Source organism: Kluyvera sp. 1366 (genome assembly GCF_054823405.1).
Genome location: NZ_JBTRDW010000013.1, coordinates 1 through 55669 on the forward strand (window position 1 = coordinate 1; position 55669 = coordinate 55669).

Genomic DNA, 55669 nt, shown 5'->3' on the forward strand with positions numbered 1-55669 from the left:
CGGTAGTTGGTTGGCGTCAGCCAGGCCACGGTCCAGTTCTTAATGCCCGGCACGGTACACGTCTCCGCGGCGGCCTGGCTGTAAAGCCAGTCCTTCACGGTGCTGCCCGTCTCAATGCGCCAGTGACGAACCTGAACCACTGGCGGCGGTATCACCGGCAGAACGGGCGCGCGGGTTGTTGCCGGTGAAACCGGCACGCTTGCCGCCCCGGCAGCTTTTGATGTGGCATCGCCGTGGAACGGGTTACGTCCGGTGGTCGGCAGCGGTACAGCTTTCACCGCTCCGGCCGGAGCCGGTCTGACGGGCACGGCGGCAGGAACCGGGGGTGATATTGGTTTGTCTGCGCTGCGTGCCGTCTGCGCGCGCTGCGCGGGCTCTACGGTGACGGTGCCGGTTTTCGCATTAACGGTCGCCTTCATCCCGCGCCCGGCCAGCAGCTTGTCCACGACGAACGGCCAGCGATCGTTGCCCGTCCACTGCCACAGCTCGGGCGCGTCGGCGGAAACGGCTTTGTCGAACACCACCGTGTGTCCGGGCGGGATAATTTTGCGCAGGGCTGCACGAAGCGTTGGCGCCGCGCCCCCCTGACGCACGAAGCCGTCGGAAGGCCCGGCGCCCGCCGTGGACGATGGCGCTGCGGTGGCTCTGAAGACAGGGGCCCCGCCCGCCGCGACAGCAGGTTTCGACAGCAGCGGCGCGGGAGCTTTCGTGCCTGACGGTGAAGCCGGGCGCTGCGCGGAAGGCGTGCTCTGGTGAAGCCGGTACTGCATGGCGCTGATGTCGGCCGCGCTGCGCGAGAGGATGCCGTCCACCACGCTGCCCGAGGGCGGCCCGGTGATGACCGCCTGCTGCGCGCAGCCAGTGAGAAACAGGACCGGTATCAGCCCTGCCCGTTCGGTAAATGACATAAAGAGAACTCCGGATAACTCAGGGCTGCACCGTCTCTGCGGCGGCCGGAGCCGGGCCGGCAAAAACCGTGCGGGAAGGCAGGCGAAACCTGCCGGTCAGAAGGAGTGTTGGGGCGCCGGGTGCCTCCCGGTGCTCTGGCCAGACTGACAGACGCCAGAGCGGCATGACTTAGACTTGTAGCATCGCATTAATGAGTAATAAGACGATGTCAGTCTGACCGCGTGCGCTGGCCGCAGGTCCGCCACAACGAAAAGCACACTGACCGGTCAGGGTGAGTGCGCTTTTCGTTGCAGGGAAAGAAATGGCCCGGACACGCCGGGCAGACGTCAGGCGGAGAACGTTGCGCCAATAAGCCACACAAGCCAGCCGTCACGTACGGCGTGCACCGACACAACGGTATCGCCGTCTCTGAGCAGAACCCGCCCGTTAACCTGCGATTTGTCCCCGGGAGTGCGACTGCCGGGAGAGGACGCGCTGTCTGACAGGCTGAAGTTCACCACGCGTGACGGGAGTTTTCGTGTCTGAGGACCCGCCGTCAGCACGGCTGAGTAAGCACCTGAGGCGTTGTCAACGCTCAATGGCAGGCTGTCTCCGGACGCAGTAACTCCCCTGAGATTCGCGACAAAGACGGCAAGCTTGTCATGCTCCAGACGCTGCCGGATGGCATCTGCTGCTGGAGAGGTGATGACTTCAGTGTTATCAGAACTCAGCGACTCGGGTGTACTGTAGCGGACAGGCTGCAGAATGTCCTTTAGCCCGCGATCACCCGCGCTGACGTGCCAGACGCTGACGCTGAATGCACTGCAGTTCTGACATTCGCCAGCGGGATAAGCCTGCGGCGCCACGTTTTTTTCGTGGGGAAGGCAGGATGTCATGACAAGCGGAGAAACGAGCGCCAGCGCCAGACCGGCGCAACGGAGAAGTGTCTTATTCATGATTTTATTCCTTCAGAGGCCGCCCTTTTGTGAGAAGGGCCCGGCTGCGGGACGGGAGGTCCTGACCGGCTGGGACGAAGCGCACGCCGGAGGGATGCACGCAGGAACACAGAGCGTTTCATAAATTATTTCCGGCGCCTTCATTTAGCTTCAGACGCCGGTCTCTCAGAGAGCTACTACCTTCATCCTGAGCTTTATCAGACTTCTGGGGGCGAATGCCGTCACAGCGCTGATACCAGAATTCAACCCGTTCAGCCCGCGGGCTCACCAGGCCGAAGCGCATCGCCGTACGGAAATTCACGCTGTGGCGCAGCGCTCTGTCGACCTGCTCTGCGAGCAGCGCCCTGAACTCGTCAGGAGTGCAATTTCCTTTGATCGTCCGACAGGTGGTGCAGACGGGAACAATTCCCCCCTCAACGAACTCTTTACTGATAGCTTCTGCGTGCCAGCCCTGTGCGGGCAACATCTCACCACAGTAAGCGCAGCAGCCGTTAAACTGCCGCCGTAGTGCTTCGCGTTTTGATTTTGAAAGATGCATGATTTCACCCCATGAAATGCGCCCGCGTCCCCGGGCATCCGTTTAAATGAAACGATTAAAAGACTATCCGGGCAGACCCACTCGCAAGAGTGGGCCGGCACAGAATGCTCTGTGTCACTGTGCGTTTTGCGAATTGAAACCGTCAGGGATGCCCGTTCACGACCGCACGAAAGTGCAGGGCTAATCTTCTCCAGATACAGGTTGTGTCCGGCGGATCGCGCCGGGGCCTGATGCAGTAAATGCACCGATCGAACTGGATACATCGAATTTGTACGTAGGGGTATAACGGTTACGCTCCACAATTCCGACTTTGCGCGGTGCCCGTCAGCGAAATAAGCGACCTGAAATGCATGCCTCAGTCTCTTATTACCTGCCCCGTATTTCTGCGGGTTCCCCTGATGTGATTCTGGCCATGACATAGCCTCCGGACGTCTTCCGCGCATCGTTAAAGCTTGCCGGCAAGAGAGGACCTTGAGATCAGGGTTTCGGGCACGTTGTTAAAGAGCTGAGGCCGTTTTTGGGCAAAAAGAAGCCCTGCGCGAATGCGCATAATTCATCAGAAATGAGTGCCAGCAATTAATGAGCCGGCTCAGATAATCTATTAGTCTTTACTGCCGGTTCCGGCAGGAAAACGTTGCCCTGGTGTGGCAATCGATTCGAATAATTCAAGATGGTCTTCTAAGCGAAACAGCGCTTCTGTGACTTTCGCACGGCCGGATTTCTTGGCTGACGCAGAAAGTTTTTCGTTCAACTCCGTAGACATGTACAGCATGATTGCGATGCCTTTGTGGTTTTTGGGGGCTGCCATGTCAACTCCGTGTATGCGTTGTGTAAGCATTAAGTAAGTGGTCGCCATTAAATAGGATTGGTCCTAATTTTTAAAGGGGCCTCAAATCCACTGTATAAAAAACCAGTGGACTGAGAGCCATGAAAATTGTTTTTTTACCTTTAAAATCAGAATCTTATTCCAGAGAAAAATTTAATTTTTTTTGGAAAAAATTGTATTTTCTCAATCCATTACTTCAGTGAAAAATTAACTCAAATCTATTAGTAAGTAACTAGTAACAAGAACCTTTAATAAAAACTCATTACCTGCTTCAAGCCTGACGATGGCATTAGTAATTAAATTGTCAATCGAGTCGATGGGCCTTTTCAGGATATTCATTAAATGTCCCCGTGAATATCCTCCTGACATCAGAACACAGCACAGGATCTCGTCGTTTGATAATTTAGGAAATAGGTGTGAAAGACACAAAAACGCAGATGGTTCATCGACATCGTCTAAATGATATTTGAGCATAATTTGACGCAAAATGAATTGAGACCAAAAAACGTTCTTTATGAGAGGCAAAGTCGGTGTTTTAAGGTTTTTTTGGGTAAGTTCCAATGACCTCCTGACAGCTGTGGGACTCAGCTCTTGCAGGAATGCAGTCTCTGAATAATTAGCCCCCTAGTGAGTAAAGGCAGGAATTTGTAACTTGCTTAGCGGTTAATGCGGGAAAAAGCTTGCGTACAGGATTAAATACAATAGGATCCACGGCAGCCATGGCAGCCTCCAAGTCAGGTTGTTATGGTTAGCTGGTTGTACAGGGGTCCAGCCTGTGCAATCAGCGTCTTAGAACTTCAGTTTGGCTTATGTCTTTCTTTTTAAACTCCTCATGGTCGTGGTAAATCTTTGTTAACAGGACGCAAATATTGCTCGTCCCTGTTTTGAGGCTCTGCCTGCTTCACTTCTGACTGTACATTCTGGCCCCGCAAGCTTTCTTCAGTAGCGCGTACGTTGGCCATCAGTTTCGGATCGCTGACTTTAAACTCGTGCCCGTCACGCTTAATAATGTTCCGGACTACGCCAGAATACAGCACGCGGTTCACTGCTTTATCCTCTCCTGTCAGCGTCGTATTATCACCGCTGTGCCACGCAGTAATATCTGCAGCAAGGTCATTGTTAAAACGGTCAGACTTGGTGTCAGCCGCAGCGTAAACCTCAACCCTGTCACCAAAATCGGTAACTGCTGGCTTACCGTCGCGCAGGTAGCTGACCGTTCCGTCACGCAGCAGACGCGTTTCGTGCTCGCTTGATTTAAATGCTGGAACGTTGTCACCCGGGCCATAATGAATGACGGCGTTAGGTTCAGGCCACCCACTGTTCTGCATACGGGCGGCGCGCTTCTCACGATAAGCCCAGCCACGCATCTGGCTGAGTGCTGCAGCATCCCCTTTCACCGCTTCTCGCTCAACCCATGACTTCCAGCTCAGTGGACGGCCTTCTCCGGTTTCTTTGAGAGTCTGACGCTCCTCACGCAGTTGCAGACGCAGTTCGGCCATCGCCTTCATCTTTTCGAATTCGGCAACGCGGTACATAAGCTTGCGCATCAGTGGATCTCTGACAGTATCGCGGACGTGTGCTTTAGCAACCACGCAGTGTGACGCAATCTGGCGGAAGCGCTCACCCGCACGCAGATCAGGTTTCTCCCAGCCGGTACGATATGCATCATAGCGGGCACGCAGAATATCGCGTGCAACGGCGCGAGCTTCACGACGTTCTCGGCGTGCTTCCTGATCGCGCACGTGTAGCTGCGGCATGTAACAGGTTTGCATATGAAGCATACCGTCTTCAGGCCTTTCAGGATTATAAACGGGAGGTGCTGGCTGATACTTCCCGTGCTGACTGACCATAGAGATCAAGCTGATATCCGGATGTACGTCTGAGGCTTTCACACTGACGCCTTCCGGATTCATCAAATCGTAAACGGCAAGTCCGCCGTTCTGCTCACGGACTCCCAGCCCGCGGGTATAGAGAACATTATGGAGGCGATCCCAGCTGAGTTTATCCTGCGCAATCACGTCAGATAACACCTGCCGCGTTTCGCGTACTGCATAGCCGTGAAGACTTTCTTTATCGGAAAAGATTTCGCGCTTAGCAGCACCGCGAGGGGCAGAAGGCATGTCGCGGCGGGTACGATGGAGATCACCATACTGATCCATGTGCCAGCTGCCGTTATCCACGTTAAAACCAAACTCACGCTCCAGCACGCGGCAGCACTTCTGCAGCGTGTCCGCATCGTTCCACATGTTTTGTGCAGCATAGGTCTGCGGATGAACGCGGTTAGCCGATACGTGGCAGTGTACGTTGTCAGTGTCGCGGTGAATGGCGGCCACGTACTGATGCTCTTCCATTCCGAGCTGTTTAAGGCTGTAGCGAACGGAGCGGAAAATCGCGTCCGGTGACGGGTCTTCTTCGCCCTGCCAGGAAAGAATAAAGTGATACACCGCATCCTTACAGTGGCGGTTTTGTGAAGCGATCAGGTTCATTTCTGACGCAGCGGTATCGAGTGAGAAACAGTTGGTCTCACACGGCACTTCACCCGAGAGCACGCGCTGAATGCCCTCGGGTGAAATGCTGATGATTTCGCTTGCGGGTGCTGCACGTTTACGTCCGACGTAGTCAACCAGCTGACCAAATCCGGGCGTAGAAATGTACTCTGCACCCGGAGCCTGCTCTGCTGCATCAGGGGATACAACCTCAGCGCTTTTCTTTTCCTCGCGCGTGCTCACGTAGTTAACCAGCTTCTTAAAGCTGGTCTTCTTATCGCGGCGCTTTGGCGGGATGATCACGTTCATCAGTCTTTCATATCCTCAACCGGTACCGGCGTCATGTCCAGTGCGTTAATGGCGTGCTTGATGCTCGTCAGAACTTCGGAGAACTGGTGGCTCAGCTCGGTTGTCATGTTCGTCTGCATCTGGGTATACAGGTGTTTCTGCAGACCACCCAGACGCAGCAGCTCGTTCATCATGCGAATGTCGGTGCGCACGGTAATGCGTCGGTTGAGTGCCGTACGGCGAAGGTACTCAGATGTTGTGAGTCCGGCTGCAATCGCCTTCTTTTTGATGGCGTCAGCCTCAGCTTCCGTACAGCGCAGCTGGATTAGTGTGTTCTTCTGACGCTTTTCACTTTTCGACATAACTCAACCTTTTCACATTACCCGGGTGTCGGGGCGGAGCCCTGACCAGGTCGTTTTGTCATTATCGTCTGCGTGCAGGCGGTAATGACAAAACATTTCCTGTCCCGTCTTTTAATCAACTGTTCGTATTTTGCCACTTAGCTGGTCAGAAGTAAACCGGCGTCATGTGGGGTGAGGTACTGGAAATTCCCACGAATCCGGGGCAGAATCACGGTTTTCAAATGATTTCTATTGGAGTGGTTATGGCTACGCAGCAATTTTTCACACAACAGCAGATTGAAGAGGCAAAAACCAGGCTGGAAAACCTTCCGGATTTGTCGCCAACACGAATTACCAGAAATGATGCGCTGGAAAATCTCCGCTCCACCATTCTCATGCTGGCAAAAGAAAAGGGTTACACCGTAAAAGATATTAAGTCGGCACTGGATTCAATGAAGTTTGTTTTCAGTGAGCGGTCAATTTCTGAAATTCTCAAAGAAGATGAGAGCGGTAAAAAGCGTCAGGGCGGAAAGCTTCGAAGGAAAAGTGATTCAGTAAAAAATGCAGCTGAGTCCATTCAGCAGCAAAACTAATAACCACAAAAAGGGAGCCATTTTGGCTCCCTTATCGTTTGTCAGGACTTTAGTTCTTTCATTTTTTCAGCAAGTGACCAGAGAAAACGATTGGTTTTAATATCACCATCAATGCCGTTAATAGGGCGGGTTTTTGTTAGTCCACCTTTGGCCGTTCTCCCGCGCAAACCACCACGGATAACGTTCTCCTGTGTACGCTGATAAACAGTCCACAGGTCATCCGCGTTGTCTTCACGACGGCGTACCTGTAACAGCGAATCGGCACTGATTGGAACGTGCTTCCCGTCATAACGAAACTCCAGCGCCGTTTCTGCAAAAGCAGCCTGCTCGGCGCGATCGAGATGGATGCGCTTCATCTCTTCGCGTGAATGTTCGATATCCCCGAACCGGTCCAGAATTTCATAGGCACCCTCAATCACCTTACCAACAATGTCGCCCTTGTGCGGGACTCGGATTTGACCGAACACCTCGCCGCAAACCATACCGTTCGCACAGATGTGACGGAACTGGCCGGGGATCATCTGATAGCTGCTGCTGCCATCGTGGCTGTTAAGAAGCAGAATCTCTGAAACTTCTGAACCTTTAATCTGGTCGTGACGACGAAGGCGCAGAAGGTGCTTTGCGTGGTCGATGCGGTCAGCATCGCGCACACGCTGCTGGCAGGCGTAAAACGGTTCGAAACCTTCCTGACGCAGACGGGTAAGCAGAGCGATTGTTGGAATATAGGTGTATCGTTCGCTGCGTGATCCGTGCTTGTCTTCAGAAAAGACGCTCGGCACAACCTGCTTCAGTTCATCGTCTGTCAGCGGACGATCACGACGAATAGCACCCGCATTGCGAAAACCGGCAAACATACGTCCCATCATAATTAAATCCTCACATCAAAATTTTCAGAAGCCGCCCCGTGAAGGGCGGCGGGTTGTTGGTCAGGCTACGGCGCGGCGTATTTCAAGAGAGCGAAGAAATTCGCCCCACTCGCTGCTGCGCATGGCAGGTACGCGAACGCTTTTACGCTTGCGCACGCAGTGCAACACGTGGCGGCTGCGCGCACGGATTTCCGGCGAAATCGCCTTCGTTTCCGGATCGCTGTGGCGATGACGCACATGCACCTTCTTAACGCCGGGCTTTACATAACCTGCAACCGATGTGATGATGCTGAGGTCGGCAGTTTTCATGATTAACTCCATTTTTTCTGTTGACGATCCGGACGGTCATTTGATCGTGTCGTCCGGGGTGAAGGGGCGGAATTTCCGCCCTTTTTCTTTGCCGCCTGTCAGGACTCGCGGCGGATAACCGTATAACCAATATCGAATTCGTAAACGGCAACCGGCCATCGGTTGCGCAGGTAAAGCTTCAGGGCTTCAGGCTCTTCAGTTGGCTCATCGATCACGTCCAGCCCTTCAAACGCATCACCGGTCAGACCCGACGGCCCCAGAAATTCACCGCATGACCAGACGTATTTGCAGACGTCAAGAAACTGATTTGCTGTCAGCTCCGGGCCTGTAACTTCAGTACCTTCCAAAACGTTTTTCATCAGTCAGCCCTCATGCTGTGTGATTCTGTTCTGCAGCGCGTCGCGTTATCGCAGGACGGCGGCTGAAGCCAGAAAAGACCTCCTCTGACGCGGATTTTTCTTTTCCGGGCTTGCCTTTCGCGGCGAGGGCCGAGTAGCAACGACGAAGAGAGGGCATAAAGGGGCGGAGGCAAAAAAGTTTTTGTGGCCCTTTTGCAAAAAGTTTTTGACGGAGTGCATTTCACCCCTTTTTGAACGAACCGGCGGTGCTACGAAATGCCCTCCGCGTAAGGCACGACCGGAAAAGCGGGAAAGACGTCAGAAGGGGGAATTGCAGCCCGCAACGCGGGATGACAACAAAGTTCCGGCGGCTTTATGCCGGAACGGTGAAAGCAGACGGCGCAGCCGTCAGCGGCCGTTGACCCTGGACATCAGCCCGAAACCGCTTGCGGCCGAAACCCGAAGGGGTTCGGTGGCGCTTAGCGGCTTGCCGCTTAGCGACGTAGGGCTCGACGACCCGGCTTGCCGGGAAGCCGAAGGGGGCCCATGCTGTTGCTGTTGCTGTTGCTGTTGCTGTTGAATTGAATTTAACGGTGATCGGCGGGCAGAACGGATGAACAGAAAAGGTAAACGCACAGCATCATCACACCACAACGCAAAGGCGTGTTCAGCAGTACGGGGATGGCCGGTGCGTCAGCACCGGCTTTTCCCTGTCCCCTGGTTCGGGGTAAATGCTCAGGCGCCAGGCCCCGACTCTTTAAGCTGCCTGACAGCATCGGCAACGGCGTTTTCAATAATGCTGCTGAGCCTCAGGATCTCATCGTCCTTCAGGCTACGGTTGATACTGAATTCAACAGAATCTGTAACCAGCAGCGCATAGCCTTCCTGCGAACTTAGCATCGCGTCGGTAATGTCGGTCAGGGTCATCTGTTTACTCTCCCAAGGATTCAGAACTGAAATGCATCCGGGCCGTTTCCAGCAGCGATTCAAACGAGGTGGCGCAGCCGTCCGGATAGCAGTGCGCGCACAGATGCATCAGGTTTGCCAGCAGGTCAGTGATGGCTGTTTCTGCCGGTTCGCCATCGCCGTCAATACCGGTCGCGGCAGCAAAAAAGAGCAGCGTGGACGCTGCAACGCCGGTGCGGCTGGTGTTATCCGCTTCATACGGCAGCACATCGGTGTCAGCCGCTAAAATGCGCAAATCATCGAGATCAGTTTCAGCGTCATAAGATGCGGCAGCTGTTAATGAATGGTTCATAGAGGTTTCCTGGTCAGGCAGTCAGCTCTGCGGAGTCATCCGGAGCGGGTAACGAAAAGGGGCGGGGGCAACCCCCTGCCCCTTTTCGCATCAGGCGCAGATTTTGCGGTTATAGATGACTTTAAAATCGCTGCATTCAGCGCAGTCGCGCAGCGGCACCAGGCGCACCACGTTTTGCGCCACGCCGTTTATGGTCAGCACGCGCTCGATACCCGCGTGCCAGTCCTCTGCCGGATTCAGCGGGAACCAGAGATTGCTGTTGATGCCGCTCAGCAGCGGATCGCTGCAGACGTGTACCCCGCGACCGTAGCCCGTGTTTTCGCTACATGTCACGGTGAGCTCTCCGCGCACGTCCCGGGTGACCGCGCTGCGAGCCAGCTGCGTGACGATATCGTCCCAGCTCCAGTCACTGTCATCGGGCACCGGCAGATCAAAACAGCGCAGCGACTTACTACCCGCGCGCGCCATACGCTGGGCCAGCCCCATAATCGAGGCCTCGTGGCTCGCGGCGTCCGCGCCGGTTATCCAGTGGCCATTATGAAAAAACGCCTCATCGCCGTTATCCAGGCGGATAAAGCAGTATTCGCCCAGCACGCGTGTGATGTCAGCCTGGGTGACTGTCGGCAGTAAAACCGGGACGCTGAGGGTAATTTCGCTGCTCATGCTTTGTTCCCCGCCAGATTATTAATGGTGGCCACGAACTGGCGCAGACGTGAAACCGGCCAGGCGATTACGTGCGCCAGCTGGCTATAGCGCAGTGCGTTTACAAAAGTCAGCACCTGTGCGACGATTTGAGGGTCAAAAATCATAAAACTCTCCTGAGGGTTTGGTTTTGATAAGGCAGCCAGGTGGGACTGGCCGCCGTGGAAAAAACAGGGGAAACCCTGCTTTTTTTACGCCTGTACGTTGCTGCCCTGCTCCAGCTCAGCGGTCAGCCACTGGCTGGCAGCGAAAAACGCTTTTTCACCCTGAAGCCCGAAATGCGCCAGCGCGATGCGCCCTGCTTCACCCCAGACTTCCGAAACATCTGCCGGAAGCACAACCGAATCCGCTGGCACGCGCTGCACCACGGCACTGGCCAGATTTTCCAGAATGTGAGCCATAGAGCTCCGGCGCTGCCCCAGCGTCATCGCGACATCATTCAGATCGGTCAGTGCAGTCAGTTGCTCATTCAGGGACTGAGGCACGCCGCGGCTGTTGATGTACTTGCGCAGCCAGTAGCCCGCATCATGTTCAAAGCTGAAAGCCCTCCAGATAAGAGCGCCCAACGGCTCACGCACGACCAGACGGAAATGACTGCCCTGATCGTCTTCAATGAAAACGTTGCTGAAGGCGGCAGCGACATTTGCAGCCTGTTCGCGCGTAAATGCGCCGTCACCCAGCGCCGCTACGCAGCGCATTTCAGTGGTGGTGCTGTTCTGGGTTGAAGTCATGATGTGCTCCTGTCTGAAATTAATGATCCGGCTGACCGCCGCGCGGTGCCCGAAAAGCCCTTCTCTGACGCGGGTTTCTTCTTTCCGGTCTGGCCTTTCGCGGCAAAGGGCAAAGGAGCAACGACGAAGAGAAGGCATAAAGGGGCGACGACAAAAAGTTTTTGCGGCCCCTGGCGAAAAGTTTTTGGCGGCGTGCATTTCACCCCTTTCTGCCTGAACCGGCGGTGCTACGACCAGCCCTCCGCGCAAGGGCTGGCCGGAAAGCAGAGGAGCGTCAGAAGGGACGTTTCAGACCGCCCTGCGGGCTGGCCTTAAAGGCCCGGCGGGGGTTCGCCGGGACGGTGAAAGCGACGGCGAAGCCGGCAGCGGCTGTTGACCTTTGCCATCAGACCCTAGCCGTCAGGCCCGGAACGCGGTCCTTTGCGGTCCGGCGGAGCTTGCCGGCTTTGCCGGTTAGCGAAGTGGGGCTCGACGACCCGGCTTGCCGGGGAGCCGAAGGGGGCCATGGCCAGTGACGTGCGGGTGTGTATTATTTCAGGAAGGAAATGGCTGAAGCACAACAGCAGGAGCAAAGAGAGCAGGACAGAGCGACGTCTTTCTCCTATGAGTAAGCGCACGCGACGGAAGAAAGCCGGTGCGTCAGCACAGGTTTTTTACCGGCATAGCCGCGAATTTTATCTCTGCGCGCGCGATCTTATGCGGTACAGCGAAACCGCCACAATGGCCGCACCCATTATCATGGACAAAAGCGACAATAGCTGCCCATGGGATGAAGAGTACAGCATGATGTCAGCGCCTTCCGGTTCGCCCGCCGCCGGGTCAGCCAGCAGGTTCATACCGCCCCAGGCGCACAGAAATACGCCCCCTGCAGGAACGGTCATCGCAAGAAGTTTCATCACTAACCAGTCACCCGCTGGCTGCGGGTGCTTTGAGGCCAGCAGGCGCGCCAGCACGAAGCACATCGCGTAGCCGCACCAGTATGTCAGGCTGCCTGTCTCGCCCGGCGCCAGGAACTGAAAAGCCAGCGCATAACCCAGGCTTAGCAGGGAACCCAGCATTAAAAAACTCATCATCGTCTCCTCTCGCGCCGCGCGGTCAGGCAGCGCCGATATCGTCTTATGCAGATGCCGGGAATATCGTATGGATCCGCGTTACAGCTGCGCGAGCGTCCGCAGCGTGTCCGGGTTCTGCTGAACCATGCGGATCAGCAGGACGGCCTGAGCGTTAGGCTTAGCTCTGCCCTGCTCCCAGTTCTGATAGGTGGTCTCGCCCGTATGCAGATAGTGTGCGAAAACCGCCTGTGACAGGTTAAGTTTTTCGCGCACGTCGCGCAGCTCCTGCGGCTCGATAGTGACGGGTGCGCGCTTGCTGACCTTGTAAGTCTTGAGCGTGATTTTCCCGTCCTGGTGATCTTTCAGCTCCTCCATGCCCGTCATCAGCTCACTGAAAATGTCACGTTCAGTCATGTCTCAGCCCCTTTTTAATCACGTTAAGCGCCTCCGCCAGGGCGTCGCGCTGCTGTTTGGTCAGATCGTCGCGTTGATCCTTATCGTAGATGGTAAACAGGATGAACTGGCCTTTTTCGTTCGTCCAGTAATAGATAACCCTGATCCCGCCTCGTGTGCCTTTGTTCCGGCGCTCGTCCCTGAACCGGACTTTACGCAGGCCACCCGTATCCGGGATCACGTCGCCCTTTTCGGGGTCAGCCAGCAACATGTTCTGAAACAGCCTGAACTGATCGTCGTTCAGGTAGTCAGCCCGGTATTTCTGAAAGCTGGAAAGCTCAATAAATGTCGCGTGCATGGTTTTTCCCTGTCCCCAACTAAGGGATATTATATCCCTTAGTTGGGGACGATTCAACGATTATCCCTGATGAAACCCGGTTCAGATATTGCCGCCAGCTTGTTAGGAATGAGCCAGCGGTTCATGTCTTTCTGCGCCCTGTCCATGTGCAGGGACCGCAGGTGAATTTCGCCCGCCACCTCACAGGCAACGTCTCCGGCGTACGGCTGCAGGGTTTCCAGCCCGTTCAGTGACGGAAAGCGCCTCGCCCACGCGGCGATCATGTTCTTCAGGTCGTTTTCCGGGACGTCGTCACACCAGGCGGAAAACCAGCCGCGCAGCGTTTCCGGCGTACGGAAGGCGAGCTCTGTTTCAGCCTGCCTGATACGGTTCTCCAGCTGGCGCTCCCGGTAGTCCTCTGCCTGCCTCTCGCGCCGCCCGGCATGTCCTGCGGTCTTCATAGCGGCGTGTTTTGCGCGCTCCGCGCGGCGAAAAGCGGCCTCCGGAAACAGGACCGCTGCCAGCTCGCCCGGCAGCGGCAGCGGGCAAACCTCGCCCGCCGTACTGAGGAAGATATCCAGCGCACCTTCCCACTCGGGCAGCGGCGCGCGTTTTTCGCGCGGACGGAGGTAAATGCCCCGTATGCGGTTCAGCGTCTGGACGCTGACGCGGCTCCTGCCGCTCAGTTGCTTCATAAAAGCGGCGGCCCAGGGATGGCGGGCCAGCCGCGTCCCCCGCTGCTGTGCGTGCTCAACCGCCGCGATTGCCTGCAGCGCGGCCTGACGTTCCGGCAACAGGGTGACCAGTGAGTGTGATTTCGGGATCATGCGGCGTGCCCTCCCATCCGCAGCGCGGCGATCAGCTCACCGGCGCCGGTGAAGCCTGCCCGCGTGTACTCTGCGATTTTTTCAAGCTTTACGCACAGCGCCGCAGGGTCAAAGCGATAGCTGACGCTGAGAGGAACACGCGACCGGGTGCGGACATCTGTCAGCACTGCGCACCACAGCGGCGAATCTTCCGACGGGCTGACCAGCTCAACGGCAAGCCCGGACAGATCGGCACGGGTCAGCCGCAGGTGAACCGGGTGTGCCCCGCCCCACTCGCCGCGCATTTCGCAGTCAGTCTGCCAGCTTTCGGGCACCTGCAGCGCGTTCATCACGGCACCGCTCATGCGCTGGCGAAACGCCTCGCCCCGGTGGCGGTAGGCTTCAAAATCGCAGCCGGTAAACTCTGCAGGGTGTTAAGCGTAAATTTTTCTTCTCGGGTCATGATGTTGTGCTCTGCTCGATGTGCTGTTGTCCGGCCCTCTTTGCGGGCCGGTGCGGTATCCGGCAGGGGCGCCCCTGCCAGCCGGGCCGGTTTTATTCCGGCTTGTACGCCATGAGGCGCACCACACGAACCCCGGTTCCCGCAAACATGCCCTCCATCGGCGCGGACCAGCTGCAGTCCCAGCCCGGCAGCAGGTCTTTGCGGTCGCTGCCTGCGGGCATAATGGCCGCGAGGCGTCCGCCGTTCTTCACCAGTGCCGCCGCCGCGCTGAGGTGCGCCACGGCGCGCCCTTCGCTGTACGGCGGATTCATCACCACCACGTCAAACCGCTGATCGGTCACATTTGCCCAATCCAGAAAATCGGCTTCGATCACCTGGTGGCCTTTGGCCTCCAGCACGCGGCAGTGCAGCGGCGAAATCTCCACGCAGGTTGTTTGTGCCTGCGGCATCAGGTCAGCAAGGCCGCCCATGCCTGCGCTCGGCTCCAGGCAGGTTTCACCCTCGCGGATGTCCGCTTCGTCCAGCAGCTGCGCGGCAAGTTCGCCCGGTGTCGGGTAAAACTGGTGTGTTTTCTTTTCCGGCAGCGCGCCGGAAAGCTGAATATCTTCAAGCGCCGTGGTCGGGTCGTAATCGAATTCAAACCAGGTTAAGGCGTTGAGGTTCTTTTTTACGCCGCCCAGGCTCAGCAGCACTTTTTCAGCTTCCGCACGCGCGGCCTTATCCTCGTCCGAATAGCCTTTAATGCGGCGGTTAAAAGGATTTGTCGTCACGGGCGGGAGCGGGTCTTCCCGGCGGTTGCGCTGCTGTGGCTCGGTGCGCTCTGTCTGCAGGTCGCTGAGCACGGCCAGCACGGAAAACGGCAGCAGATTTGTGTGTAGATCATAGGTTTTCGGCTTCGTGCGCGGCTTCTGGCGGTGCTCCGCCGGGATGGCCGCCGGATGCAGATAGGCCAGAATATCATTCAGGCGCCAGGCCATGTCCGGATGAATTTCAAGATGAATGGTGCCTTTCAGAAAGGCTTTCACGCGCAGCGCGCCGCCGTCGATCGCTACCCACTCCCCCGAGCGGTCGCGCGCGATTTTCAGAATTTTATTGGTCGTGTTAAGGCCGGTCGCATCACGCCCCATAAACTTCGCGATCACTTTGCGCAGGTCGTCCACGTAGCCTGTGCGCTCGTAGTTGCACATGCCCCACTGATCGAACATGCATTCGATAATCATGCGCTTGCTGAAGCCTTCCGGGCGGTTGGTCACGTGGCTGCGTGACAGGCTGCGGAAAATACCGTCAACGCGCTCGGAGAAAAATTTCTGACGTGAGAAAAGCAGTTCGGAGAGCGTCGCGCGCACCGCGTTTTCCTCAAAGTCCGGCGCTTTCTTTGCGCGGATCTGGTCGTTCCAATCGTTGCGGCGGTCGTTAGGCATGTACTCGTAAACGTCCGTCAGGTTCAGCGCTTTCTGCCAGAAATCGGCATTCAGGGCCGCTACCGCGCCGGGCAGGTCGAATACCACGCGAACCGGCGGCATATTCAGACGTGAATCGCGCACGTTACCGCACAGAAAATACTCCACCGCCTCGCCGTTACCGCCTTCACGAATTGTGGCCGAAATATTCTTTAATTTTGCGTACATGTGTTCATAGCGGCCCAGCAGCCCGTCAATGACGTCAGTTTCAACGGGCGCAAAAAAGGTATCTGAAATCACTTCACCGGCGGCGGCGATCGGTGCGCGTTCTGTGGTCGCATCAGAGGTGACGTTCACGAGGATGTTTTGCATGGCATGGCTCCTTAAATCCGGCTGAGTAGGTGCAGCTCGCGCTGCGGACCCGAAAAAGACCTTCTCTGACGCGGGTTTTATCTTTCCGGTCTGGCCTTTCGCGGCGAGGGCCGAGTAGCAACGACGAAGAGAGGGCATAAAGGGGCGGAGGCAAAAAGTTTTTGTGGCCCTTCCGCAAAAAGTTTTTGACGGAGTGCATTTCACCCCTTTTTGAACGAACCGGCGGTGCTACGAAAAGCCCTCTGCGAAAGACCAGGACGGAATGCCGTAAAAGCCGTCAGGGACCGCCCCGGCGGTCTGCCCTGAAGCCCCGGAGGCCTTTTCCGGGGCGGTTAACGCACCGGCGCAAGCCGGTTGCAGCCGTTGACCTTCGCCATCAGACCGAAACCGCCTGCGGCCGAAACCCGCAGGGGTTCGGTGGCGCTTAGCGGCTTGCCGCTTAGCGACGTAGGGCTTGACGACCCGGCTTGCCGGGGAGCCGAAGGTGGAGCCATGCCCTTTAAGTGGATTTTTAATTTTTATAGCTGCCCGCAATCGCTCTCCGGCTCCGGCTGAAGGCATGCGTTTCTATGCAGTTTCTGAGACTGACGGCGGTAAAAAACGGCAGCTCAGGGTAATAAATATCGCTATCCTTCACACTGTAAAAACGAAAGTTAAAACCATTGAATTCAATAACTTTCTGTATAGTCCTGTCAGATTTCTGCTGGCTTCTATATCTCTGTGTCCACGCCTTATTTCTGTTTTCAGCAGCACGGGAAGCGGCGCCGAAGGCGCCGCATAGCGGCCGCCGCCCTCAGGCGGCTGGGGTTTTCACGCGCCCGGATGTGGCACAGGGCTTCCCTGCCCTGCCCCGCGCTACCCGCGCATGGCATCCTGTGCCTGATGGATAGCCTCCGCAGTGTCCATACCCTCGCCCGTTTCGCCAGCCTTTCCGGCCAGCTCCAGCAGTACCTTCAGGCTCGCGGCCGGCAGGGTGACGTGCCGCGCTGACTGCCTGTCGCGGCGAACCTGACACGCCAGCTCACGCACGGTATCCCGGCCTATCCCGTAGCGCCGGTGATCATCAAGCTCGCCGATCTCATCCAGCACCGCGTGCGCCTCCTCCTCCGTCAGTGCCATTGAATCCGCAGAATCCTGAACGTCCTCCTCCGTCCATACCAGGATGGTGAACGGAGTGCCCGGCTGAAAGGTCTCCAGCAGCCAGGCGCAGATTTCATTTACGTTACCGTGCATCGTGTTATCTCCTTGTGCGCGGCTCTGCCGCCCCTGTTAGTGTTCAGTCAAGCGCGCGAAAAATAGCGGCGGCTTCGGGATGAGTTTCTGCCCAGACCATCAGCTGGCGGTGGCGGCGGCAAAACAGCGCACACAGCTCCTCCTCGTCGTGGCGGTCATACATCCAGCTGCGGTGGTTGAGAACCAGCGCGGTGATGATGATCCCCGCCGCGTCAGCGGAGACCTCTGCCACAGACCAGTTTTCGGGATTCTCAAACCGCCAGGTGCCATCCGGCGGGATCATGTATCCACCGCCCTGCTCCAGGTGAACAAAAGTCCACTCACCGCCGTTGTAGTTCGTCAGATAGCGCGCGGCGTACAGATAGACGTTGTTTTCGGCGCGCATAAAATCATCGCCGAACAGAGAAGGCAGAAAGCGCAGCTTTACGAAGCCGTCCAGAAAACGCGCCGCCTGAGGCGCGTGCAGTGCTGTGTTCATAAGAAACCTCCGCAGGTAAAGGGGATACAGTTCCGGCCTGTGCCGTGCCTGAATGACAGCCCGACGGACAGAGGCGTGATCAAGAGCGACGACGAGGCCGCAGCGCAAGCGAACGGAGGCGTGATTACGCACGGCGGCGACGCGAAGCATGAGCGGAGACGCGACGGGAGTAAGCGCGCAGGAGTGAGTGCGAACGGGGGAGGAGGAGAGCCTGCGGCTCTTGAACACGCCGCCGTCGGGCTAAAGTGAAGGCACGGCACTGGCCGCAGACCGCACGGACGTTTATTCCCGCACGCCGCCGGCGTGCATAAACGGCGGAGCTCGCGACATCCTTTTTGTCTTGTCCACATCCGGGGTGCATATCCGCCCCGGAACCCTGTGGATACATTTGTGCAGGCCAGGCAACGGGGGGAATATCCGGGGGCGGTTGCTTTTTAACCGCCCCGCAGAATCCCGTCACCTGCGCAGACAGCCCCGCAGCTGCTCCGCCCGGCGGCCTGCATCCCTCAGGGAATCGCAGATATCGTCAATTGCCAGCAGCGTCAGTCGCACCGCGGGGGCGTCGCTGTCCCGCGGCCAGCGCTGGCGCATCGCGTGGATCCGCAGGAACAGCTCGGTCAGGGTCTCGTCGATATCGGCCACGTCGTCAGCCAGACGATCGGCCGCGTGTTGTTCTGTCAGATTAAGCATTTATCGGTCTCCGTTATGCCGCGCGCGCGGCGCGATGTGCGTAAAGGCGGCGCAGGCCGGCCGCGTGGTAATCCTCCAGGAGCTCGATTCCAATCCAGCGGCGGCCGCATTCCTGTGCGGCAACGCAGGTTGAACCGCTGCCCGCAAACGGGTCCAGTACGATCGCGCCGGGCTGGGTGAAGGTTTCAATCAGCGGCCGCAGCACGCTGACCGGTTTTTCAGTCGGATGATGGCGGTTGCCGGTGTACTGCCAGGGCATGACGTCAGGAAGCGGCTTTGCCGGCAGCTGCGGGCGGCCTTTGGCCAGAAGGTACGCACTCTCGTGCTGGTAGCCGACGAACGCCGACTTAGAGGCGTAGGGTTTGGTAAAGACCAGGTGGCCGACGACGCGAAAACCTGCGGCTTTCCACGCCTGCATAAAAATGTCCACGCGATTCCAGCCGTAGAAGCTCACCGCCAGGCTGTCATCTTTAAGCACCCGGTACATCTGCTGGCTTGCCGGCAGCACCCACTCGCTGTTTACATCATTCGCAATCGAGCGGCCAGAACGATCCTTAAAGCCGACCAGGTACGGCGGATCGGTGAGGATGAAATCAATGCTCTTATCCGGAAAGCCGCCCATAACCTGTACGCTGTCGCCGTGCATGAATCGAGACATAGTGATGCTCCTGTGTATGAAGGGGCACCGGTAGTGGTGCCGTGACCTCCACACAGACGGGCGATAAGCAGAGCAAACAAGGGCGGACGCGGAAGCCGCACGCGCCGCCGGAGCGGACTGAATGTTCCGCGCACGGCGGGGAACGGGTGAGCAGGACGGCGCCAGCTTACCTTGTTTGCGAAGCAGCCCGGCTACCGTGAGGGCACGGCACTTTATACCCGCCGTTTTCCGGCCGCAGGACGGGATACGGCATGAAGGTGGAGCGCAGCGACGTCTCTCTCCTTTCCGTAAAGAGCGCCGCCCGCGGGCGGCCGCCTTAATTACTTCAGCTACCTGCGCGCCAGCACCGTGTCGGCACAGTGGCGCAGGAAATACCAGCTGAGGCTGTTCTCAGCGTCGAGCGTGTTGTCAGCGAGCGCCAAGGTGGCCACCACTTCCTCCGGCGTGAGCTCCGGGGCCACGTCTTCTAAGTCGTCAGCTATCCAGAAGTGACCCACGCAGGGCGTGTCGGGGGCAAACCTCTGCAGATGCTCGATCAGTTTTTCAATGGTCAGGGATGCATGCATTTTCTGTCCGGCGGGCCTGCGCCCGCCGCCTCCTGTTCAGCCGCCGTAGCTGGCCACGTTGTCAATGATCCATGCCGGGCCCGTCACCTCACTGAACCCGAACTCGTCTTCCTCATCGCCCCACTCCAGCGAGTCGCAGCACTCCCCGGTCTGACAGCCCGCTTCATAAACAGCCCATCCGCAGTAGCTGCTGCCGGACTCGGCATACCAGTGCTCAACGGTGACGCCGTAACGCTCGCTCAGCGCTGACAGCACGTCCGGCGAGGGAGGCGACCAGGGCGTATCAAAATCAGCGTCAAAAGTGATGAGCCCGGAGTGCGACACGTCAAGATTGTGCGCGTGTGGCCACTTTGTGCCGCAGCGATCCACTACGTCGGTAAACCCGTCCGGCACACCGTGGAGCAGGCGTCCGTTTTATCCGTTTATCTCCGCATCAAGACGCGGCGGGATCAGCTGCAGCATGTCGAACGGAAGTGCCTGCAGCGGCAGCGCGTCTTCGCGGCACCGGCAGTCCCACGACTCGCTGAGGCCGTTATTACCCCGCATCCAGTACCAGTCACCGTGCTTTATCTGCCACAGCCCGGCGATCACCGTCTGCTGCTCTGCAGAGAGCGATGACCACGTCATGCGCTGCAGACCGCTGGCCAGCCACAGTTCGTGCAGCGTGTTGCAGATTTCCGGCGTCAGCTCTGCGCCCTCACGCAGCTGCGCCACCCACTGCGTAAAAGCGCGGTTCTGCGGAATATCGCTTCCCGTCCCATTCACCAGAGCGGGATACGGGGCATAGTCCGTCGCTTCCACCGGGCGCAGCAGCCCGGCACAGCCCGCCAGAAAGAGCTGGATCCCTTCTGCCGCCGCCCGCGCGTAAAGCGGAACGCCCTCCCCGCCTTCAATCAGCGCCAGCGCATTCTTTACGTGATATTCCGGGCCTGAAACCCGCAGCCTGTTGGCACACCAGTTTGGCATGTTGACTCCTCCGTTAAGGGTTGCACGGCACCATCTGCACCGTGCCGCCACGGAAGCCGGGCGCAAAGCGGAGCAGGCAACGGGCGAGGGAGGAAGCCGCACGCGCCGCCGGAGCGGACTGAATGTCCCGCGTATGGCGGGGAACGGGTGACGACAGACCCCTTGCCGGCGCAGCGGCCCGGCTAAGGTGAAGGCACGGTGCAGGCCCGATGGCACAGAGGGAGCTTGCATGGCATTTTTAGGAACGGCCGCCGGCCTTTGCAGCGCTGTGGCGTCACGCATGTGGGAGAAGAGAATGAATCCCGGATGATTAATAACTTCTAAAAAAAGTGCAGTTTCTGCACTTTTTGGAGATAATAAAACGAGACTGATGGGCAAGGAGAAGGAATATGACGGGTTGGCAACTGAGGCTCTGGCGCCGGGGCCTGCTCTGGAGCCGTGACAGGGCCGCAGCGGAGCTTGGGGTAAGCCTTCGCACGTACAAAGACTACGAGAACGCAGAACGTGTAAAGCGATCGGTGGCGATGGCCACTGTCACGCTGTCGCTTATCAACGTTATGCCAGCGCTGAAATCCGACCAGCTCAGCAAGGACCTCCTGCTGCAGATGCTTCAGAAAATGACGGCCGAGGTCTCAGGAAAAGAAACTGGAAGCGATTTTGGCAGGTGAGCGGGTAACGATGCTGTTTGCATTAAGCCGACAAGGCGGACTGACGTCAGGCGAATGTCCGCCATGAGCGAAGAGCGGAAGTTCAAAAAGGCCCGTAATTACGAGCCAGTAAAAATGGCATCTGATTTTACTTACAACTCCATCAGGGCCCTTTCGTTAAAAGCGTCATATTTCAGAACCTCACCCGTCATTCGCCCCTGCCATCGATGAACAAAAGCAAGCGTATCCGCGGATTCAAGATGGGCGTTCAGTGCTGCCTGATCTTTCCAGCGCTCAGATATGAGCAACTTTCCAGCAGAATAATCTTTCACTGCTATATCATAGGAATAGTTTCCTTCGCGCTGTCGCACTGCTTTAGACAGAGACTGTGTATCGCTCACAAATGCTACCAAATCCTCAGGCCTGACGTGAATGTAACCGCTGATAATAAGCATCCTGGTATCCTTGTATTGCCATCTGCCTGAACTCAACTATTGGCCTGACGGAAAAGTGCTCATCAAAAGTTAGTGAGCACGATCTTGCCCTGAATGCTACCCAGTGCAGCACGCTGATGAGCAGCGGACGCCATGGCTAATGGGTAAGTGCTATCAATAACAACCCGGATAGTTTCCTCGTCCAGAAGGCTGCCGGCAGTAGCTAGTTGTGCACCATTTGAGCGTACCTGCGTGATTGAAACCGTAATGTTCTTTCTGAGAGCCTCCTCCTGTCCGGCAAACCCCAGAGGGTTGACGAGAAACAATGCGCCTCCCGGTTTGATACACGTCAGGAAGCGCTCCATGTTTGAACCGCCAACGGCATCAATAACAAGATCGACATTTTTTACAGCGATTTCGGCTGCTATTTTTGTGTAGTCAATAAACTCATCTGCCCCCAGCTCACGCATAAGCTCCTCATTTCGGGATGAAGCCACGGCGATTACTCGCGCACCTTTCCACTTGGCTATCTGCACCGCAAAATGCCCAACGCCTCCACCGGCACCGTTTACCAGCACCGTCCGGCCTTCTAATGGGACAGGTGTATGCCTGAAGGACTGAAAAGGATTGGGGGCATCGTGACCCAACTCGACAAGGAACTGCCAGGCGGTAAGTAGCGACATCGGCGCACCCGCAGCCTGAACATGTCCGATACGTTGTGGTTTCATTGCCAGCTCAGAGGAAGGTACGCTCACGTAGTCAGCATAGGCGCCACTGCCCTGCATTATCCCCTGAGGAAAACGCACCATTGAATAAACCTCATTGCCTATGGTGAATTCCGAAACATCCTCTCCGACGGCTGCGACTACGCCTGATATATCTGTTCCCAGAATGAGCGGAAATGTCGGGGCAGGCCACCATTCAGGCGGGAGCGCCCGGTAACCGTCGCGCAAATACCAGTCCGGTGGATTAAGGCCGGCCGCATATACTTTAACAAGGACTTCATTGCTTCCCACCTCTGGACGGGTTGTCTCGTCATACTGCAGGTTCTCAGGCCCACCAAATGCATGAAGCTGTACTGCTTTCATCATGTCAGTCATCACAATCTCTCTTAAAGGGAATCAGATGACAGATGATAAGCCTAATATCTGGCATTGATAATCAGGCTGAATTTCGCTTTAATTGTGTCATGAAGGAACAAATAGGTTTTGAAAGACTCACAGGTTTAATTGCATTCGCTCGTGCTGGCGCTCTCGGCAGCTACACTGCTGCTGCCCGTTCCCTGTCAGTTTCACCTTCAGCAATCAGTAAGAGCATCCAGCGGCTGGAGACGCAACTTGGTATTACCCTGTTTACCCGAACGACACGCTCGCTGGTTTTAACCGCAGAAGGCCGTGAGCTTCACGAGCGGGCGTTACGATTGCTTCAGGATGCTGACGAGATTGAGCAGATAGCGAAACGCTCTCGCGCGGAGCCCGCAGGGACACTGCGTATTGCGGCATCGTATCCGGTCGGTCTGCATATGATTGCTCCTGCACTTCCGCAATTCTGCGCGCTTTACCCAAAAGTGAAAATTGACTTGCGGTTGAGCGACCGCGTAATCAGTATCGTGGATGAGAGCATTGATATTGCCGTCCGGCTTGGCGATCTTGGCGATTCAAATCTTCTGTCGCGCCGTCTCTCGCCTTACCGGCTGGGGTGTTACGCCTCGCCTGAATATCTTGCCAGTTGCTCTGCCCCTGAAAATCCAAACAACCTAATGAGCCATAAAACGGTAAACCTGCGTTATCAACATACAGGGCAGCTTTTTCGATGGCCTTTTCAGGTTGGGGGACGGGAGACAGAGATTTTGCCATCGTCAGATGTTGTTGTGGATGCCAGCGAAGCCGTATTAGCCTTAGTTGCTGCAGGAGGCGGAATAGGAATGGCGACGAGTTTTATGGCTGATACATGGGTAAAGAATAAAAGACTTGTTCCGGTTCTCTCCGATTTTGCTGTAGAGCGGCATAATATTTCGGCACTCTGGCATGAAAGTCGGCGGTCTAATCCAGCTGTTCGTGCATTCCTTGATCATCTGATTAAGCATTTTTAAATTAATTGAGCCCCTCTTGACCTGCCCCCGGTATTAGATACAACCGTCAGTTAGTAATGTCGGTTTTGATGCCTCAATACGTCATTAAGCCGCCAGATTTCACTCCAGACCACTGTTACCCAGCTGGCGCTGTAATAGTTGAATTCACTTAATTCCGTTCAGGTCAGTAAAGACTTCATGCTGCAGATGCTTCAGAAACTGACGACCTAAGGCTCAGGAAAATAAAACTGGTCGCCATTCAGGCAAATGAGCGGCTAAACGACGCTCATTCAGCTTAGAGGACTTGCCAGATAAATCCGCCTCAATAATACTGTATATAAAAACAGTATCCATTTAAGGAGGATTTTAATGCGCGACGTACAGACAGCAATTGCATTACCGCCTGATCATCTGCAGAGGGCTGCTCTATGAAACAGGCAGCATGTTCTTCGGATCTCACTGTGCTCTGGCCACCCATCTTTACGCCCAGAGTCCGCGTGCCGCTCTACGCGGAGCCCTGCGCGGCCGGCTTCCCCTCCCCTGCACAGGATTACGTCGAAAAAGAGCTCGATCTCAACGAGCTCTGCATTCGCCGGCGCGCGTCGACGTTCTTCGTGCGCGCCAGCGGCAATAGCATGCAGGATCTCGGCCTGTTTGATGGCGACGTCATGGTGGTTGACCGGGCAGAAGAGGCCACGCACCACGACATCGTCATCGCGGAGGTAGACGGCGAATTCACGGTCAAGCGCCTGCAGCTGCAGCCGTGTCTTGCGCTGCTGCCCATGAATCCGGCTTACCCCGTCATCTATCCGGAAGAGCTGCAGCTGCTTGGCGTGGTCACATGGTTTTTTAACAGTACGCGCGCGCGCCGGAGGTAACCATGCCTATGTTTGGATTAGCCGACGCGAACAAGTTTTATGCCCGATGCGAGACCTTGTTCCGCCCTGACCTGCGCGGCAAACCCGTGGTGGTGTTAAGCAATAACGATGGCTGTGTTATCGCGAGATCCGTCGAAGCCATAGCTTTGAATATAAAAATGGGTATGCCCTGGTTTCAGCTTAAAGCACAGGAATACCCTGAAAAAGTTCACGTATTTTCAAGCAATTACGCGTTGTACCACTCGATGTCGCAGCGCCTTATGACGGCACTGGAAGAAATGACGCCCCGGGTTGAACAGTACTCGATTGACGAAATGTTCCTCGATTTAACCGGCATCAATGGCTGCGAAGACTTTGAGCACTTTGGCCGGCGGCTGCGCGCGCACGTACTGTCCACGACTGGTCTGACCGTCGGCGTGGGGATGGGTCCGTCAAAAACCCTGGCAAAATCAGCACAATGGGCAAGCAAGGAATGGAAGCAGTTCCGCGGCGTGCTGGCGCTGACGCCCGGCAATCCTAAACGAACCGAAACCCTTCTCCTGAATCAGCCCGTAGAGGAAATCTGGGGCGTGGGACGTCGCATCGGCAAGCGCCTTAACCTGATGGGTATTGAAAACGCTCTGCAGCTGGCGCGAGCGCACCCTGCCATGATCCGCAAAAATTTCGGCGTTGTGCTTGAGCGAACCGTGCGCGAACTCAACGGCGAATCCTGCATTCCGCTTGAAGAGATGCCTCCGGCAAAGCAGCAGATCGTCTCCAGCCGCTCTTTTGGCGAACGCATCACCACAAAGGTGGCCATGCAGGAGGCGCTCTGCCAGTACGCCACGCGCGCGACCGAGAAGCTAAGGAAAGAGCGCCAGTTCTGCCGGCACGTTGGCGTATTTATCCGCACCTCGCCGCACGCGAAAGATGAGGTGTTCTACGGCAACAGCGCCGGCGAGAAGCTCCCGCGCCCGACGCAGGACACGCGTGACGTCATCGAGGTGGCCATGCGATCGCTGGACCGCATCTGGCTGGAAGGTCGCCGTTATATGACGGCCGGCATCATGCTTGATGACTTCACGCCGCATGGCGTCAGCCAGCTGAACCTGTTCGATGAACATCAGCCGAGAAAAAACAGTGCGCAGCTGATGAAGGTGCTGGACGGTATTAATCAGTCCGGGCTGGGAAACCTGTGGTTTGCGCGTCAGGGAGTGAACAACGAGTGGAAAATGAAACGGGAGCTGCTTTCCCCAGCATGGACAACACGTTGGGAAGATATTCCTGTTGCCCGGGTGTTGTAAATGCTATGCGCATGCTCTGTTTAACCTGATAGTTACAGCGTAGATTTTGTTCAAATCCGGAGATCTCAAGCTCTCGGTTCTCCTAGCTTGCGGAGATCTTACCTGGTATTATCATGACGTCATATAGTGTGACTGGCCTGCCATACAGATAAATTTCCGGCAATATATAAAGGTGAATATTATGAATAATAAAATAGCCATACACTCTGGAGCTATACCGGCAGTTTTAATTTCACTAAGCGTGCTTTTTCTCAGTATCAATTTTGCTGAAAACTTTAGAGACTATTTTTTCTCTTTTTATGCAGCTTTAGGGATAATTCTTGCTTATATTATTGTTAACATTAAGAAATTTACTACTTCATTCAAAATGCTACTTGCTGCGTACAGTTTTGGCATGATCATTTTCATGATAAGTCTGATTTAACTTTCCACGTTTGCATATAATTTCCGCACTTATTGGACACACTGGCTCACCCGCCCTCTATTCCGGCTTGCCTGTCTCACCGGCATTCATAAAAAACGGTGACTGCCCGACCGATGCACATGCAACGTGCCGCTATACAACCTGGACAGACAGCCAATTCTGTCCACAATAAAACACAGCTAACAAATTTCTAGCAGGTGAAGCACTTATGGGATAACCTCACAACATACCTCCTTATCGCCCCTAGTCCCTATGCTGGATAGCACTTTTTGTTAAAAAAGAAGAACAATAGTATAGTACTGTTTTCCCTAACAACAGCTTCCTCCAGACTTTAAGTCGTAAGAGTGGAGGCTTTTTTTTTGGCTTTTCGATAGGATTGTTGAATTGTCAGATCTCATTCCATACCAAAAACCATACCAGTCAAGCTCTGATTTGTGTCAGAAACTGCAACGAGATGGTTTAACTATCGCTGATGTTGACAATGCGCGAAAGGTACTTGAGAGATGTAGTTACTACCGATTTAAAGCCTATCTGATTCCTTTTCGTGACGAGGCTACCCGCAGATATTATCCAGAGGCAACTTTTGATAAAGCGCATGAGCTATATCTGTTTGATCAGGGGTTGCGGCTGCTGGTTTTTAAATTGATACAAAAAATTGAAATTGCCGTGCGCAGTTCTTTTGATTACTGGGTTACTGGAAAAAATCAAAATTCGTTTTGGTATCTAGATTCATCCCTATTTAATCATAGTGATAATCATATCAGAACTGTTTCCAGTGTAAGCATGTCATTCAGAAAATCAAAAGAAGAATTTGCAGAACATTATAGGTCAAAATACTTTAACGAATATTGTCCGTTTCACCGGGGGTTGCCTCCAGGATGGGTGTCAATTGAGTTGTTAACCTTCGGTAATCTGAAAAGCCTGTTAGAAGCCTTTAATCCTCATTCTATCGCAAGTTTGAAACTGGATAGATATGCATCGAGAATTGCGGGGGCAAAAGACTATGTAACTCTTTTGGACTGGTTAACTGTCATCCATACAGTACGTAATGATTGCTGTCATCACACTCGTTTATTTAACAGAAACAGACGAGCACCTAAGCTGGTGAAGAACTTACTTAACCCAGACATTCCGCTAGTGAAAACAAATGTAACAAACCGAGATCAACTTAATCGGATATATACCTCACTTGCCGTTATCCAGAAAATGTTGAGTGCATTTGGTTTTGAGAAATTTGGGGAAGAAGTTCAAGCACTATTCGAAGAATATCCGGTATCTAAATTATTCTATGCTTCAATGGGATTTCCTGAACGCTGGAATGAGGAACAGCTATTTTTTTAAAAAAACCGCAAGCTAATTTCAGGAACTCAAGAAAGAAAGGTCGTGTCAGCGGTCTTTTTTTCTGACGTTTCTCGTAGATTCTTTCGTCCTTCACCCCTGCGAAAATCGCAGAATTCACGTAGCGCACCGCCGTGACTGCTTCCCTCAAAAAAACTCATCGATAATTTTCGTAATGAAAATGTCCTAACTCCATGTAAAAAAAAATCATGTTCGCACCGGCGTTGAGCTGCAGCTGATGGCCAACATCCGGAACGCCTGCGACCGAGCCAGATAATTTGAACAAGATTCCGCGCTCCGGGCGACGTGTCCGGGCAGATCAGCAGCGGACTCTGGCTGCTTCCTGTTTCATTCCCGCACCACCTGGACAGGGAGGTTATTCTGTCCAGTCTATTCAGACTGACATCACCGGAAGGAATTATGCCTGTTTAATTGATATTCATCATGCCGGGCAGTGGCAGGCCAGTATAGTTATCGCCAGCAAGGCCAGATTGTTCATGCGGCTCTGTATTCTTCCACAGCATTGCTCATACAGTATCCCCCTTACCGCCGTGCAGATACTCATCGCAGATAATCCTTATAATCATCAGGAATATGATTTACAGGCAGAATCCTCCGTTTCATTACGATGAGTTCCCGGGTGTCTGAACAAATCCCGCTTTATATTGAGAACGCTCCAGCTCACAGGCGGGGAGATTAAGTAACCCTGATATTCGTTGACGCCCAGAGAAGCCATCAGGCTGACGTCTGCAAAGTTCTCAATCCCTTCAGATATACACGCCAGGCGCTGTGCCTGACAGTAGGTTGCCAGTTTTTCAATCTTCCGCCGGATATTAAAATCATGCTGTGACAGCCATACCGTCCTCATGTCTATCTTGAACCCGCTGAAAGGAATATCCTCCGGAGGAAGATGAAATCCTGCGGGAGAAGTGGGAGAAAAGCAGTCATCATAAAGAACATGCAGCCCCATCTCACGAAGCTCCCGGATGTTTGCCGCTGCCTGAGGATAGCGGGTAAAGTCGGTGTTCTCAGAGAACTCAAGCGTCAGCATTGAAATATCATCCAGATTAATCAGCCTCAGTACTGAACTGATTACCAGGGGGATTAACTCTTTGCTGACCGCAATTGCGGCCGGAATATTGACGGTGTAGAAGCCGTAATATTTATACTCATTAATACGATCCACGGCATCGTCCAGCATTTTTCCGGTCAGTGATACCCAGGTGGAGTACGCGGTGTCCTTGTTAAGAAACAGCCCCGGAAGCTGCACCTTCCCGTTGATTTGTCTGCGGCAGAGCAGCTCAACGCCCATAAAGTTGAGGTGCCGGTCCACAATAGGCTGATAGACGGTGTATAGCTGATCCAGCAGAACAGGATCGGTGGCTCTTTTTCCGTTCCGGGCTGACAAAGTGCGTTTCATAACGGTTCCTGCAGGGGGAGCATAAAGAACGGGCGGGACAGCGTCACAATGAAACCGGCACTATCACGACAGAAGAAGGGGGAACAGACGTTCCCCCTCAGTGGTTATCAGAAGTGTCCGCTGACGCCGAACAGACCACCCCAGGCAGTATCACCGGTTGCAGTCAGGTTGACCGTTGGCGTGAGTGAAACGGAGACGTTGCGCGTTACCGCGTACTCAACACCGGTTTTCGCTGATGCGGTGGTTTTTTTCAGGCCCGCTTTGTGGCTGAATTGACCGATATGGTCCGCGCTTGCCGTAAAGGTTGGGTCCTTACTTAACAGCTGAGCCACTTCCAGGCCCGACACCCAGTTCACATTTTGGGTCACAGGAACGGTTGCACGCGCACCGGCATAGACCGAGGTGCGCTTGTCTTTAAGCTCACCGTAGGTAACCGGGAAATCTGCGTTGGTTTCGGTAAAACCAGCACGGCTCACGTCGCTGTAGCGCGCACCCGCATACCAGCCAATGGAACCCGCCTCGTTCAGATGAAAGTTCTGACCTCCTTCCAGGCTGGCACCCAGGCCTTTCATGCTGCTGCTGCCTTTACCGGCTTCGGTATTTGACAGTGTCTGACGCTCAACCTGAGTGTTTGACTTGTTAAACGCCACGGCAGGGCGGATATACCAGTCACCGCCGTCAAACGCAGAGTGCAGGTCAACGGAGAAGCCCACGCCAAAGCTGTTGGTGGCTTTTTTGTAGCTTGATGGACGGCCCGTGGCATCTGAGGTATCCAGGCTCAGCCCGGCAGAAATATTATCGCTGAAACCGTAGCCCACGCTGACGCCCGCAGAATTATCGCGCACCTTGCCTGCAGAGGTATATCCACGCTGTACAGACCAGCAGGTCTCGCCTTCACCGGCACCGCAGATATCCTGCAGGCGGGTCAGCGCACGGTGCTGATTTTCAATAATCTGGAAAGTATCTGAAGCCATCTGTGCAATGGTTTTATTGGTATTGGTCACGTCTACTTTTTTAATGACCTTATCCGTGTCCGATTTGTTTCGTTTCTCCTGCTCTTGCTCCTGCTCCTGCTTCTCTTGCTCCTGCTTCTCTTGCTCCTGCTTCTCTTGCTCCTGCTTCTCTTGCTCCTGCTTCTCTTTCTCCTGCTTCTCTTTCTCCTGCTTCTCTTTCTCCTGCTTCTCTTTCTCCTGCTTCTCTTTCTCAGCGATTTTCCAGATGATGCCATGCACGGTGCCATCGTCCGCGTCCGCGCTGCCGGAAGCGATAGTACCGTCACTGGTAATGGTATTCACGGTTGAGTTACCGCTGTTATCTTTCTTTAACGTTCCCAGATCCGAAAGTTCTGTCCAGTTGTCGCCGGACCACTTCACAGCGCGCTTCTGGTCAGTCGCGGTGTCAAAGGTATTACCCACCGCCACGCTGCCGTTTGCAGACAGAGCGGCCACAGCACCCTGTGTCTCAGCACTGGCCAGCTTGAGCTGAGTCAGTGATCCCCAGTGGAAGCCTGACCAGATTACCGGCTTGCTGTTTTCTGCTCCGCCGATAATTTTAGTATTTTTGGAAATAGCGGTGGCAGTAGAATATGCATCCTCGGATGATTTGTATAATTCTTGCCCCACGTAAATATTTGAGTTAGGTGCTTCTTTATCTTTATCTTTAGTCGTCCAAACTAGAGCACCGGAATCAACTGGTTTTAAAGCATCATCATACCTAAACTCATTACCCACTGCGATAAATGTTCCGTCATCCGCTGTCTCAACAGCATTGGCAGCTGTATAAGGCTTAGCAGATAACGTTGAAACGGATGAATTCGCTAAAATGGCTTTTGCTTTAATTCTATCTGACTCTGAAGTACTTTTGACGAGCGCATCAATGTCATATACATATGCTGCTGACGAGTCAAGATTTACGTCCTTGCTCCAAAATGATGCATATTTACCATCCTGGCTTACATGAGTGATAATGCCAGTTAGTGTAGTACTATTTTCTCTTTTAATTTCAGTAATGCGACCAGCCCCTTTATTTCCATCGCTATCAAATAACCATATACCAACATCTCCATCAGTAGTCATACCCCCAATAACTTTCCCATCTTGACTGGTTGAGGAGACGAATCCCTTAAACCCCAAATTATTTGCAGTTACTGTTCCTTCATTCAAAAGTTCTTTATTAAGTTCAACCTGGGTTCTCCCAGACTGATCTTTTTTTAATCTAAACCATGCTTCATCGCCCCAACCCATTATCGAAAAGCCACCTTTCAACATATCTTGGGTGTGACGATTGGTATTTTGTGATGCTGAGATGATATGCTGGCTATCGCCCGAAATAATTTTAACACCATTATTACTGGTATTATATTCCTCAGCTACTGCCGTCCCCGATGCAATAACTGATGCCAGTAATGCTGTGGTCACAGCAGATGAAATAGCTTTCTTTTTGAATTTACGATCAAACATAATTCTCATGTCTTCTTCAGGTTTTGATATTAATGACTAGTCTTAAGGCGTTCATTTCCCGCGATGAGAAAGTCTGCAGTGGCCACTTAATTCCGGGCTGAAGACATTATCCATAAAAGTTCAAGCTTCCATTGAGAAATAAAATAAAACTAAGTTTTCCAATATGGAAAACAATATTTAGTATATTAAGAATGTATTTTTTGTATTTGCATTCAGGAGGTACCCTGCTGACAGAGCATAAATAAAAAGTTTAATAATTAAATAAACCAGCACTTATCTCGGTCGTTTAGCCCGGGTTTATGTTTCAAAATGCAACATGGCTGCCTATTTTATGAACAATTCATGCCGGCGTATCAGTGCGCACGCAGGCTGACCATGTATCAATCTTCAGCAGGAAAACGGGTAACTCAATGCTCTTAAAAACCAACAGCCTGATCAGTGACTGGATGATCTTCACCCGCGTGGTTGAGTGCCGCAGTTTTTCTGCCGCCGCCCGCGAGGTGAACCGCAGCGTTTCTGCGTTCAGTAAGTCGGTCATCAAGCTTGAGAACATCCTGAACGCCCAGCTGCTGAGCAGAAGCGCGCACAGCTTTGACATCACTCCCGCGGGTCACGCGACATATGAAAAAGCAAAGCTTATCTGTCGCCATTACAACGATCTCGTTGCCGAGCTCAACGAACACGACAGCAGCATTCAGGGGGTCCTGAGGCTGGCAGCACCGACGGTGATGTGTGAGAGCCTGATCCCCAGATGGGTCATGGCCTACACCAGAAAACACCCCGGCGCGGTGATTTATATTCTTTCCCGTGAGGGCGGCAGCTTTTCGAGTAATTCGCCCGAATTCGACGACCTGGTCATCAAAAGTGGCTACATCAACAGCCCGGATCTGATCCATAAAAAAATCAATCAGGTGCCTTTTGGTCTTTTTGCCTCTCCTGAGTACCTCAGCAGCGTTCAGAACCCCGCTCATCCAGAAGAGCTGATCAACGCACATATTCTGAAGCTGATGCATCCTTCTCTTGCAGGGGAGATAAAATTCACGTCAGCGCAGGGAGATAAAACCGTATCGGTCAATACGTCACCGGTATTCAGTTCCAACAATATTGGCAGCCTGATCAATATGGCCATTGAGGGCCAGGGGATCTGTATGGCGCTGCCGACCTGGTCGGTACAACAGCACGTTGATGCCGGAAAGCTTGTTGCGGTACTTCCTGAGTGGAACCTGCCCGCATTACCGGCGTATCTGGTCTGGCGCTACCGGACCAGCTATACGCCTCTGTTTCGCAGCTTTATCGATTTTCTGGAAAATCAGTGGAATGATTTTTTCTGATACCTTCATGCTTCATCAGCGGGTCTGCTGACCGCTTTCTCGGCAGCCAGCGCCCTGCTCTGTCAGAGAGCCTGGAGACTGATACCGCTGGCATTGGATGCCTGCACACCGGCATCCACCTTCTCTGAGCTGACGGCCCGAAAACGGTCATTCCGTCACGCGCTGGACACAACCGTCATTCTGTCCATTCCCCGCGCCCTTATCCCCCGCTTCGGCGGATAATCAACATGTAGTGGCTCAGGCAGATGACCGGCACACCACATATAGTGTTCTGACGCCCGTTTACCTTCCCTGCCCGGCGACCGCCGCCAGCAAATCGTGCTTTTTCACGTGGACGAAACGGCACATTCGGAAATAATGTCCAGGGACGCAGCGAGGCAGATCGGAATTAATTTCATCAACGGGAAGCAGGCGTTTCTGATATGAATAGCGCCAGAGACGGCAGGCAAGGAGCAAGGTGTGAAAACAATTCTAAAGTGATACTGAATTAACATCAAAAGAAATCAGAATGACATCATTTTAATATTAAATTAGCGTAGGATTACCCCTGCTTCCTAATGACCGCTCAAGCGGCCTTGTCATCCCTGCGCCCGTCTGTGCGTTCAGGTGTCTCTGTCCATCTATCAGATGCGCAGAGCGCACAGGTGGCGTTATACGCAGGAAGCCCGCTGCGTTAGCGAGGACTCAGAAAGCATTACTGCATCAGCCGTAAAATCCCCGTCACTGCAAAGCCGGGACTGTGACCAGGCTGTCAGTCAGCCCAAAAAACCGCTTTCGCGGCTCTTAAATCCAAACGCAACTATTCGTCATGCTTTACTTCGATTGTTTCTTTCTTTTTCGTTAATATCGAAAGAATCAGAGTTACTGCGTTATATGTGACAATCAAATCGAAAATTATTAATGCTATGAATTTCCAAGCATCATCGGGATCGGTGAGTCGCGTTGTAAACCCAATAAGTAGACTTGTTAAAACAACACTAATCGATACGCACAAAGCAGCATAATGCTTATCATTTCCAGTGCCCATTATTATCATTTATCCTTTTGGTATTTTTCATTTATCCGCATTCTCAAAATAAATCTGCTCAGTAACATCTGATGCACTAAGTGTGAAAACAACACTAAAGTGATGCTGAATTGAAATCAAAAAGAAATCAAAACAATATCACTTTAATATTAATTTGACAGAGGACGGCTTACCCCCCCACCTGCGCACCTTTATCCAGCAGCTGGCGTACAGCCATACGTATAAGCGCGGCGCGGGACAGGCCTTCGTGCTGGGCGAGATCGTCCAGCTGAGAAATGATGGTGGTATCAAACGTGACCGTAATCTGCTCGCGCTGACCTTTTTTCACGCCCCGCTTTTCCGGCTTGTTGCCGTCCGGAGCGTCATTGATAAACTTTTCGATGTCCGCCTGATTCTGCGGTATCGGGGGGGTACCCTTCGGTTTGGACGTAATCGCCATTACACATCACCTCAATACTCAATTAATATTATAATAATATCACATCAATCTTTAAATACTATAGAGATGAGTGTTTCGAGTTCGTCTTTGGCTGGCTTCTCATGGGCTTTAAGCTTCAGCTCAACAACGGAACGGCCGCTGCCGGCTGCGTTGGCAAAGGCCTTACGCATGTGCAAGAGGTGGTCCAGGACCGGGATATCAGCCGCATACTCAGACATAGCCGCCACCATATCCTGATTGTCTTTGCTGCGCGGGTTAACGTCCGCCCTGTTGAGAATTGAAAATGCCGGGAAGGGTTCACGTATGCTTCTTGCTTCCTGCATCATTTTCACGACGTCTTCCATCGCCCATGCTTCAAAGCTGCCCGGAACAAACGGAACCAGCGCATAATCCGTGAGCGTCAGCGCTGCCCTCATGGCCGTCGAATCTCGCCCGCCACATTCGATGATGACGTCATCATAGTTGTCTTTCTGCTGCAGAACCTGCGTTCTGAGAACGGGGCCATCTGGGTAATGTGAGCAGGCGATGCCAGGCTGCACATCTGCCTCAGATCGGATCAGAATGGCCGTCTGAGATGAGCCCTGTTTATCACCGTCAACGAGCCAGACCTTCTTGCCCTGATGCGCACGGGCGACCGCAATGTTAACAGCCAGAGTCGATTTACCCACGCCGCCCTTGGTATTCGCGATTGTCAGAATCATATCAACACGCCCTCATTTTAATATTAAAAAGATATCAATTCGGATTTCATTAACTGAGGTTGATTGTAGAGGAGATAAATCCAGAAAACAATCACTACAACATCACAACAATGTAATTTTAATATTAAAATGAAATTAATAATGCATTAAACTTAGAGGGGCGCATTTACGAAAATCCTGAGAGTGGAGGGGGAGGGCGGGGTTTAGCGTCAGGAGAGGGCTGTCGGTAACGGTAAAGGCGGAGCTCTGCTTAAGGCTGAAACAGCAGCAGCCCTGGATTGAGACATTGTGGCGATGCTCAGTTGGCTCAGGGCCCATGGTTTTGTGGAGCTGGGTAGCAGCGGTAATGCCTTCTACCGGGCAACGGAAAAGATGCTACAGGTCAAAACGCTGTAGGCCTGACCGCCGGCAAAGAAGGGTTTAAGGGAAGCCGTCGCTGCGGTCTCCTTATCAGGGCGCAATCCAGAATCTCATACGGCGCCGTCTTTCATCCATGGCGCGCTTCCAGCTGGCGATCGTATCTTCCATTGGTTTCTTAATCATTCCCTGGTTGAACTCTCTCTCTACGTCATTTTTAGTCTGGTATTCAGCGTCGTAGAGGTCTTCATACTAGGCTATTTCACCCGACAGCCGGTCAATCTCCGCATCCAGCGCGGCGTCAGTCATCCTGGTATAACAAGTCATCGTCCTTAGCCTCCCTTAATACCCGGGTAGTTCAGCTGCCCTCTGGCGGGCAGTTCACCGGGCATGACCAGCGCGCGCGCCTCCTCCGGGGCCATTGAGAACCTCACGCCGAGCTGACGTGTGACGTCCAGCGCCAACACCTGCGTATACCACTCGGTCGACTTTTCATCCTTATGGCCCATCATCGACTGGATGACCTTCTTCGGCACGCCGTGCTGCACCAGATGCATCGCAAACGAGTCCCTGAACGTTTTAGTCGTGATCGGCCGGATGCTGAAGGTGACGCTGTCACGCTCTGCAGCTTTGACCGCCTGCCTAATCCAGGTGCGGACGGTGTCCGGGCTGTCAATGTCCCAGATGCGCTCGCTCTTTTTGAGCCGGACCGTGGCCAGATACTCGCGAAGCCGGCGCACGTAGCCGGGATCGGTGAGCGGAACGGCGCGGGGCGGATTGGCCTCGGCCTCGCGCAGCGCCGCCTGGTCCTCCCGGGTGGGCCGTCCACGACCGCGCTGCTTCTGCTTCTCTTCGTCTCTGCGCTGTTTAAGGGTGTGCAGCACCGCGAAGGGCGCCCCGAGCGCGCGCCCGTCGGGGCCGTCGAGCGCAAAATCTTCGGGCGTCAGCGGCAGCACCTCGTTCAGCCGGCCGCCGGTGTTCCAGAACGTCTCGATCAGCAGCCTTTTCCGCTGATCGCGTTCGGCGTCGAGCAGCAGCGCCACTTCGGGCGCCAGCAGGTAGCGGGGCATGGCCGTGCCGTAGTGCGCCGCAAGGTTGCGAAGCGCCAGCGCCGAGGCGTAGTCAAAGTAGCGCGCCGCGCTGCCGCCGGTCACGTTCTGCGCGCTGACGTCGCTGGGTGAAATCTGCGAAAGTTCGCGGGGTAACCCTCTCAATTTTTCAATCTCCGCTGTCCGGGGGCGTGGAACGCATTTTCGCGCATCTGTCCAGAAAAACCGACCGCAATAAATCGGTGATCGGGTGAGGACAAATCGGTCTTTTTTCCCATATACGGAATATAACCTGGTAGGACTGTACGCGCACTCGGTGCCATTCAGGAAATGGGCACTGCTCCGTCAGCGATATCTCTCTGACGCGATTCACTTTTTTCGGGGTCAGTGCCCGGAATGGCGGGGGCAGGGCGAGACCAGGCACTCTATGGTAGATGCCTGGTCGCGCATATGATTGTAAGATGAAGGGCTTCCCCTCTGGAAACAGATTCGCCATGCGGTAATCGCTGTGAATGAAAGCCTGGTAAAAGGAATAAACCGTGTATAACAATCTCTACGCTCTGACTGACAGCCTCTTCTGGTCTGATGAACTGTTAAAAAATGAATATGCAGATATAGAATTCACAGAATTACTGAATGAGCTGAATGAATACAACGAAAAAATAGACCGGCTAATAAGCGACCCAACGAACAATTTACAATCTTCACGCCTAAATGTTTATATGGCCGGAGACAAAAACATTGCTAACTACCGTAGCGGACTTTTTTCGATGGACAGAGTCATTCTGGATGACGTTCTGTACTCACTAAGTCAGCGACACAGGTTGAAATTAACAGAAAACATCATTGAAAAATTTATCGAGACTGATGGTAATGAAAAGTCTATTATTCTCAGGAAAGAGATATCTTCTTTTATACGCTTTGCTAAGGAAAATTTCCCGCTCATACAAGGAGAATTTATTGTTTTCGCAAGGAGCAAATCGGTAATTAAAGAATCTGAAAGGGCTGACGGCATATTAGCCGACAACGCTGAATCGAAATTCATCTACCGTTATCTTCCGGCTGAAATAGCCCGGCTCTATGAAAAAAAATTATCTGTTCAAAATATTGAAAGATTAGGGAAAAGTAACAGATTTCGTTTTTTAGACAAAAGCGTTCTAGCAAATGAAATTATGATTAAAATTGAGGACTGTAGAAGCCCGTATACCAACGGCTACATGTATCAGCATGCCGGAAAAGTCACTGATAATGGTGATAGCATAGTATTTTCAGATGTTGTGATGGGTAATCATAGCGAAAAAAAAAGCTATGAAAGATGGGTCCAGGGAGCAAAAAACCGCACCGTTCTCTTTCACTACAGGAATCTCATAGCTGACCTTGAGCAGGCACATGCAGGAAGGGCTTCCCTTGGTACCTACTGTCCTTGTCAGGGTGAAGTGCTTCGTAAGCTGGATCCGAAAGATGAAGTGCAGAGAGTCAAACTTTCCGTAGATGTGCCGTTCCTGGAAGGACTGACTCCCGGTGAACTTTTCAGCATAAGAACTGAGTTCGAGGCGAGCTTTAATGCATTCCGGGCGGTGTTACGTGACACTGCTTTTGATATGGAGGCAGAGAGCGACCCTTACCGGAGGGAGCTAATAAATAAACGTTTTACAGAGAGAGTCTGGGATGAAGGACTGAGTGATATTGAGCAAAAAATCTACGCATATAAGCGCAGAAGTAAAAAAGACCTTCTGCTGAATGTCGCACCGGCAGTGATAGGAATCATAGGTGCACCAAGCTGGATTACGATGACAACAGGCGCTATATCGCTTCTGAATGGGCTGTATGATATCAACAGTCACTCTGCTGAAATTCAGAGTCATCCTTCCTATTTCCTGCTTAAGGCGTCAAAAACGAAAGATAAAAATAATTAACATCGAGTCCAAATAAAGGAATAAAGGAATAAAGGAATAAACGACTAAGAATATCTATCATAAAATAACAGCAGCTCCCGGTAACGTCCGTCGCTCTAAGGCTATAAGCCACCTGATCGATGCTAGTTTGAAGATTAAAATTCGTGGTGAATCCGATGGTTTCTAAACTCATACTCATAAAAAAATCGCTGACGCCGGGCAAACCCGGAAAATTAGTTTTAAAGAGAACACTCAGCAATAAAGACGCAGACAGCCTGGTTATGAGCATGCGGGACATTGAAGCATTTGCTCAACACTATCTGGTGTACGAATGCGCAATGATTAACTATGACTCGTTTATTTCAGCTGACAGTGCACTTATTGAAAAATTTAAGCACTACGGAAATAACCCCGGCGAAAACCTGTTTGGTGAGTTTAGCCGGGATCTTAACCTGACGCTGCTCAATTTTTTGACGTCCGTTAAATTAATGCTGGAGTATCTTGAAAAATCGCTCAGCAATAAATACGGTAAAGGATCAGAGGAATTTCAGCGCTGTAAATCCGTTCAGAACGGTCACTATGACGATAAATTTTCGTACCGCTTTATGTACGAACTGCGCAATTATATGCAGCACAGTGGTCTTCCGCCCATTAATTATGAGGCAACAAAAGAGTTTGGCATGCGCGATGGAAAGCCAGGATTTTTGGCTAACATGCATGTTGGTTTTAACCGTACGGCGCTGCTTCAGAATTCGTACAAATGGAAAGCTGTCGTCAAAAATGAAATGGAGGCTATGACCGGCGACATTCCCGCGCCAACCTACATGCATGAATACATGATAGCCGCGCAGGATATTTTTTTGCGATCAACTGACAGAGCGCTTTATCGACGCGCCCTGAATGCCAAGCAGGCGCTGCTGACGGCGCTGAACAAGCCTGATTTTTACTATAAAGATGAACATATCATCGTAGCTGATGACGGCACTACCACGGATATTATGTCGCTGCCGCTAGTGCGGCTCAGCGCCTCACTGTTGGGTAAGTTAGATCAGTTCACCGGGCAGCTCAGGCAAAACGGCATCGATGACTGAACTTTCAAAGCAGACATTTGTAAACCAGGTAGTTTACTCTGAATGCCTGGTATCATAGACGACAGTCGAACTCACTCATCAGTCGACTCATACAAACCGGAAAAGAAGCAATAACAAATCAATGGATCACCGACAGCATGCACGGCATTATTGTTGTTACTGCATTAAGCCCAGATTGAGGAGTTATGTTTAACAGGAGCATCACTTGACTACAGAAATCAGCATAGCCATTCAAAACGCGCTTCAGTTAGAAAACGCAGATAATATTAAAAGCTACTGGGCAGGGATTTATCTTTCCGTACTTGAATCGCTCGTCTTCCAGAATAATACGGCTATCGGGTTTCATCAGCTCTTAAAGAAAGAACTCCCCCTGACGCTCGCCAGTCTTAAAGCCAACTCAAACATGAGTACACTGAACGCACTTCTGAGCACTACATATAAAAACCATAGCTTTGAATACATTATTCGAAATATGTTTAACACCTATAAATATCAAACATTGTTTTTCAATCTGATTGATAAACTTTGTGAAGAAAATGATTGTGATAGCCGCAGCCCTTTATACTGCAAATATTTTATACTGGGTAAAGACTCTGTCACTCAGCACCCTGAAATTGACAGGTTCGACTTTCGGGTTAAAACGAAAGATGGTTGGATCTCGGATAAATCAAAAATAAAAGAATATATGCAGCATTGTGATGCAGCAATTCAGGTTAGCTATTACGAAGAAAAGATAAAGGTGCTTTTTTTGGGTGAAATTGAAGGCAAGCATGGTGACAAGTTGCTCAGACCTTCCTTCTGGATAAATGATAAAAAGGGACTAGCCGAGAATCGCTGTTTTCATTTCGGTATTGGTGTAACGCCGACCCCGGATGATCTGAAAATAACCGAAAATCTGCCAAGGCAGAAGGTCAGTCAGACGCTTGTTCCGGTGGGAAAAAACAATGTGGTCGTAAACACATTTGAGCAGGTCACGGATTTGCCGAGCGATGTCTACTATGCTCTGGAGGACATGAAGAAAAAATTTAATGATAACGAGTTTAATAAACCCAACTCACTCTTTTCAGATATTTTTTACAACAGCATTAAGATTGTTCTAGACTTAATCAATGAATACTGGAACAAAAATATAATGGAACTGCTTATTGAACTCAGGAAGCTTATAGACAATTGGCCAAACAATCTCGATGTCACGATTGAGGTAATCAATGATGGCAGGGAATTACTCAGTAGTAAAAGCCTGGTTTATACCATACCTCCGCTTGCGGGATCTGATGTTTTCATTCGTCAGGCCAAGTCTATTGAAAAACACGTAATTGAAACCAAGAAAGTCACTCCCGGAGACAGTAATATTTCAATATCGTCTGTGTTTACAGGGAATTTCCTTTTGCCACGAAGGAAAAGGATAACCAAACCCTAAAAAAATCACATCCAATAATGGGTGAAAAGTATCTAATTTGCTAACTAAGGTGATGTTATGGATAGAAGCCAGTGGTTCCGTGAGTTTGATTTAAAAAAGAGTGACGATAACAATCTTTCTGGAGTTAGGGGTAACTCTTTGGAATACGACTTTTATGTGGTTTACGTGAAAAATAAAGAGCTTAGTAAAACAGAATTTCTGGTCACTGATTATGAGGACGATAATTTAAAGGCGCTTCAGTTTACAGGAAATATGTTCAACTCAGAGATTCCCCTAAACCCAGCTGATGTAAGCGATGACCAATTTTATGTTGAGCACTGGTATAAGGGTTATCAGTTTAAATACAACGGTCTTGAGCAACTCAATGAAAAAAATTCAATAGATAAAAAACAGGCTGCATTAACTATACAAAAAAATAAAAGCACACAGGCTCAGTTTAATAAAAGGCCTTTAACGCTAAGCAGTCGACAGACAATTTTGGAGGCGCTAACAGATATATACTTTGAAAGTAACATGCACGAACCTGTCTATACGGTTCAAATTTTAACAAGACTTCACAAATTTTTCTGGATGTATCATCCAGACAGTGATTCATTCATGTCTAAAACCACGTTTATTCTTAACTCACTGGTAGCCAGTGGCGATCTTAAACTCATCAATACCGGAAGTTATGCTCCAGAACCAAAAGCGCTTGCTACGCTGGAAGAATACAAGATTAAAGCTAAACAGGATGAAAAGGATCATCGCGATAAGACCTGGGCGCTTTTCTGGAGCGGTCTTGCAGTCGTATTTACCTGCCTGAGCGCTCTCGGAACGCTGGTTCAGGCCGGCATGCTGGGTCCATTTAAACTGCTTTAGGAGCAAATAAACTCATTAGATTGATGTTTTATCTCCATTGCCTATAAGTTTATTTTACCCTGTGAGCATTCACCTAGAGGGATGGATGATCCAGTAACTAATCTAGTATGCCCGACATGTTCACATCACACGATAGCTGGCATGCCAGCCGGCAATCTCATCTAGGCGCTCAACCTTTTAAGCATTGACCGATTTCCCAGCGTTCAGGCTTATAAAAGTTGGCCATCGGACCTTATTCATCCCACTCCGTGAACGCTTTTGTTCATTTCAGTCTATTAAGGGTCTCTTCACCTTTCGTCCGGCGGGCGATTTCCTTGGCCGTCTCCTCTATGCCGGGATAAATGGTGCTCGGTTTGATATTGAGGCTGCTGAGCTCCTTCAGAATCGCTGTTTTATTGCTGACATAAATACGGTCGACTTTGAGACCGCTGTGACCGGTATCAGGCAGTACAGCTTCATGCCCAAAGAGCAGAAATGCGCCGGACTGTGATGAGATCCTCTGATTGGCAATTCGGCCACGGACAAAAAGGATACGGCTCAAGTCTCCCGTAAGAATTGCGTTTTCAAAGTACGGTTTTTCCGCCCGAATAAAATGAATGAACCTCTTCAATTCCTTGGAACTTTCAACGCGATCATCCAGAGGAACATCAGTTTCCGGAATCAGCTTGTTCTTGTCATCCATATTAAGCAGCGACAGATTGGCAATGCAGCTGACAGTGTCAGAATTGTAAAATTTGATCTCATCCGCCTGGACGGAAAAGATTTTTACATCTCCGATCTTCTCTTCATCCTCGCTTTTATCCAGCATGTCTGCGCAGCAGAAATAAAGGGCAACCAGCGGATTCGCCGTGACGTCCAGCAGGCGCGTGGGGAGCCCGTAGTGCTGCATGCGAACCAGTTTATCAATCATGAAATGGTCCTGATAAAATTCTGCCGGATGAGCCGTAAGGATCTCGTTAATCATGTTCCTTTCTTTGTACCTGTACAGCGGCACCGCATTCTCAGACCGGAACAGGGAAGGCTCAAGCTTATACCTGTAGTCGCTATGTCCGCGGTAAAACACCTCCTGCCCTTCCTGAGCCTGAAATTCTTTAACTTTCTGCAGAAACGCTTCGACAGATGTCACAGGCTGCGGCAAAGGCGGTTCTTCGACAGGAGCATGCAGCTGAGGCGGTTCTTCAACAGGAGCTGCCGGATTGGGAAGCGGGACATATAGATTAAAAGCGCCCATCACCTCAGGAAGGCTGACTTCTTTGATAGCCCAGTGGGTTCTCATTGTTTCAAACAGGTGATAGAAGAACCGGTCGGCAAGGGCTCTGTAGTTATCGACGTTCGCTCTTTCAAAAACATAGTGAATGCGAACCTAATACTCTAAATTCTTCCCTTTGACGGCCACGCTTTCAAGCACGCCTACTCGGATATTGGAATATAAATGCGAGGTTCCGTCCAGGCGTTGCTCATTGACGAACTCGGTCATTAGAAGACAGGGCATAACTTTGAGGTCATCGAGGACCGTTTGGTTAATCTCTCTGAAAATGACCGAAAGCCGGTCACTCGTGTATTCCAGATAACGACTCAGTGGCATCGAGCTAAAAGCAAGCTCGCCTACAGGAACCCTCCAGTCTCTATCATTCACATCCATTATCAGATTTATCACGGGCTTCCCTTCATTTTCATCAATGAGTGATCGTTGAAATCACTTTATCCTTTTGCGCGTATCAGAGAAACAGGATCCACCTTCACAGGTAGCACCTCACCCTTAATAACACTGATGAACAGTGACTTGCTTTCAGACTCAATCAGACTCTTGTGCGTTTAAAATACCGTTACAAAAACACTAAAATACAATTGTTTCACATTCAAATTAATATTATTTTAATATTAATTTGCGATATTTTCGCTATAATACCCCATGGATTCGATGTCGTGAAAACGCCCCAGTTTTCCATGACACTTTCTACCAAAAAAGCATACAGATGTGTGACTAACAGGGAACAGATTATTAAATGAATGATTTACTAATGCGTATCCATGCGGTGCTGATGCATCAGTTTGACTGGCTGGTTCGTAAAAATTTCAGCTACAGAATGAACGAAGCAGCACTGCTCTTTCTTGATGACCTCACACTCTTTCGACCGACGGCTGATGCCGACACGATGCTCAGGCTGGATACCTTTTTCACTGATTATTTAATGGAGCACCTACCAGAAGAGCTTCAGCGCATCCTCGCAAAAATTGTTTCTTCCACTAAGTCTGCTGTTCCTGATTTCGACTTCAGGAAGATAGAGAGCCTGACTGCCTCCAAAGGGTTCGGTAAAGGCCATAACCCGCACATAAACGGCAGCTGGTACAAAAATTTGTCCGCATGGGGGAAAGGGATGTTCCCGGGTAAGAATCTGCGATCGGAAACCCTGCAGGACTGGCAGGAAAATATCCGGCATATAGAGCGTGAAGGATTCAGACCGGACGGGCCGGTCAACGTTCTGTACTACGAATGGTACAAGCGGTATGTGGTTTCAAACACCGGCGGTTCTCACCACGCGGCCAAGGTTATTTATCAGGCTCTCCGGGATAACTTCACCTATAACAGGGAAGCCGTGGTGGAATATCTGTCTATCGATACTGAAGCCGTTCGCGAGCTGGAGGCCCGGTATGTTGCGTTCATTTACCGGCCACAAAAGGAAGACGCCACGGGGTACAGACGAGACGCTGACACTGGCTTTCAGCTGTCTCTTAGTGAGCTGGTCGGTGTGCATATTGGCTATCTCCAGCCTGTACATTACAGCGAGAACATCAGGATGGCATTCATTCCTCGTTTAGAGCTGAAAGTGGATGAAGCGCGACTCAGTCAGTGGATGACCACAGCAATACAGGCGGGGAAAATTATCTCGCTGACAGACTACCTGAAAAATCCGGGGCCATTTCACGTTAAGCCTTATGTCCATGAAGTAAACGCTCCTTTGCTTAGAAGCCCGTATGACTCCTGACATGTCTGCGGGCTCAAGCAGCGGCAGTTGCAGTAATAAGCCGGACTCTTCCGGCAACTAAACACTCATATAAAACGGAAAACAAGGATTTTGATGATGTTTGATACCAACGTCAGAAGCACATCAGAGAGCTACTCTGCGGCGGCTTGTTCGCCCGCGAACCTGGTCACTTTACGGGATGGGGAAAATAAAATATGGGTCATCCAGAAAGAGTTGATTGCTTTTATTCGCGAAGATAAATACGGGAAGGAATGCCGCGTGGTGCTGTCCAATCAGGAATGGTTCAGCGTGCCGATGGCCGCGGAGTCACTGGTCACCGCGCTGGGCCTGCAGTCGCTTCCCCCGGTCTGAGAAGAAAGGAACCAGACATGAAAAAAACGACACCGGTGCCTCACGATGCGGCCTTTAAGGCCTTCCTGACGCATCCCGATACCGCCCGTGACTTTATCGAGCTGCACCTGCCGGCGGAGCTTCGCGCCGTCTGCGACCTCAGCACGCTAAAACTTGAGTCGGGCAGCTTCGTGGAGGAAAGCCTTCGCGCCTACTACAGCGACGTACTTTACAGGCTGAAAACCGCCGCCGGCGACGGCTACATTCACGTGCTCATCGAGCACCAGTCGACGCCCGATCGCCACATGGCGTTCCGCCTGATGCGCTACGCCGTGGCCGCCATGCAGCGCCACCTCGATGCTGGCCATAAAAAGCTACCGCTGGTCATTCCCGTGCTGTTCTACACCGGACGGCGCAGCCCGTACCCGTACTCCACCGACTGGCTGCAGGAGTTTGACGACCCGGCACTGGCCGGGAGCCTCTACGGCGCTCCGTTCCCGCTGGTCGACGTCACGGTTATCCCGGACGAGGAGATCATGAACCATCGCAGCATGGCGGCGCTTACGCTGCTGCAGAAGCACATTCACCGGCGCGACCTTGCCGACCTGCTGGACCGGCTGGCCGCCACCCTGATGGCCGGTCACCTGACGGGACAGCAGCTGGTTTCACTGATAAACTACCTCGTACAGGCGGGCGAAACCGACGATGCCGAAGCCTTCGTACGCAACCTGGCGCAGAGAGTGCCGCAGCATGAGGACGAACTGATGACGATTGCACAGCAGCTTGAGCAGAAGGGCCTGGAGAAAGGGCGCATGGAAGGGCGGCAGGAAGGGCGGCAGGAAGGTAAAATGGAGGTTGCCCGCAACCTGCTGGCAAAAGGCATTCCGCTGGAGTCGGTAAGGGAACTGACCGGACTGTCAGACGACGATCTCGCAAAAATTCGCCACTGATTTATCCAGGGATAACGAAACCATGCCCAATGAATTGACGAAATTAATTGACGGCGGCGCCCAGGCTCTGTCGTCCTGGCTGCCGGCAGGGTTACGCACGCTGCTGAATGACGGCGCTCATCTGATGAACTCATGGATGGACATGAACCAGGTGACAGAGCTGACCGGCGTGATCATGATTGCAGGGCTGTTTATTACCGGGCTCTCGATGATCGGCATTATGCTGGGATCGCCAGCCTCATCGCATCAGAAGTAAACCGGGCCCCTGCCAGGGGGCTTATGTCCATACCTGCCCCGGACGTCATCGCCTTTCATTCTCCCTTCGGTTCCTTTTGATAAACCGGATCGGTCCCGCGCGGGAACTGCAGTGCCAGATTACGGTAATACTGCAGCCGTTCCCTGAAGTATTCGCGCAATTCCTCTGGCTGCTGCCTTTCAGCTTCGGCCGGGATAACGGGAAGGTTAAGGCGCTCTTTATATGCCACACCTGAGGCGGCAAGATCCACGTTGACCTTTGCGCGTTCTTCCGTGCTTCGTGCAGCTAAATTGTGTTTCATGTTAAATCCTCCTGACGTCAGTATACCCCGCTATCCTTACAGCAGGAGGTGTCTATGTGTGGACGATTTGCGCAGTACAGCAGCCGTGATGAGTATTTTGACTCACTCGGACTGAAACCAGACGAAATCACGTTCGACCCGGAGCCCATTGGCCGCTTCAACGTGGCGCCCGGCACAAAGGTGCTGCTCCTCAGCGAGCGTGAGGATGCGCTGCACCTCGATCCCGTGTTCTGGGGTTACGGCCCGGAGTGGTGGGATAAGCAGCCGCTCATTAACGCACGCGGCGAAACGGCAGCGAGCGGGCGCATGTTTAAGCCGCTGTGGAACCACGGGCGCGCCATTGTGCCGGCTGACGGCTGGTTCGAATGGCAGAAAGAGGGCGGGAAAAAGCAGCCGTTCTTCATCTTCCACAGAAAAAAGCAGCCCCTGTTTTTTGCCGCCATCGGTAAGCAGCCTTACGGACAGAGCCACGGTAAGGAAGGGTTTGTCATTGTGACCTCATCGAGTAACCAGGGTATGGTCGACATCCACGATCGCAGGCCGCTAGTGATCGCTGCTGATGCCGTCCGTGAATGGCTGAGTGCTGACACCACACCACAACGGGCAGAAGAAATCGCCCGTGATGCGGCAGTTCCGGAGAAGGACTTCACCTGGCGCCCGGTGAGCGCGAAGGTGGGCAACATCCATAATCAGGGTAGTGAGCTTATTGAACCCGCTCAGTAAGAAATACTTCACCCTCATAAACAAGTAGCTGGCCTTGTTACGGCTGACTTCCCCAATTAGACTGGCCTTACCTTTTCAGAAACTTCACGAAATCTAAACACATTAATGAAAATGCAATTGCAGTCCGTACAGGCTCTGCGCGGACTGGCCGCGCTCTCGGTGATGGCCTATCACTATCGTGAGGAAATTGATGCACAGTTCTCCGGCCTGGGAAGTTCCATGTTTAACTGGGGGCTCACCGGGGTAGACCTTTTTTTTGTGCTGAGTGGCTTTGTTATAACTCTCTCAGTTTCACGCATGAATTCCGGAGTTGCGTCAGCGGCTGACTTTCTTAAGCGTCGTGCAGCTCGCCTGTTACCTGCCTATTTCATTCTGCTTGCCGTTAACTTCCTGCTTGGCGGAGCAATGGCCACCTTCCACTACCCCGATAAGGTCCTGAATCTGATCAGCGCGCTGACTCTGACCGTTGCTTATACGCAGCACGGACCTTTCTATGTTGATGACGGTGGATTGTATGGGGTCCGGTGGACGCTCAATTATGAGTTTCTGTTTTATCTGCTGATGTCCGTATCCCTGCTGACCCGATGGCGCTGGGCTGCATTAGCTGTTCTGCTGACGACACTCCTCATCGTCGTTCCCGTCGCCAGTGGACAGAATCTGACGCTGAATACAGCCGGTTATGACTTCCCGCATGGCTACCTGAACCTGATGAGCAACCCAATTATCTGGGAATTTGCTGCGGGAGTAGTGACGGGGCTCCTGTGGCCGCACATGCGCAAATTGCCGGTTGCAGCACGTATTCCGATGCTTGTTGCAGGCATCCTGCTGGCCGTAATTCAGATCGTACTAAATCGCCATGTGGGCCATGGTTTAACTGAATCCGGTACGGTGCTGGCATTGTTATTAGCAGCCGTTGCCTTTAACGATGACTGGCTGGCTCGTATCACACCAGGATGGCTGGTATTCATCGGCGACATATCCTTTTCGCTCTACCTGTTGCATATGGTGACCATGCGGGTAGTGAAAAAAAACCTGCCCGTAGAGGGTGTCATGCTTTTTATAACAGCGATGATTGCGTCGGTGTTCCTGGCCTGGCTGTCTCGTCGTTATGTCGAACCTTTGGGCCAAAAGCTGTTTATGCGCGGGGCGACTTCACGCTCCCCGTCAGATTCAAAAGAAATGAGCAGGCGTACCGAAGCACGAAACATCTGACGTACAATAAAAGCGCGGGGAAGATGAGTGTCCCCGCGGCATGTCCTCAGTATTTCCGCTAATAAGAATGCTGTTTAAAGAATCGTCCGGAAGTGATTTATTTGATTAGGGGAATATCACTGAGTCGCGTCGTGTATCTGGGCGAGAGCATTTCTCTTTTCATCTGCCAGCTGCTGTCACGCGCTCCCTGCCCTGCAAACCAGACCTTTCCCCTCCCGGAACGATTTATCTTATCAAGAGCTGACATCAGCGCATCGGCGTTTGCACGCGGCTGCTGTTCACTGAACATGTCATACAGCGCCACACCCGACTGATAGAAATCGGCCAGACTGACGCCGGCTTTTGCGTACCGGTATCCGGCGTATCGCTGCCCGCCGTCACGTTCAGTGCCGGACAGGGCGCATATTCCGTTGCGGCTGTCGGACGCAGCAGACCGGCACACCCGGCCAGAAAAAGCTGTATCCCCTCCCCCGCTGCCCGCACGTAGCCGGGCGCGTCAGCGCTCCCTTCCATCAGCGCTCTGACCTTCGAAACTTCACTTTCCGGGCCTGTGACCCGCAGCCTGTTGGCACACCAGTTCGGCATGTCGACTACTCCGTTAAGGTTTGCACGGTGCCATCTGCACCGTGCCGCCACTGCAGCCGGGCGGACAGCTGAGCAAACAGGGGCGACAACGGAAGCCGCACGCGCCGCCGGAGCGGACTGAATGTCCCGCGCGGCGGGGAACGGGTGAGTATGTCGGCGAAGCTTCCCTTGTTGGTGAGGCCGCCCGGCTAAGGTGGAGGCACGGTGCAGCTTAATCAGCCGAAGCACGGCTATGGCCACACGGGTCATTAACCGGCGTCAGGCGAAACGATGACGCCGTTAAGCAGCGGAGCGCAGCGACTTCCGTCTTAACGTGCCGGCGATAAGCGCAGGATGATTTCTGAAAAAATGCAGAAACTGCACTTTTTCAGCGCTATGATAAGAGAAAACCGTGAGGGGAAATGCACATGACGGGATGGCAGCTGAGGCTGTGGCGGAAAGGCTTGCTCTGGAGCCGTGAACGGGCCGCCGCAGAACTGGGGGTGAGCCTGCGCACCTATCTGATATATGAAAATGCCGACGCCGTTAAGCGATCGGTGGCCATGGCCACGGTGACACTGTCGCTCATCAACCTTATGCCGGCACTGCGATCCGATCAGCTGAGCAAGGAGCTCCTGCTGCAGATGCTGCAGGATATGACCGGCGACGTGGCAGAAAATGAAACTGAACAGCTTTAAGGCAGATGAGCCTGCTGGGCTGCTTTTCCTGTTCCACCCTGCTTGTAAGATAAATTTCTCCCATTAACACTGTATACATAAACAGCATTACTCAGAGGAGGATTTATTATGCGCTACGCACACACAGCCACTGCCGGTCCGGATGTAATTCGCCCGGAGGCCTCATCATGAAACCCGCAACCTGTGCTCAGGGCCTGATGCCGTTCTGGCCACCTCTCAATACGCCCCGGGTTCGCGTACCGCTCTTTGCCGAGCCCTGTGCGGCCGGCTTCTCCTCCCCGGCCGCGGATTACGTTGAAAAAGAGCTGGACCTCAACGAGCTGTGCATCCGCCGGCGCGCCTCCACCTTTTTTATTCGCGCCAGCGGCAGCAGCATGGAAGGCCTCGGTCTTTATGACGGCGATGTCATGGAGGTTGACCGGGCAGAAGAAGCCGCGCACGGCGACATCGTCATCGCGGAGGTAGACGGCGGATTCACGGTCAAGCCCCTGCAGCTGCAGCCGCGCCTTGCGCTGCTGCCCATGAATCCGGCTTACCCCGTCATCTATCCGGAAGAGCTGCAGCTGCTTGGCGTGGTCACATGGTTTTTTAACAGTACGCGCGCGCGCCGGAGGTAACCATGCCTATGTTTGGATTAGCCGACGCGAACAAGTTTTATGCCCGATGCGAGACCTTGTTCCGCCCAGACCTGCGCGGCAAACCCGTGGTGGTGTTAAGCAATAACGATGGCTGTGTTATCGCGAGATCCGTCGAAGCCATAGCTTTGAATATAAAAATGGGTATGCCCTGGTTTCAGCTTAAAGCACAGGAATACCCTGAAAAAGTTCAGCTTTTTTCAAGCAATTACGCCTTACACCATTCAATATCGCAGCGGGTAATGACTGCACTAGAGGAGCTGACGCCGAAGGTTGAGCAATACAGTATCGATGAGAAGTTTTTGGATCTCACCAGTATTGATGGCTGTGAAGGTTTTGAGCATTTTGAGCGCTGGCTGCGCGCCCATGTTCTCGCAACTACAGGCCTTACTGTTGGCGTTGGTATGGAGCCAACTAAAAATCTGGCAAAATCCGCGCAGTAGGCAAATAAAGAATGGAAGCAAGTCAGGGACGTCCTGGTTTTAACGCCCGGCAATCATCAACGATCTTAGACGCTACTGCATAATTAGCCAGTAGAAGAAATATAGGGTGTAGGTCGCCGCATTGGTAAAAGACTTAACCTGATAGGTATTAAAACCGCTCTGCAGTTAACCCGCGCACACCCACAATATATACGTGACAACTTCAGCGTTGTGCTGGAATGCACATTCAGGGAGCTCAATGGGAAAGCATGCATCCCACTGGAAGAGTTTGCGCCTGCCAAACAGCAAATAGTTTGTAGTCGAAGTTTTGGTGAACGCATCACCATAAAAACCGGTATGCAGCAGGCCTTGTGTCAATACGCTACGCGCGCGGCAGAAAAGCTTCGTAGCGAGCGACAGTACTGTCGCCACGTTAGCGTTTTTATTCGCACATCACCTCATGCAAACGGTGAAGTCTTTTATGGAAAAAGCGCGGGCGAGAAGTTAACGATTCCTAAACAGTATACGCGCGAGATTATTAAAGTCGCTATGTGTTCACTCGATCACATCTGGCTAGAAGGACGCCGTTACATGAATGCAGGCATAATGCTTGACGACTTCACGCCAAATGGCGTCAGCCAACTGAACCTGTTTGATGATAACCAGCCTGAGGCTAATAGTGCGAAGCTGATGAAAGTGCTCGACGGCATCAATCAATCTGGCCTGGTAAATGTTTGGTTTGCGGGGCAGGGTATTAATATAGAGTGGAAGATGAAAAGAGAAATGTTGTCACCGGCATGGACATCGAACTGGAAAGATATCCCCGTAGCAAAAGTATACTGATGCTAAGTAAAAACAAATACCCCTGGCAATTGAGGCATATTTCCAGCATCAATCACGTTGAAGCCCCGGGAATTTCAGCTTGAAATATTACAAAATTAATTATTAAAAACAACAATTTAATATACTTTTTTGGTGGGTAATTCTATCTGAAATTTAATTATCATTCTCTACATCTAAAGTCCTCATCTGTAGTGAGTCCTTAACTCATGCGCAGCCAACCTTGGTACAACAAATAAAACGAATCCGAACAGAGGCAGGGGAGGGCGGTCTTTAGGCCTCTCATTGAATATAGTTACAGTCATCGACACAGAAAATCGCGCCCGTGCAACATTTTTATGAATATCAAAAAATGTTGCACGGGCAAATTATAAATGTACACTCATTTTATTGATTGCCAATGGAGTTGAGTGATGAAAAGTACTTACGGTGGCGTGGATGAAACAGCCCGCAGGGCGACCGCAATGCTGCGCAGTATGAGCGATGACATAATAGGGAAGCGTCACGAGTTTGGCCTAGATAAGTATTACCAGACTTACACACGTAATACTGTGGCAAACATGCCAAAACTGAGTCGCCGCGCAGTAGAGCAGGCGATTGCAGAGATGGAAGAAGAAGGGTATGTCTTTGGAAAAAAAGATGCAGGCAATGCCAAGCACTATGCTCTGACAGTACAGGATGTAGTGGACATCTATGAACACCGTAAAGTGCCCAAATATCGTGAGCTCCACGAAGAAGGTGGTCCGTTTACTATTTTCATCGTCAATCTTAAAGGTGGCGTGTCCAAGACTGTTAGTACCGTAACGCTTGCGCATGGGCTGCGCGTCCATCCCGATCTTCTGCAATATGACCTGCGCATTTTGGTTGTTGATCTTGACCCGCAGGCATCCAGCACGATGTTCCTTAATCATTTAAGCAGTATTGGTTCCATTATGGAAACCGCCGCTCAGGCCATGTTGAATGATCTGGATGCGGAACAGATAAAGGAAGACATTATTCTTCCAACCATTATACCTGGAGTGGATATTATTCCGGCGTCCATTGATGATGGCTTCGTGGCCAGTCAGTGGAAGGAACTCGTGAGCGAGCACCTGCCTGGCATGAAGCCTTCTGAAGTACTGCGCCGCAATATCATTGATCGCGTCGGTAAGGACTACGATTTCATTTTTATCGATACCGGGCCACACCTTGATGCCTTTATGCTCAATGCGATTGCCGCAAGCGATCTACTTTTGACACCAACGCCGCCAGCCCAGGTTGACTTCCATTCCACATTAAAATATCTGACACGTTTGCCAGAAATGCTGGAGAAGCTTGAGGATGAAGGCATTACTCCAAGAATCAAAGGCAACATTGGATTTATGTCAAAGATGACCTCTAAGCGTGATCATGAGATGACGCATGGTTTGGCGCGAGACGTCTTCACGTCATACATTCTGGACGCGACGTTGCCACGCCTTGATGGGTTTGAGCGCTGCGGTGAAACCTTTGACACAATAGTCAGTGCCGATCCTCAGTCATATCCGGGTAGTGCGGAAGCATTAAAAAATGCAAAGCGCGAGGCGGAACGGTTTACGCAGGCAGTATTTAAAAGAATTGAGTTCGTGAGGGGGATGAAATGAAGAAAGAGCTGAAAGGGTTAGGGCGTTCAGTAAGTGAATCCAGCTTTTCTAAAAAATTAAGCGAGACAGACGGCAACCGAACTTTTGTCCTGAAATCAGGTGCCGAAGCAAGTTTTACGCTCACACATGTACTTCACGACGAAATTGAACAGCAAACTTTCGTTGATGCCGGCGTAAACGGCCGTGATCAGTCATTCATCACCAAGGAGTCGGTTAGTGACATTGCCCGCACTATTAAGCTTCAACAATTCTTCCCGGCGATCGGCAGAGAAGTAGAAGGGCGGATTGAAGTACTGGATGGCTCTCGCCGCCGTGCAGCCTGCATATTTAATGGCGCGGCTTTTGATGTTTTGGTGACTAAAGACGATTTATCACTGGCTGATGCCCGTCAACTGGCGATCGATATCCAGACGGCGAAAGAGCACACATTACGTGAACTGGGTAAACGACTAAAGCTGATGTATCCGGAAGGAACGACGCAGTCTGAAATGGCGAAGGCAGAGGGCATATCGCCCGCTAAAATCACCCGCGCTTTTCAGGCCGCATCAGTGCCCGATGAAATGATCGGCGTATTCCCCTCCGTTAACGAGCTTTCAATCAGCGATTATCAGGCTTTGCTTGATGTAGCGGAGAAGGCCAACGTTAAAAACATCTCCATTAGCGACCTTGTGATTAACGTCCTTGAGAAAATGGACGAAGATACCAATTTGACGGCTGATGAGACGGCTTACAAAGCCAAGATTATTGGTTATTTCCGCACTGAAGTCGCTGGCCTAAAAAGCGGCAAACCAGCCTCTAAGGTCGTGACTATTAAGATGGCGGATTTTGCGGATAAGAAGCAGTTCGCGCGCAAGAAGACTGATTCAGAAAAGCGACTCGTTACATATGAGTTTGCTCGCCTTCCAGCAGTTTATCAGGCGGAGCTTGATGCTGCTGTTAAAGAAGTAATAGCGCGAATGCAGGCTGAAAGTAATAACTAATTAACACCATCATATGAAAGAGACACTTTTCAGCCTGTGAGCTGTTTGTGTCTCATTCAAGCAAGCAGAAAAAGTGAAACGCCCCCCCTATAAAACCCACTGTAACTTCCTGTAATTAGTAAAAAGTTTCTAAATGTTTCACATTGAAATTCCCAGATAACTGCTTACCTGCCCCAAGATTAGATAAAACCTTAAGTTAGTAATGTCGGTTGGTTTTTCTCCATATTTCCCGGTCCGCCAATCCGTTGCGAATTCTGATGGTGTCTGGTAATCCAGCGATGAATGGAGACGACACTCGTTATAATACTGTCGCCAGCCATTAATCGTTTTCCGGGCATGAAGAATAACGCTGAACCAATGTTCATTTAGACACTCATCGCGAAAGCGTCCGTTAAAACTCTCAATAAATCCGTTCTGCGTTGGCTTACCTGGCTGGATAAGCAGTAGTTCCACACCATACTTAAAGGCCCATTGATCGAGCGCGCGGCAGGTAAATTCCGGGCCCTGATCGGTTCTTATTGTCGCCGGATAGCCCCGAAACAGCGCGATGCTGTCCATAATACGCGTGACCTGAACACCTGAAAAACCGAAAGCAGCGGTGATCCTCAGACACTCCTCGTTAAATCATCCACGCATGTCAGGCACTTAATCCGGTGGCCGCTGGCAAGTTCATCCATGACAAACTCCATCGACCATGTCAGGTTTGGCGCATCCGGACGAAGAAGCGGAAGCCGCTCAGTCGCCAGCCCCTTACGGCGTCGCCTGCGCTTTACGCTTAGGCCGTTGAGATGACAGATGCGATATACCCGTTTATGGTTGAAGTAAAAGCCCTCCCGGCGCAGTAGCTGTCAGATGCGTCGATAACCACAGCGGCGGCGTTCAGTTGCCAGCTATGTAATGCGTAGAGACAGTTGCGCGTCAGCAGCCGGACGCTGAGCCCCATAACGACAGGTTGAAAGGGACAGACCTGCTAACCTGCAGGCTCGACGTTGCGACAGATCCGTAGCCTTACACATGGCCTCCATAGCTTCCCGCTTCTGGTCTGTAGTCAGAACTTTCGGCCCAGAGCCACCTGAAATGCCTTCTTATCCGGCATGGCTTCAGCTAGCAACTTCTTGGAGCGGGCTTTCTCCTCTTCAAGTGAATTGAGCCGCTTTACTTTGGGAGCTTCCATACCACCAAGCTTCTTGTGGCAGGTGTAGAAGGTAGCGTCTGAAATAGCATGCTTGCGGCAGAGTTCCCGAGCCGAAACCCCGGCTTTGGCCTCGCGGAGAATACTGATGATCTGTTCGTCGGAAAATCACTTCTTCATGGGGACGTCCTCATGTGACTAATGAAGACATTACTAACATCGAGGTGTATTAATAAACGGGGAGCTGGTCAACTAGTATCTGTTGATGGCTTATAAAATAGCAGTTTTTTTCGTAAATTCAGCTCCTTCATTAAATGCACGTGTTAGCAGACTTTTGTTAGCACTTTTCAATGAAGACCAC

General features: G+C 52.3%; 57 protein-coding genes and 5 pseudogenes. 23 read left to right on the top strand and 39 right to left on the bottom strand.

Annotated features, from left to right (window positions below):
- From ACVLVH_RS22275 to mobA, 6 genes are all read right to left on the bottom strand, one after another.
- The coding region (locus ACVLVH_RS22275; protein WP_498950041.1) for a TcpQ domain-containing protein at positions 1–908 on the bottom strand (908 nt) is incomplete at its 3' end.
- A 327-nt stretch (positions 909–1235) separates the two neighbouring features.
- Positions 1236–1844, bottom strand: a complete 609-nt coding sequence (locus ACVLVH_RS22280) for a hypothetical protein (RefSeq protein ID WP_498950042.1) — start codon at positions 1842–1844, stop codon at positions 1236–1238.
- Positions 1845–1962: 118 nt separating this feature from the next.
- Complete coding sequence (locus ACVLVH_RS22285; RefSeq protein ID WP_498950044.1) at positions 1963–2382, bottom strand: HNH endonuclease; 420 nt, start codon at positions 2380–2382, stop codon at positions 1963–1965.
- Positions 2383–2983: 601 nt separating this feature from the next.
- Entirely contained in the window at positions 2984–3190 is a 207-nt protein-coding gene (locus tag ACVLVH_RS22290) for a TraY domain-containing protein (protein ID WP_498950046.1), read from the bottom strand.
- Between the two features lie 848 nt (positions 3191–4038).
- Positions 4039–6003 carry a TraI/MobA(P) family conjugative relaxase gene (gene traI, locus ACVLVH_RS22295; RefSeq protein WP_498950048.1) on the bottom strand — a complete coding sequence of 655 codons (1965 nt, stop codon included), beginning with the start codon at positions 6001–6003 and terminating at the stop codon, positions 4039–4041.
- The gene (gene mobA / locus ACVLVH_RS22300) at positions 6003–6344 is read right to left on the bottom strand and encodes a plasmid mobilization protein MobA (protein ID WP_497821215.1); all 342 of its coding nucleotides are present in this window, start codon (positions 6342–6344) and stop codon (positions 6003–6005) included. Before mobA ends, traI begins: the two co-directional genes overlap by 1 nt.
- A gap of 242 nt (positions 6345–6586) precedes the next feature.
- Between mobA and ACVLVH_RS22305 the strand changes: the two genes are divergently transcribed.
- Positions 6587–6916, top strand: a complete 330-nt coding sequence (locus ACVLVH_RS22305; protein WP_498950050.1) for a hypothetical protein — start codon at positions 6587–6589, stop codon at positions 6914–6916.
- 41 nt (positions 6917–6957) lie between these two features.
- Here ACVLVH_RS22305 and ACVLVH_RS22310 read toward each other — a convergent pair whose 3' ends face one another.
- The 21 genes and pseudogenes from ACVLVH_RS22310 to ACVLVH_RS22410 form a co-directional block, all read right to left on the bottom strand.
- Entirely contained in the window at positions 6958–7779 is an 822-nt protein-coding gene (locus ACVLVH_RS22310; protein ID WP_498950129.1) for a DUF932 domain-containing protein, read from the bottom strand.
- A gap of 63 nt (positions 7780–7842) precedes the next feature.
- On the bottom strand, positions 7843–8091 hold the full coding sequence (locus tag ACVLVH_RS22315; RefSeq protein ID WP_222235171.1) for a hypothetical protein: 249 nt from the start codon (positions 8089–8091) through the stop codon (positions 7843–7845).
- Positions 8092–8189: 98 nt separating this feature from the next.
- Entirely contained in the window at positions 8190–8450 is a 261-nt protein-coding gene (locus tag ACVLVH_RS22320) for a hypothetical protein (protein WP_222213679.1), read from the bottom strand.
- Positions 8451–9164: 714 nt separating this feature from the next.
- Positions 9165–9356 carry a hypothetical protein gene (locus ACVLVH_RS22325; RefSeq protein WP_280173362.1) on the bottom strand — a complete coding sequence of 64 codons (192 nt, stop codon included), beginning with the start codon at positions 9354–9356 and terminating at the stop codon, positions 9165–9167.
- A 4-nt stretch (positions 9357–9360) separates the two neighbouring features.
- Positions 9361–9687, bottom strand: coding sequence for a hypothetical protein (locus tag ACVLVH_RS22330; protein WP_498950052.1), 327 nt, complete (start codon positions 9685–9687; stop codon positions 9361–9363).
- Positions 9688–9777: 90 nt separating this feature from the next.
- Positions 9778–10350: a hypothetical protein gene (locus ACVLVH_RS22335; protein ID WP_280173360.1), complete on the bottom strand. Its 573-nt coding sequence runs from the start codon at positions 10348–10350 to the stop codon at positions 9778–9780.
- On the bottom strand, positions 10347–10496 hold the full coding sequence (locus ACVLVH_RS22340; protein WP_280173359.1) for a succinate dehydrogenase flavoprotein subunit: 150 nt from the start codon (positions 10494–10496) through the stop codon (positions 10347–10349). Before ACVLVH_RS22340 ends, ACVLVH_RS22335 begins: the two co-directional genes overlap by 4 nt.
- A gap of 375 nt (positions 10497–10871) precedes the next feature.
- Positions 10872–11120: pseudogene (locus tag ACVLVH_RS22345) on the bottom strand (DUF905 family protein); the annotation flags it as partial.
- Between the two features lie 674 nt (positions 11121–11794).
- Entirely contained in the window at positions 11795–12193 is a 399-nt protein-coding gene (locus ACVLVH_RS22350) for a hypothetical protein (protein WP_498950055.1), read from the bottom strand.
- Positions 12194–12271: 78 nt separating this feature from the next.
- On the bottom strand, positions 12272–12586 hold the full coding sequence (locus ACVLVH_RS22355; RefSeq protein WP_280173356.1) for a helix-turn-helix domain-containing protein: 315 nt from the start codon (positions 12584–12586) through the stop codon (positions 12272–12274).
- Positions 12579–12923: a toxin gene (locus ACVLVH_RS22360; RefSeq protein WP_094111544.1), complete on the bottom strand. Its 345-nt coding sequence runs from the start codon at positions 12921–12923 to the stop codon at positions 12579–12581. Before ACVLVH_RS22360 ends, ACVLVH_RS22355 begins: the two co-directional genes overlap by 8 nt.
- A 53-nt stretch (positions 12924–12976) precedes the next feature.
- A complete protein-coding gene (locus ACVLVH_RS22365) occupies positions 12977–13729 on the bottom strand; it encodes a plasmid SOS inhibition protein A (RefSeq protein ID WP_498950057.1) in 753 nt (250 codons plus the stop codon).
- Positions 13726–14118, bottom strand: a pseudogene (locus ACVLVH_RS22370) (conjugation system SOS inhibitor PsiB family protein); the annotation flags it as partial. The pseudogene ACVLVH_RS22370 and the gene ACVLVH_RS22365, both read right to left, overlap by 4 nt.
- A gap of 145 nt (positions 14119–14263) precedes the next feature.
- A complete protein-coding gene (locus tag ACVLVH_RS22375) occupies positions 14264–15943 on the bottom strand; it encodes a DUF4942 domain-containing protein (RefSeq protein WP_498950058.1) in 1680 nt (559 codons plus the stop codon).
- 855 nt (positions 15944–16798) lie between these two features.
- Positions 16799–17176, bottom strand: a complete 378-nt coding sequence (locus ACVLVH_RS22380; protein ID WP_498950059.1) for a DUF1380 family protein — start codon at positions 17174–17176, stop codon at positions 16799–16801.
- 43 nt (positions 17177–17219) lie between these two features.
- The gene (locus ACVLVH_RS22385) at positions 17220–17654 is read right to left on the bottom strand and encodes an antirestriction protein (RefSeq protein ID WP_222235265.1); all 435 of its coding nucleotides are present in this window, start codon (positions 17652–17654) and stop codon (positions 17220–17222) included.
- A gap of 456 nt (positions 17655–18110) precedes the next feature.
- A complete protein-coding gene (locus ACVLVH_RS22390) occupies positions 18111–18344 on the bottom strand; it encodes a hypothetical protein (protein ID WP_222235264.1) in 234 nt (77 codons plus the stop codon).
- Between the two features lie 13 nt (positions 18345–18357).
- Entirely contained in the window at positions 18358–19002 is a 645-nt protein-coding gene (locus ACVLVH_RS22395) for a DNA methyltransferase (RefSeq protein ID WP_498950062.1), read from the bottom strand.
- 329 nt (positions 19003–19331) lie between these two features.
- Positions 19332–19568, bottom strand: coding sequence for a hypothetical protein (locus ACVLVH_RS22400; RefSeq protein WP_498950064.1), 237 nt, complete (start codon positions 19566–19568; stop codon positions 19332–19334).
- Between the two features lie 36 nt (positions 19569–19604).
- On the bottom strand, positions 19605–19892 hold the full coding sequence (locus ACVLVH_RS22405) for a DUF1281 family ferredoxin-like fold protein (protein WP_498950066.1): 288 nt from the start codon (positions 19890–19892) through the stop codon (positions 19605–19607).
- Between the two features lie 90 nt (positions 19893–19982).
- Positions 19983–20534 (bottom strand): DUF1281 domain-containing protein, encoded by a 552-nt coding sequence (locus tag ACVLVH_RS22410; protein ID WP_498950067.1) that lies wholly within the window; start codon positions 20532–20534, stop codon positions 19983–19985.
- 389 nt (positions 20535–20923) lie between these two features.
- On the opposite strand from ACVLVH_RS22410, the gene ACVLVH_RS22415 reads away from it, so the two are divergent.
- Positions 20924–21202 carry a helix-turn-helix domain-containing protein gene (locus tag ACVLVH_RS22415; protein WP_498950069.1) on the top strand — a complete coding sequence of 93 codons (279 nt, stop codon included), beginning with the start codon at positions 20924–20926 and terminating at the stop codon, positions 21200–21202.
- Positions 21203–21333: 131 nt separating this feature from the next.
- Here ACVLVH_RS22415 and ACVLVH_RS22420 read toward each other — a convergent pair whose 3' ends face one another.
- Entirely contained in the window at positions 21334–21636 is a 303-nt protein-coding gene (locus ACVLVH_RS22420; RefSeq protein ID WP_498950071.1) for a putative quinol monooxygenase, read from the bottom strand.
- Positions 21637–21698: 62 nt separating this feature from the next.
- Entirely contained in the window at positions 21699–22715 is a 1017-nt protein-coding gene (locus ACVLVH_RS22425) for an NADP-dependent oxidoreductase (RefSeq protein ID WP_498950072.1), read from the bottom strand.
- 89 nt (positions 22716–22804) lie between these two features.
- Here ACVLVH_RS22425 and ACVLVH_RS22430 point away from each other — a divergent pair, with 89 nt between their 5' ends.
- From ACVLVH_RS22430 to ACVLVH_RS22450, 5 genes are all read left to right on the top strand, one after another.
- Complete coding sequence (locus ACVLVH_RS22430; protein ID WP_498950131.1) at positions 22805–23707, top strand: LysR family transcriptional regulator; 903 nt, start codon at positions 22805–22807, stop codon at positions 23705–23707.
- A 407-nt stretch (positions 23708–24114) separates the two neighbouring features.
- Positions 24115–24564 (top strand): translesion error-prone DNA polymerase V autoproteolytic subunit, encoded by a 450-nt coding sequence (umuD, locus tag ACVLVH_RS22435; RefSeq protein WP_498950074.1) that lies wholly within the window; start codon positions 24115–24117, stop codon positions 24562–24564.
- An 8-nt stretch (positions 24565–24572) separates the two neighbouring features.
- Positions 24573–25847: a translesion error-prone DNA polymerase V subunit UmuC gene (gene umuC, locus ACVLVH_RS22440; RefSeq protein WP_498950076.1), complete on the top strand. Its 1275-nt coding sequence runs from the start codon at positions 24573–24575 to the stop codon at positions 25845–25847.
- A 181-nt stretch (positions 25848–26028) separates the two neighbouring features.
- A complete protein-coding gene (locus ACVLVH_RS22445; RefSeq protein ID WP_498950078.1) occupies positions 26029–26271 on the top strand; it encodes a hypothetical protein in 243 nt (80 codons plus the stop codon).
- A gap of 384 nt (positions 26272–26655) precedes the next feature.
- Positions 26656–27612: an Abi family protein gene (locus ACVLVH_RS22450; RefSeq protein WP_074176940.1), complete on the top strand. Its 957-nt coding sequence runs from the start codon at positions 26656–26658 to the stop codon at positions 27610–27612.
- Between the two features lie 583 nt (positions 27613–28195).
- Here the strand turns inward: ACVLVH_RS22450 and ACVLVH_RS22455 are convergent.
- On the bottom strand, positions 28196–29029 hold the full coding sequence (locus ACVLVH_RS22455; RefSeq protein ID WP_498950080.1) for an EAL domain-containing protein: 834 nt from the start codon (positions 29027–29029) through the stop codon (positions 28196–28198).
- Between the two features lie 107 nt (positions 29030–29136).
- Complete coding sequence (locus tag ACVLVH_RS22460) at positions 29137–31488, bottom strand: autotransporter domain-containing protein (protein WP_498950081.1); 2352 nt, start codon at positions 31486–31488, stop codon at positions 29137–29139.
- A gap of 410 nt (positions 31489–31898) precedes the next feature.
- On the opposite strand from ACVLVH_RS22460, the gene ACVLVH_RS22465 reads away from it, so the two are divergent.
- Positions 31899–32819 carry a LysR family transcriptional regulator gene (locus tag ACVLVH_RS22465; protein WP_498950082.1) on the top strand — a complete coding sequence of 307 codons (921 nt, stop codon included), beginning with the start codon at positions 31899–31901 and terminating at the stop codon, positions 32817–32819.
- Between the two features lie 1196 nt (positions 32820–34015).
- Here ACVLVH_RS22465 and ACVLVH_RS22470 read toward each other — a convergent pair.
- From ACVLVH_RS22470 to ACVLVH_RS22480, 3 genes are all read right to left on the bottom strand, one after another.
- A complete protein-coding gene (locus ACVLVH_RS22470) occupies positions 34016–34285 on the bottom strand; it encodes a ribbon-helix-helix domain-containing protein (protein ID WP_498950083.1) in 270 nt (89 codons plus the stop codon).
- A gap of 44 nt (positions 34286–34329) precedes the next feature.
- Positions 34330–34986 carry an AAA family ATPase gene (locus ACVLVH_RS22475; protein ID WP_498950085.1) on the bottom strand — a complete coding sequence of 219 codons (657 nt, stop codon included), beginning with the start codon at positions 34984–34986 and terminating at the stop codon, positions 34330–34332.
- A 689-nt stretch (positions 34987–35675) separates the two neighbouring features.
- Positions 35676–36557, bottom strand: a complete 882-nt coding sequence (locus ACVLVH_RS22480) for a tyrosine-type recombinase/integrase (RefSeq protein ID WP_498950087.1) — start codon at positions 36555–36557, stop codon at positions 35676–35678.
- A gap of 374 nt (positions 36558–36931) precedes the next feature.
- Between ACVLVH_RS22480 and ACVLVH_RS22485 the strand changes: the two genes are divergently transcribed.
- The 4 genes from ACVLVH_RS22485 to ACVLVH_RS22500 all read left to right on the top strand — a co-directional run bounded on the left by ACVLVH_RS22485 (position 36932) and on the right by ACVLVH_RS22500 (position 41656).
- A complete protein-coding gene (locus ACVLVH_RS22485; RefSeq protein WP_498950088.1) occupies positions 36932–38308 on the top strand; it encodes a hypothetical protein in 1377 nt (458 codons plus the stop codon).
- Between the two features lie 155 nt (positions 38309–38463).
- Positions 38464–39378, top strand: coding sequence for a hypothetical protein (locus ACVLVH_RS22490; protein ID WP_498950090.1), 915 nt, complete (start codon positions 38464–38466; stop codon positions 39376–39378).
- A 205-nt stretch (positions 39379–39583) separates the two neighbouring features.
- Entirely contained in the window at positions 39584–40798 is a 1215-nt protein-coding gene (locus tag ACVLVH_RS22495) for a hypothetical protein (RefSeq protein ID WP_498950092.1), read from the top strand.
- A gap of 57 nt (positions 40799–40855) precedes the next feature.
- Positions 40856–41656: a hypothetical protein gene (locus ACVLVH_RS22500; RefSeq protein ID WP_498950093.1), complete on the top strand. Its 801-nt coding sequence runs from the start codon at positions 40856–40858 to the stop codon at positions 41654–41656.
- Between the two features lie 262 nt (positions 41657–41918).
- On the opposite strand, the gene ACVLVH_RS22505 is transcribed toward ACVLVH_RS22500, so the two are convergent.
- Positions 41919–42932 carry an FRG domain-containing protein gene (locus tag ACVLVH_RS22505; protein WP_498950095.1) on the bottom strand — a complete coding sequence of 338 codons (1014 nt, stop codon included), beginning with the start codon at positions 42930–42932 and terminating at the stop codon, positions 41919–41921.
- 730 nt (positions 42933–43662) lie between these two features.
- Here ACVLVH_RS22505 and ACVLVH_RS22510 point away from each other — a divergent pair.
- From ACVLVH_RS22510 to ACVLVH_RS22525, 4 genes are all read left to right on the top strand, one after another.
- Positions 43663–44643, top strand: coding sequence for a DUF6685 family protein (locus ACVLVH_RS22510; protein ID WP_498950097.1), 981 nt, complete (start codon positions 43663–43665; stop codon positions 44641–44643).
- A gap of 93 nt (positions 44644–44736) precedes the next feature.
- The gene (locus tag ACVLVH_RS22515; RefSeq protein WP_498950099.1) at positions 44737–44994 is read left to right on the top strand and encodes a hypothetical protein; all 258 of its coding nucleotides are present in this window, start codon (positions 44737–44739) and stop codon (positions 44992–44994) included.
- 17 nt (positions 44995–45011) lie between these two features.
- On the top strand, positions 45012–45923 hold the full coding sequence (locus tag ACVLVH_RS22520; RefSeq protein ID WP_498950101.1) for an Rpn family recombination-promoting nuclease/putative transposase: 912 nt from the start codon (positions 45012–45014) through the stop codon (positions 45921–45923).
- A gap of 22 nt (positions 45924–45945) precedes the next feature.
- Complete coding sequence (locus ACVLVH_RS22525; RefSeq protein WP_498950102.1) at positions 45946–46179, top strand: hypothetical protein; 234 nt, start codon at positions 45946–45948, stop codon at positions 46177–46179.
- Positions 46180–46234: 55 nt separating this feature from the next.
- Here the strand turns inward: ACVLVH_RS22525 and ACVLVH_RS22530 are convergent, their stop codons facing one another.
- Positions 46235–46480, bottom strand: a complete 246-nt coding sequence (locus tag ACVLVH_RS22530; RefSeq protein WP_222213582.1) for a DNA polymerase III subunit theta — start codon at positions 46478–46480, stop codon at positions 46235–46237.
- Between the two features lie 54 nt (positions 46481–46534).
- Between ACVLVH_RS22530 and ACVLVH_RS22535 the strand changes: the two genes are divergently transcribed.
- Together ACVLVH_RS22535 and ACVLVH_RS22540 are read left to right on the top strand one after the other, a co-directional pair.
- Complete coding sequence (locus ACVLVH_RS22535; protein WP_498950104.1) at positions 46535–47203, top strand: SOS response-associated peptidase family protein; 669 nt, start codon at positions 46535–46537, stop codon at positions 47201–47203.
- A gap of 105 nt (positions 47204–47308) precedes the next feature.
- The gene (locus ACVLVH_RS22540) at positions 47309–48415 is read left to right on the top strand and encodes an acyltransferase family protein (RefSeq protein ID WP_498950106.1); all 1107 of its coding nucleotides are present in this window, start codon (positions 47309–47311) and stop codon (positions 48413–48415) included.
- A gap of 97 nt (positions 48416–48512) precedes the next feature.
- On the opposite strand, the pseudogene ACVLVH_RS22545 reads toward ACVLVH_RS22540, so the two are convergent.
- Positions 48513–48773: pseudogene (locus ACVLVH_RS22545) on the bottom strand (DUF4113 domain-containing protein); the annotation flags it as partial.
- Positions 48662–49249: a DUF1281 domain-containing protein gene (locus ACVLVH_RS22550; RefSeq protein ID WP_498950108.1), complete on the bottom strand. Its 588-nt coding sequence runs from the start codon at positions 49247–49249 to the stop codon at positions 48662–48664. The pseudogene ACVLVH_RS22545 and the gene ACVLVH_RS22550, both read right to left, overlap by 112 nt.
- 158 nt (positions 49250–49407) lie before the next feature.
- Here ACVLVH_RS22550 and ACVLVH_RS22555 point away from each other — a divergent pair, with 158 nt between their 5' ends.
- From ACVLVH_RS22555 to ACVLVH_RS22575, 5 genes and pseudogenes are all read left to right on the top strand, one after another.
- Positions 49408–49677: an XRE family transcriptional regulator gene (locus ACVLVH_RS22555; RefSeq protein WP_498950110.1), complete on the top strand. Its 270-nt coding sequence runs from the start codon at positions 49408–49410 to the stop codon at positions 49675–49677.
- 197 nt (positions 49678–49874) lie between these two features.
- A complete protein-coding gene (umuD, locus tag ACVLVH_RS22560; RefSeq protein WP_498950133.1) occupies positions 49875–50294 on the top strand; it encodes a translesion error-prone DNA polymerase V autoproteolytic subunit in 420 nt (139 codons plus the stop codon).
- 8 nt (positions 50295–50302) lie between these two features.
- A pseudogene (gene umuC / locus ACVLVH_RS22565) lies at positions 50303–51577 on the top strand (translesion error-prone DNA polymerase V subunit UmuC).
- A 410-nt stretch (positions 51578–51987) separates the two neighbouring features.
- Positions 51988–53196, top strand: a complete 1209-nt coding sequence (locus ACVLVH_RS22570) for an AAA family ATPase (RefSeq protein ID WP_498950112.1) — start codon at positions 51988–51990, stop codon at positions 53194–53196.
- A complete protein-coding gene (locus tag ACVLVH_RS22575) occupies positions 53193–54176 on the top strand; it encodes a ParB family protein (RefSeq protein WP_498950113.1) in 984 nt (327 codons plus the stop codon). Before ACVLVH_RS22570 ends, ACVLVH_RS22575 begins: the two co-directional genes overlap by 4 nt.
- Before the next feature lie 138 nt (positions 54177–54314).
- Here the strand turns inward: ACVLVH_RS22575 and ACVLVH_RS22580 are convergent.
- Positions 54315–55461 (bottom strand): annotated as a pseudogene (locus tag ACVLVH_RS22580) (IS3 family transposase).
- Positions 55462–55669: the final 208 nt, after the last annotated feature.

What these genes read in the sequence shown, in the direction of transcription:
- ACVLVH_RS22280 (WP_498950042.1), bottom strand. Translation starts at nt 1,844, where the DNA reads ATGAATAAGACACTTCTCCGTTGCGCCGGTCTGGCGCTGGCGCTCGTT.
- ACVLVH_RS22285 (WP_498950044.1), bottom strand. Translation starts at nt 2,382, where the DNA reads ATGCATCTTTCAAAATCAAAACGCGAAGCACTACGGCGGCAGTTTAAC.
- ACVLVH_RS22290 (WP_498950046.1), bottom strand. Translation starts at nt 3,190, where the DNA reads ATGGCAGCCCCCAAAAACCACAAAGGCATCGCAATCATGCTGTACATG.
- traI (WP_498950048.1), bottom strand. Translation starts at nt 6,003, where the DNA reads ATGAACGTGATCATCCCGCCAAAGCGCCGCGATAAGAAGACCAGCTTT.
- mobA (WP_497821215.1), bottom strand. Translation starts at nt 6,344, where the DNA reads ATGTCGAAAAGTGAAAAGCGTCAGAAGAACACACTAATCCAGCTGCGC.
- ACVLVH_RS22305 (WP_498950050.1), top strand. Translation starts at nt 6,587, where the DNA reads ATGGCTACGCAGCAATTTTTCACACAACAGCAGATTGAAGAGGCAAAA.
- ACVLVH_RS22310 (WP_498950129.1), bottom strand. Translation starts at nt 7,779, where the DNA reads ATGGGACGTATGTTTGCCGGTTTTCGCAATGCGGGTGCTATTCGTCGT.
- ACVLVH_RS22315 (WP_222235171.1), bottom strand. Translation starts at nt 8,091, where the DNA reads ATGAAAACTGCCGACCTCAGCATCATCACATCGGTTGCAGGTTATGTA.
- ACVLVH_RS22320 (WP_222213679.1), bottom strand. Translation starts at nt 8,450, where the DNA reads ATGAAAAACGTTTTGGAAGGTACTGAAGTTACAGGCCCGGAGCTGACA.
- ACVLVH_RS22325 (WP_280173362.1), bottom strand. Translation starts at nt 9,356, where the DNA reads ATGACCCTGACCGACATTACCGACGCGATGCTAAGTTCGCAGGAAGGC.
- ACVLVH_RS22330 (WP_498950052.1), bottom strand. Translation starts at nt 9,687, where the DNA reads ATGAACCATTCATTAACAGCTGCCGCATCTTATGACGCTGAAACTGAT.
- ACVLVH_RS22335 (WP_280173360.1), bottom strand. Translation starts at nt 10,350, where the DNA reads ATGAGCAGCGAAATTACCCTCAGCGTCCCGGTTTTACTGCCGACAGTC.
- ACVLVH_RS22340 (WP_280173359.1), bottom strand. Translation starts at nt 10,496, where the DNA reads ATGATTTTTGACCCTCAAATCGTCGCACAGGTGCTGACTTTTGTAAAC.
- ACVLVH_RS22350 (WP_498950055.1), bottom strand. Translation starts at nt 12,193, where the DNA reads ATGATGAGTTTTTTAATGCTGGGTTCCCTGCTAAGCCTGGGTTATGCG.
- ACVLVH_RS22355 (WP_280173356.1), bottom strand. Translation starts at nt 12,586, where the DNA reads ATGACTGAACGTGACATTTTCAGTGAGCTGATGACGGGCATGGAGGAG.
- ACVLVH_RS22360 (WP_094111544.1), bottom strand. Translation starts at nt 12,923, where the DNA reads ATGCACGCGACATTTATTGAGCTTTCCAGCTTTCAGAAATACCGGGCT.
- ACVLVH_RS22365 (WP_498950057.1), bottom strand. Translation starts at nt 13,729, where the DNA reads ATGATCCCGAAATCACACTCACTGGTCACCCTGTTGCCGGAACGTCAG.
- ACVLVH_RS22375 (WP_498950058.1), bottom strand. Translation starts at nt 15,943, where the DNA reads ATGCAAAACATCCTCGTGAACGTCACCTCTGATGCGACCACAGAACGC.
- ACVLVH_RS22380 (WP_498950059.1), bottom strand. Translation starts at nt 17,176, where the DNA reads ATGCACGGTAACGTAAATGAAATCTGCGCCTGGCTGCTGGAGACCTTT.
- ACVLVH_RS22385 (WP_222235265.1), bottom strand. Translation starts at nt 17,654, where the DNA reads ATGAACACAGCACTGCACGCGCCTCAGGCGGCGCGTTTTCTGGACGGC.
- ACVLVH_RS22390 (WP_222235264.1), bottom strand. Translation starts at nt 18,344, where the DNA reads ATGCTTAATCTGACAGAACAACACGCGGCCGATCGTCTGGCTGACGAC.
- ACVLVH_RS22395 (WP_498950062.1), bottom strand. Translation starts at nt 19,002, where the DNA reads ATGTCTCGATTCATGCACGGCGACAGCGTACAGGTTATGGGCGGCTTT.
- ACVLVH_RS22400 (WP_498950064.1), bottom strand. Translation starts at nt 19,568, where the DNA reads ATGCATGCATCCCTGACCATTGAAAAACTGATCGAGCATCTGCAGAGG.
- ACVLVH_RS22410 (WP_498950067.1), bottom strand. Translation starts at nt 20,534, where the DNA reads ATGCCAAACTGGTGTGCCAACAGGCTGCGGGTTTCAGGCCCGGAATAT.
- ACVLVH_RS22415 (WP_498950069.1), top strand. Translation starts at nt 20,924, where the DNA reads ATGACGGGTTGGCAACTGAGGCTCTGGCGCCGGGGCCTGCTCTGGAGC.
- ACVLVH_RS22420 (WP_498950071.1), bottom strand. Translation starts at nt 21,636, where the DNA reads ATGCTTATTATCAGCGGTTACATTCACGTCAGGCCTGAGGATTTGGTA.
- ACVLVH_RS22425 (WP_498950072.1), bottom strand. Translation starts at nt 22,715, where the DNA reads ATGACTGACATGATGAAAGCAGTACAGCTTCATGCATTTGGTGGGCCT.
- ACVLVH_RS22430 (WP_498950131.1), top strand. Translation starts at nt 22,805, where the DNA reads ATGAAGGAACAAATAGGTTTTGAAAGACTCACAGGTTTAATTGCATTC.
- umuD (WP_498950074.1), top strand. Translation starts at nt 24,115, where the DNA reads ATGAAACAGGCAGCATGTTCTTCGGATCTCACTGTGCTCTGGCCACCC.
- umuC (WP_498950076.1), top strand. Translation starts at nt 24,573, where the DNA reads ATGTTTGGATTAGCCGACGCGAACAAGTTTTATGCCCGATGCGAGACC.
- ACVLVH_RS22445 (WP_498950078.1), top strand. Translation starts at nt 26,029, where the DNA reads ATGAATAATAAAATAGCCATACACTCTGGAGCTATACCGGCAGTTTTA.
- ACVLVH_RS22455 (WP_498950080.1), bottom strand. Translation starts at nt 29,029, where the DNA reads ATGAAACGCACTTTGTCAGCCCGGAACGGAAAAAGAGCCACCGATCCT.
- ACVLVH_RS22460 (WP_498950081.1), bottom strand. Translation starts at nt 31,488, where the DNA reads ATGTTTGATCGTAAATTCAAAAAGAAAGCTATTTCATCTGCTGTGACC.
- ACVLVH_RS22465 (WP_498950082.1), top strand. Translation starts at nt 31,899, where the DNA reads ATGCTCTTAAAAACCAACAGCCTGATCAGTGACTGGATGATCTTCACC.
- ACVLVH_RS22470 (WP_498950083.1), bottom strand. Translation starts at nt 34,285, where the DNA reads ATGGCGATTACGTCCAAACCGAAGGGTACCCCCCCGATACCGCAGAAT.
- ACVLVH_RS22475 (WP_498950085.1), bottom strand. Translation starts at nt 34,986, where the DNA reads ATGATTCTGACAATCGCGAATACCAAGGGCGGCGTGGGTAAATCGACT.
- ACVLVH_RS22490 (WP_498950090.1), top strand. Translation starts at nt 38,464, where the DNA reads ATGGTTTCTAAACTCATACTCATAAAAAAATCGCTGACGCCGGGCAAA.
- ACVLVH_RS22500 (WP_498950093.1), top strand. Translation starts at nt 40,856, where the DNA reads ATGGATAGAAGCCAGTGGTTCCGTGAGTTTGATTTAAAAAAGAGTGAC.
- ACVLVH_RS22505 (WP_498950095.1), bottom strand. Translation starts at nt 42,932, where the DNA reads ATGAGAACCCACTGGGCTATCAAAGAAGTCAGCCTTCCTGAGGTGATG.
- ACVLVH_RS22510 (WP_498950097.1), top strand. Translation starts at nt 43,663, where the DNA reads ATGAATGATTTACTAATGCGTATCCATGCGGTGCTGATGCATCAGTTT.
- ACVLVH_RS22515 (WP_498950099.1), top strand. Translation starts at nt 44,737, where the DNA reads ATGATGTTTGATACCAACGTCAGAAGCACATCAGAGAGCTACTCTGCG.
- ACVLVH_RS22520 (WP_498950101.1), top strand. Translation starts at nt 45,012, where the DNA reads ATGAAAAAAACGACACCGGTGCCTCACGATGCGGCCTTTAAGGCCTTC.
- ACVLVH_RS22525 (WP_498950102.1), top strand. Translation starts at nt 45,946, where the DNA reads ATGCCCAATGAATTGACGAAATTAATTGACGGCGGCGCCCAGGCTCTG.
- ACVLVH_RS22530 (WP_222213582.1), bottom strand. Translation starts at nt 46,480, where the DNA reads ATGAAACACAATTTAGCTGCACGAAGCACGGAAGAACGCGCAAAGGTC.
- ACVLVH_RS22535 (WP_498950104.1), top strand. Translation starts at nt 46,535, where the DNA reads ATGTGTGGACGATTTGCGCAGTACAGCAGCCGTGATGAGTATTTTGAC.
- ACVLVH_RS22540 (WP_498950106.1), top strand. Translation starts at nt 47,309, where the DNA reads ATGAAAATGCAATTGCAGTCCGTACAGGCTCTGCGCGGACTGGCCGCG.
- ACVLVH_RS22550 (WP_498950108.1), bottom strand. Translation starts at nt 49,249, where the DNA reads ATGACCCGTGTGGCCATAGCCGTGCTTCGGCTGATTAAGCTGCACCGT.
- ACVLVH_RS22555 (WP_498950110.1), top strand. Translation starts at nt 49,408, where the DNA reads ATGACGGGATGGCAGCTGAGGCTGTGGCGGAAAGGCTTGCTCTGGAGC.
- umuD (WP_498950133.1), top strand. Translation starts at nt 49,875, where the DNA reads ATGCCGTTCTGGCCACCTCTCAATACGCCCCGGGTTCGCGTACCGCTC.
- ACVLVH_RS22570 (WP_498950112.1), top strand. Translation starts at nt 51,988, where the DNA reads ATGAAAAGTACTTACGGTGGCGTGGATGAAACAGCCCGCAGGGCGACC.
- ACVLVH_RS22575 (WP_498950113.1), top strand. Translation starts at nt 53,193, where the DNA reads ATGAAGAAAGAGCTGAAAGGGTTAGGGCGTTCAGTAAGTGAATCCAGC.